The sequence below is a fragment of the Pseudoalteromonas sp. MMG010 genome (assembly GCF_018100905.1).
Taxonomy (GTDB): Bacteria; Pseudomonadota; Gammaproteobacteria; order Enterobacterales; family Alteromonadaceae; genus Pseudoalteromonas.
The window spans coordinates 57,672-115,342 of record NZ_JAGJEG010000006.1; the positions used below are offsets into that span (position 1 = coordinate 57,672).

At 38.9% G+C, this 57,671-nt stretch carries 48 protein-coding genes and 1 riboswitch (2 of these 49 cut by a window edge); of the genes, 20 read left to right on the forward strand and 28 right to left on the reverse strand.

Going from position 1 to position 57,671, the window contains the following annotated elements:
- A protein-coding gene (gene lysC / locus J8L70_RS08145) for a lysine-sensitive aspartokinase 3 (protein WP_211055048.1) crosses the window boundary here: on the reverse strand, positions 1 to 277 show its 5' end (the start). 1,103 nt of this gene lie to the left of the window's left edge; 277 of the gene's 1,380 nt are visible here — the first part of the coding sequence; the start codon lies at positions 275 to 277; the stop codon falls past the left edge of the window.
- A gap of 77 nt (positions 278 to 354) precedes the next feature.
- Positions 355 to 526: riboswitch (Lysine riboswitch) on the reverse strand.
- Between the two features lie 264 nt (positions 527 to 790).
- Between lysC and J8L70_RS08150 the strand changes: the two genes are divergently transcribed.
- The 4 genes from J8L70_RS08150 to J8L70_RS08165 all read left to right on the forward strand — a co-directional run bounded on the left by J8L70_RS08150 (position 791) and on the right by J8L70_RS08165 (position 6,059).
- A complete protein-coding gene (locus J8L70_RS08150) occupies positions 791 to 2,041 on the forward strand; it encodes a hypothetical protein (protein WP_211055049.1) in 1,251 nt (416 codons plus the stop codon).
- 17 nt (positions 2,042 to 2,058) lie between these two features.
- A complete protein-coding gene (locus tag J8L70_RS08155) occupies positions 2,059 to 2,604 on the forward strand; it encodes a hypothetical protein (RefSeq protein ID WP_211055050.1) in 546 nt (181 codons plus the stop codon).
- Complete coding sequence (locus tag J8L70_RS08160) at positions 2,604 to 5,378, forward strand: ATPase (protein ID WP_211055051.1); 2,775 nt, start codon at positions 2,604 to 2,606, stop codon at positions 5,376 to 5,378. The genes J8L70_RS08155 and J8L70_RS08160 overlap by 1 nt, the downstream gene beginning before the upstream one ends.
- Positions 5,379 to 5,507: 129 nt before the next feature.
- On the forward strand, positions 5,508 to 6,059 hold the full coding sequence (locus tag J8L70_RS08165) for a DUF4136 domain-containing protein (RefSeq protein ID WP_211055052.1): 552 nt from the start codon (positions 5,508 to 5,510) through the stop codon (positions 6,057 to 6,059).
- 205 nt (positions 6,060 to 6,264) lie between these two features.
- Here the strand turns inward: J8L70_RS08165 and J8L70_RS08170 are convergent, their stop codons facing one another.
- On the reverse strand, positions 6,265 to 6,777 hold the full coding sequence (locus J8L70_RS08170; protein WP_211055053.1) for a peptide-methionine (S)-S-oxide reductase: 513 nt from the start codon (positions 6,775 to 6,777) through the stop codon (positions 6,265 to 6,267).
- Positions 6,778 to 6,969: 192 nt separating this feature from the next.
- On the opposite strand from J8L70_RS08170, the gene J8L70_RS08175 reads away from it, so the two are divergent.
- Positions 6,970 to 8,826, forward strand: a complete 1,857-nt coding sequence (locus J8L70_RS08175) for a TonB-dependent receptor (RefSeq protein WP_211055054.1) — start codon at positions 6,970 to 6,972, stop codon at positions 8,824 to 8,826.
- A gap of 30 nt (positions 8,827 to 8,856) precedes the next feature.
- On the opposite strand, the gene J8L70_RS08180 is transcribed toward J8L70_RS08175, so the two are convergent.
- Positions 8,857 to 9,120, reverse strand: a complete 264-nt coding sequence (locus J8L70_RS08180) for a YkgJ family cysteine cluster protein (protein ID WP_211055055.1) — start codon at positions 9,118 to 9,120, stop codon at positions 8,857 to 8,859.
- Positions 9,121 to 9,261: 141 nt separating this feature from the next.
- On the opposite strand from J8L70_RS08180, the gene J8L70_RS08185 reads away from it, so the two are divergent.
- A complete protein-coding gene (locus tag J8L70_RS08185; RefSeq protein WP_211055056.1) occupies positions 9,262 to 10,443 on the forward strand; it encodes an efflux RND transporter periplasmic adaptor subunit in 1,182 nt (393 codons plus the stop codon).
- Positions 10,440 to 13,589: an efflux RND transporter permease subunit gene (locus J8L70_RS08190; RefSeq protein WP_211055057.1), complete on the forward strand. Its 3,150-nt coding sequence runs from the start codon at positions 10,440 to 10,442 to the stop codon at positions 13,587 to 13,589. Before J8L70_RS08185 ends, J8L70_RS08190 begins: the two co-directional genes overlap by 4 nt.
- A gap of 61 nt (positions 13,590 to 13,650) precedes the next feature.
- Here J8L70_RS08190 and J8L70_RS08195 read toward each other — a convergent pair whose 3' ends face one another.
- The gene (locus J8L70_RS08195; protein WP_211055058.1) at positions 13,651 to 14,136 is read right to left on the reverse strand and encodes a GNAT family N-acetyltransferase; all 486 of its coding nucleotides are present in this window, start codon (positions 14,134 to 14,136) and stop codon (positions 13,651 to 13,653) included.
- Positions 14,137 to 14,471: 335 nt separating this feature from the next.
- Here J8L70_RS08195 and J8L70_RS08200 point away from each other — a divergent pair, with 335 nt between their 5' ends.
- Positions 14,472 to 15,362 carry a dienelactone hydrolase family protein gene (locus tag J8L70_RS08200; protein WP_211055059.1) on the forward strand — a complete coding sequence of 297 codons (891 nt, stop codon included), beginning with the start codon at positions 14,472 to 14,474 and terminating at the stop codon, positions 15,360 to 15,362.
- A 22-nt stretch (positions 15,363 to 15,384) separates the two neighbouring features.
- Here J8L70_RS08200 and J8L70_RS08205 read toward each other — a convergent pair whose 3' ends face one another.
- The gene (locus tag J8L70_RS08205) at positions 15,385 to 16,323 is read right to left on the reverse strand and encodes a LysR family transcriptional regulator (protein WP_211055060.1); all 939 of its coding nucleotides are present in this window, start codon (positions 16,321 to 16,323) and stop codon (positions 15,385 to 15,387) included.
- A gap of 128 nt (positions 16,324 to 16,451) precedes the next feature.
- Here J8L70_RS08205 and J8L70_RS08210 point away from each other — a divergent pair, with 128 nt between their 5' ends.
- Together J8L70_RS08210 and J8L70_RS08215 are read left to right on the forward strand one after the other, a co-directional pair.
- Positions 16,452 to 17,108 (forward strand): nitroreductase family protein, encoded by a 657-nt coding sequence (locus tag J8L70_RS08210; protein WP_211055061.1) that lies wholly within the window; start codon positions 16,452 to 16,454, stop codon positions 17,106 to 17,108.
- 322 nt (positions 17,109 to 17,430) lie between these two features.
- The gene (locus J8L70_RS08215) at positions 17,431 to 18,072 is read left to right on the forward strand and encodes a hypothetical protein (protein ID WP_211055062.1); all 642 of its coding nucleotides are present in this window, start codon (positions 17,431 to 17,433) and stop codon (positions 18,070 to 18,072) included.
- A 259-nt stretch (positions 18,073 to 18,331) separates the two neighbouring features.
- Here J8L70_RS08215 and greA read toward each other — a convergent pair whose 3' ends face one another.
- The 4 genes from greA to dapB form a co-directional block, all read right to left on the reverse strand.
- Complete coding sequence (greA, locus tag J8L70_RS08220; RefSeq protein WP_211055063.1) at positions 18,332 to 18,808, reverse strand: transcription elongation factor GreA; 477 nt, start codon at positions 18,806 to 18,808, stop codon at positions 18,332 to 18,334.
- Between the two features lie 46 nt (positions 18,809 to 18,854).
- Positions 18,855 to 22,073, reverse strand: a complete 3,219-nt coding sequence (gene carB, locus J8L70_RS08225) for a carbamoyl-phosphate synthase large subunit (RefSeq protein ID WP_211055064.1) — start codon at positions 22,071 to 22,073, stop codon at positions 18,855 to 18,857.
- Positions 22,074 to 22,089: 16 nt separating this feature from the next.
- Positions 22,090 to 23,226 (reverse strand): glutamine-hydrolyzing carbamoyl-phosphate synthase small subunit, encoded by a 1,137-nt coding sequence (gene carA / locus J8L70_RS08230; RefSeq protein WP_211055065.1) that lies wholly within the window; start codon positions 23,224 to 23,226, stop codon positions 22,090 to 22,092.
- A gap of 363 nt (positions 23,227 to 23,589) precedes the next feature.
- Positions 23,590 to 24,387: a 4-hydroxy-tetrahydrodipicolinate reductase gene (dapB, locus tag J8L70_RS08235; RefSeq protein WP_211055066.1), complete on the reverse strand. Its 798-nt coding sequence runs from the start codon at positions 24,385 to 24,387 to the stop codon at positions 23,590 to 23,592.
- 383 nt (positions 24,388 to 24,770) lie between these two features.
- Between dapB and J8L70_RS08240 the strand changes: the two genes are divergently transcribed.
- Both J8L70_RS08240 and J8L70_RS08245 read left to right on the forward strand, forming a co-directional pair.
- Positions 24,771 to 26,084: a Na+/H+ antiporter NhaC family protein gene (locus J8L70_RS08240; RefSeq protein WP_211055176.1), complete on the forward strand. Its 1,314-nt coding sequence runs from the start codon at positions 24,771 to 24,773 to the stop codon at positions 26,082 to 26,084.
- A gap of 150 nt (positions 26,085 to 26,234) precedes the next feature.
- Entirely contained in the window at positions 26,235 to 27,251 is a 1,017-nt protein-coding gene (locus J8L70_RS08245; protein WP_211055067.1) for an alpha/beta hydrolase, read from the forward strand.
- A 76-nt stretch (positions 27,252 to 27,327) separates the two neighbouring features.
- On the opposite strand, the gene J8L70_RS08250 is transcribed toward J8L70_RS08245, so the two are convergent.
- Positions 27,328 to 28,125, reverse strand: coding sequence for a M48 family metallopeptidase (locus J8L70_RS08250; RefSeq protein WP_211055068.1), 798 nt, complete (start codon positions 28,123 to 28,125; stop codon positions 27,328 to 27,330).
- 266 nt (positions 28,126 to 28,391) lie between these two features.
- Between J8L70_RS08250 and J8L70_RS08255 the strand changes: the two genes are divergently transcribed.
- Positions 28,392 to 29,591 carry a Bcr/CflA family efflux MFS transporter gene (locus J8L70_RS08255; RefSeq protein ID WP_211055069.1) on the forward strand — a complete coding sequence of 400 codons (1,200 nt, stop codon included), beginning with the start codon at positions 28,392 to 28,394 and terminating at the stop codon, positions 29,589 to 29,591.
- A 26-nt stretch (positions 29,592 to 29,617) separates the two neighbouring features.
- Here J8L70_RS08255 and grpE read toward each other — a convergent pair whose 3' ends face one another.
- Together grpE and J8L70_RS08265 are read right to left on the reverse strand one after the other, a co-directional pair.
- Complete coding sequence (gene grpE, locus J8L70_RS08260; RefSeq protein WP_211055070.1) at positions 29,618 to 30,238, reverse strand: nucleotide exchange factor GrpE; 621 nt, start codon at positions 30,236 to 30,238, stop codon at positions 29,618 to 29,620.
- 58 nt (positions 30,239 to 30,296) lie between these two features.
- Positions 30,297 to 31,262, reverse strand: a complete 966-nt coding sequence (locus J8L70_RS08265; protein WP_211055071.1) for an HrcA family transcriptional regulator — start codon at positions 31,260 to 31,262, stop codon at positions 30,297 to 30,299.
- 173 nt (positions 31,263 to 31,435) lie between these two features.
- On the opposite strand from J8L70_RS08265, the gene nadK reads away from it, so the two are divergent.
- The 3 genes from nadK to recN all read left to right on the forward strand — a co-directional run bounded on the left by nadK (position 31,436) and on the right by recN (position 35,010).
- Positions 31,436 to 32,320, forward strand: coding sequence for an NAD(+) kinase (gene nadK / locus J8L70_RS08270; RefSeq protein ID WP_211055072.1), 885 nt, complete (start codon positions 31,436 to 31,438; stop codon positions 32,318 to 32,320).
- A gap of 126 nt (positions 32,321 to 32,446) precedes the next feature.
- Complete coding sequence (locus J8L70_RS08275) at positions 32,447 to 32,995, forward strand: hypothetical protein (protein ID WP_211055073.1); 549 nt, start codon at positions 32,447 to 32,449, stop codon at positions 32,993 to 32,995.
- A 341-nt stretch (positions 32,996 to 33,336) separates the two neighbouring features.
- The gene (gene recN, locus J8L70_RS08280) at positions 33,337 to 35,010 is read left to right on the forward strand and encodes a DNA repair protein RecN (protein ID WP_211055074.1); all 1,674 of its coding nucleotides are present in this window, start codon (positions 33,337 to 33,339) and stop codon (positions 35,008 to 35,010) included.
- A gap of 334 nt (positions 35,011 to 35,344) precedes the next feature.
- Here the strand turns inward: recN and J8L70_RS08285 are convergent, their stop codons facing one another.
- From J8L70_RS08285 to J8L70_RS08295, 3 genes are all read right to left on the reverse strand, one after another.
- The gene (locus tag J8L70_RS08285) at positions 35,345 to 36,760 is read right to left on the reverse strand and encodes an FAD-dependent oxidoreductase (RefSeq protein ID WP_211055075.1); all 1,416 of its coding nucleotides are present in this window, start codon (positions 36,758 to 36,760) and stop codon (positions 35,345 to 35,347) included.
- An 8-nt stretch (positions 36,761 to 36,768) separates the two neighbouring features.
- A complete protein-coding gene (gltB, locus tag J8L70_RS08290) occupies positions 36,769 to 41,226 on the reverse strand; it encodes a glutamate synthase large subunit (protein WP_211055076.1) in 4,458 nt (1,485 codons plus the stop codon).
- A 716-nt stretch (positions 41,227 to 41,942) separates the two neighbouring features.
- Positions 41,943 to 42,281, reverse strand: a complete 339-nt coding sequence (locus J8L70_RS08295) for a Grx4 family monothiol glutaredoxin (RefSeq protein WP_211055077.1) — start codon at positions 42,279 to 42,281, stop codon at positions 41,943 to 41,945.
- A 267-nt stretch (positions 42,282 to 42,548) separates the two neighbouring features.
- On the opposite strand from J8L70_RS08295, the gene J8L70_RS08300 reads away from it, so the two are divergent.
- Both J8L70_RS08300 and J8L70_RS08305 read left to right on the forward strand, forming a co-directional pair.
- The gene (locus J8L70_RS08300) at positions 42,549 to 43,130 is read left to right on the forward strand and encodes a Fe-Mn family superoxide dismutase (protein WP_211055078.1); all 582 of its coding nucleotides are present in this window, start codon (positions 42,549 to 42,551) and stop codon (positions 43,128 to 43,130) included.
- 283 nt (positions 43,131 to 43,413) lie between these two features.
- Entirely contained in the window at positions 43,414 to 44,295 is an 882-nt protein-coding gene (locus tag J8L70_RS08305) for a universal stress protein (RefSeq protein WP_211055079.1), read from the forward strand.
- A 14-nt stretch (positions 44,296 to 44,309) separates the two neighbouring features.
- On the opposite strand, the gene J8L70_RS08310 is transcribed toward J8L70_RS08305, so the two are convergent.
- Together J8L70_RS08310 and J8L70_RS08315 are read right to left on the reverse strand one after the other, a co-directional pair.
- On the reverse strand, positions 44,310 to 45,284 hold the full coding sequence (locus tag J8L70_RS08310) for a diguanylate cyclase (RefSeq protein WP_211055080.1): 975 nt from the start codon (positions 45,282 to 45,284) through the stop codon (positions 44,310 to 44,312).
- 4 nt (positions 45,285 to 45,288) lie between these two features.
- Positions 45,289 to 46,293 (reverse strand): response regulator, encoded by a 1,005-nt coding sequence (locus J8L70_RS08315; protein ID WP_211055081.1) that lies wholly within the window; start codon positions 46,291 to 46,293, stop codon positions 45,289 to 45,291.
- A 91-nt stretch (positions 46,294 to 46,384) separates the two neighbouring features.
- On the opposite strand from J8L70_RS08315, the gene tpx reads away from it, so the two are divergent.
- Positions 46,385 to 46,969: a thiol peroxidase gene (tpx, locus tag J8L70_RS08320; protein ID WP_211055082.1), complete on the forward strand. Its 585-nt coding sequence runs from the start codon at positions 46,385 to 46,387 to the stop codon at positions 46,967 to 46,969.
- 49 nt (positions 46,970 to 47,018) lie between these two features.
- Here tpx and adk read toward each other — a convergent pair whose 3' ends face one another.
- The 11 genes from adk to J8L70_RS08370 all read right to left on the reverse strand — a co-directional run bounded on the left by adk (position 47,019) and on the right by J8L70_RS08370 (position 56,997).
- On the reverse strand, positions 47,019 to 47,663 hold the full coding sequence (gene adk, locus J8L70_RS08325; protein WP_211055083.1) for an adenylate kinase: 645 nt from the start codon (positions 47,661 to 47,663) through the stop codon (positions 47,019 to 47,021).
- Positions 47,664 to 47,837: 174 nt separating this feature from the next.
- Positions 47,838 to 49,751, reverse strand: coding sequence for a molecular chaperone HtpG (gene htpG, locus J8L70_RS08330; protein WP_211055084.1), 1,914 nt, complete (start codon positions 49,749 to 49,751; stop codon positions 47,838 to 47,840).
- 97 nt (positions 49,752 to 49,848) lie between these two features.
- Positions 49,849 to 50,529 carry an RluA family pseudouridine synthase gene (locus J8L70_RS08335; protein ID WP_211055085.1) on the reverse strand — a complete coding sequence of 227 codons (681 nt, stop codon included), beginning with the start codon at positions 50,527 to 50,529 and terminating at the stop codon, positions 49,849 to 49,851.
- A gap of 126 nt (positions 50,530 to 50,655) precedes the next feature.
- The gene (gene recR / locus J8L70_RS08340) at positions 50,656 to 51,264 is read right to left on the reverse strand and encodes a recombination mediator RecR (RefSeq protein WP_211055086.1); all 609 of its coding nucleotides are present in this window, start codon (positions 51,262 to 51,264) and stop codon (positions 50,656 to 50,658) included.
- A 9-nt stretch (positions 51,265 to 51,273) separates the two neighbouring features.
- A complete protein-coding gene (locus J8L70_RS08345) occupies positions 51,274 to 51,600 on the reverse strand; it encodes a YbaB/EbfC family nucleoid-associated protein (protein WP_055015242.1) in 327 nt (108 codons plus the stop codon).
- 63 nt (positions 51,601 to 51,663) lie between these two features.
- Positions 51,664 to 53,991 carry a DNA polymerase III subunit gamma/tau gene (gene dnaX, locus J8L70_RS08350; RefSeq protein ID WP_211055087.1) on the reverse strand — a complete coding sequence of 776 codons (2,328 nt, stop codon included), beginning with the start codon at positions 53,989 to 53,991 and terminating at the stop codon, positions 51,664 to 51,666.
- 3 nt (positions 53,992 to 53,994) lie between these two features.
- A complete protein-coding gene (gene apt / locus J8L70_RS08355; RefSeq protein WP_211055088.1) occupies positions 53,995 to 54,540 on the reverse strand; it encodes an adenine phosphoribosyltransferase in 546 nt (181 codons plus the stop codon).
- A 132-nt stretch (positions 54,541 to 54,672) separates the two neighbouring features.
- Entirely contained in the window at positions 54,673 to 54,795 is a 123-nt protein-coding gene (locus J8L70_RS16115; RefSeq protein ID WP_282098171.1) for a hypothetical protein, read from the reverse strand.
- A gap of 74 nt (positions 54,796 to 54,869) precedes the next feature.
- Positions 54,870 to 55,622: a putative DNA-binding domain-containing protein gene (locus J8L70_RS08360; RefSeq protein ID WP_211055089.1), complete on the reverse strand. Its 753-nt coding sequence runs from the start codon at positions 55,620 to 55,622 to the stop codon at positions 54,870 to 54,872.
- Between the two features lie 19 nt (positions 55,623 to 55,641).
- Positions 55,642 to 56,469: a DUF692 domain-containing protein gene (locus tag J8L70_RS08365; protein WP_211055178.1), complete on the reverse strand. Its 828-nt coding sequence runs from the start codon at positions 56,467 to 56,469 to the stop codon at positions 55,642 to 55,644.
- Between the two features lie 96 nt (positions 56,470 to 56,565).
- Complete coding sequence (locus J8L70_RS08370; protein WP_211055090.1) at positions 56,566 to 56,997, reverse strand: hypothetical protein; 432 nt, start codon at positions 56,995 to 56,997, stop codon at positions 56,566 to 56,568.
- Between the two features lie 230 nt (positions 56,998 to 57,227).
- On the opposite strand from J8L70_RS08370, the gene J8L70_RS08375 reads away from it, so the two are divergent.
- A protein-coding gene (locus J8L70_RS08375) for a tRNA-dihydrouridine synthase (RefSeq protein ID WP_211055091.1) crosses the window boundary here: on the forward strand, positions 57,228 to 57,671 show its beginning. The gene runs 519 nt beyond the window's last position; 444 of the gene's 963 nt are visible here — the first part of the coding sequence; its start codon is at positions 57,228 to 57,230; the stop codon falls past the right edge of the window.

A 57,671-nucleotide genomic window follows, 5' to 3' on the forward strand; every position in this document is an offset into this window, starting at 1 on the left:
ACAATTCATCAACAATCGCTTGTTGAATGGCTAAAACACCTTGAATATGGTGTTCGCGCTGTGGCTCAGTAATATCACTTTGGCATAAGGCCACTAAATGATTTGTTACTCCAGCACTGGCACTTACAGCAACAACACGTACGTTTTTATCCGCGACAATGATTTCGCTACAACGACTCATTGCCTCAAAATTAGCCACACTGGTGCCGCCAAATTTTGCCACTATATAGTCAGATTTTTGTGCTAACGTACTGTTTGATGCTACTTCGGTAGTCATTTAGTCTCCTTCGTCGGTTAATTTAAACCGAAATAATTCAAGAAGAACTTGGCAAGGAATGCTTGATAAGAAAATTCACTGCCAGAAGCTCTCCACCTAATTGGTGACAGTTTTGAGGATTCAGCCCCATAAACCGAAAAACAAATGCGACGTACTTTTGCTTTTCTCGGCGAGTACTTCCCTCTTTAATGATCATAGGCCTTCGTCACCTAACATTAAATACCTAAGTATCGCACCTCTTCTGAATGTTGTATTAACCATCGGTTAATAAAACATAATCGCATAATAATGCGAATTGAAACTTAACGTTTAGCCGTCTAGCTGTCAAGGTGTTTAGCAAAATAAACCGTATGTTTAGTCAAACATAACGTTGGTTGTTTACTTTAACAGCGTTTAGTTACACACACCTGTACGAAGCAAAAAAAACTGTGTAAATTATCACAGTTAAACACTGACTTTTTATAAAGGCTCTCGTTAACTTTTATTAACCTTACTAGGATGTAGTAACGCCTTATGATCCCAGCAAAAAAGCTATTAAATACACTCACCGAACACTGGGGGGTATTAGCACTGTTGTTTAAGCAATTTAATATGGCTGATTTTAGCTTAAAAGAATTGCAAAATGCGATAAAACAAAAGCAGCCGACATGGAATAACGAACGTATTTATAAAGAAACAAATAGGCTATTAAATCAAGATATTATCATTCCACTGGCAAAATCATCGCAATTAGAAATTAACCGAGCCATTGCCGAATTTGCAAGCTTTTTACTGCAAGAAGAACATTTAGGTCTAGCCCAAGAAATTAGCGTTTTAGTTCAAGATTTAGCACGCTTAGGCGATAGATTAAATAACGCGGGAGAGATGCAAGATTACGACGATTTACGTCGCTTTAGTCGTATTATGGATGATCGGGTTCGTAAAATAATTAAGCTGTTTAAGCATAACGAAAATGCCATTTTAAATATTGTTGAGCAAGCTAAGTCAGATCACGCGATTCAATCACTACAAAAGCGCTATCAAAGTGTAATAGAAGCCTTTGATGAGTACATTGAACCCATGCTTGAAATGGTTGATATACGTGGTGACTTTCACCATTGCTTTATTACAATCGAAGCACAAATTAGTCAGCAAATAGCCGATATCGAGCAATCGGGTAAAGCCTATAATGACAAGCGTATGTTAGAGCAATTGCGTACTCGTATTTTAGAAATGCATTTAATGGGCCGCGAAAGCCTACGTAAAAGTGCCGATATGCTCATGCCACTGCGCGAAGAGCTACGCCGTAATAACCAAATTACCCGCCAGGCAGCAAAAGTGCTTGGTATGATCAGAAAAAATGGCGTTGATAGTATTTTATCGCCCGTACAGCCGCATTTTATCAGCGACGCTCAGCGTTATTCAATTGGTCAACAACGCCATATTGTTGCGTATATGGCAAGCTTAGTCGAATTTGAACACAGCGAATACAAACTGCCAGAGCAACAAGATGTGCCTGCGTATGTTAGCCCTAATATTCCCGATTACACCAATGTAAAAACGCGTTTTAAAGCACGTTTAGCTAAACAAGGTAAAAAACAACAACCTTTGCTGCAGTTTTTAGATGAAAGTTACCCTGATCTTGAAGCCGATGAAATGTTATTTTTATACCAAAAGCTTATTAGCGACAATGAATTACCAATGAGCCAAAGCGATAATAAAAGCCAAATAAAAATTGCTGATACCAGAGTCTCTTTATATCCGTTTAGCTCACAATCAAACTAATACTAAGTACACACCTTATGACACAAATAAACTTAAATGAGTTAGCTCAGCTTCAAGACATTAATAAAAAATTGGTGGCCGGATATCATATTTGCGAACAAGATATGACCTTATGGCAAGAGCTTGATCAACACCTTGATGCTTATTCAGCCTTATTCACTGCTTTAGGCCATCAGTTAAATAAAGACAGCCGCGGTTTTTATTATTTTAATAGCAACGAAAGCACACCTAACATGGGAAAAATTTCGCGCGCAATTGCGCTGACTATTTACATTTTAATTGAGCACTTTGCCAACACAGGTAAAGATCCTATGCGTGCTATCTTTGATGAAGTTAACGATTTAGAGCTTATGCAAACCATTGTGCAGCTTAATAAGCATTTATTTGACCAGCTCGAAATTTTTTCGGGTTCTGATTTACGCAAAGATGTGTATTTAAGAATGGTCCGTTTAGGTCTTGCCCGCGAAGTAGCCACTGGCTTTATGTTACAAGCCCCTATTTACCGATACATTGATGCACTAATGGAAGTGAACGAAGAAACCTACATGGCAGAGGACGCATAATGCAAAATTTATATGGTTTGAGCAAACTCGCTCTATTAAATACCGCAGGCTATGCAAAGTGTGTGATCCCACTTGATAAAAGCAGCTCTATTTGCGCTCCAAACAATACCGGTAAAAGCTCGGTAATTAATGCGTTACAATTTCCATTAATCAACGACTTACGCTTAACCGAATGGGACGGCCACGACTTAGATGAGACCCGAAAGTTTTATTTTTCATCTGACCAATCCTATATTTTACTTGAAGCCAACCTACCCCATGGCAACGTGGTTATTGGAGTTGCTGGTTTAGGTAAAATAGCCGGTTATGCTCATCAATATTTTTGTTACCAAGGGAGTTTAGACTTAGCGCAATACACCCAAGGTAACACCATTATAAAGTTCACTAAGCTATTTTCTCACCTTAAAGAGCAAGGCTTTAATCCTATAGAGCTTAAAGCACAAGAACTCAACGCGTTACTCACCGGGGGAGCAACCCCGTTTGATAACGATATTAACTTAAAAATGATCCCGCTTAATAACGTACAAGATTCGGCTATTTATAAAGAAATATTCCGCCGTATTCTTAATTTACATAAATTAGGTGCCAGCGATGTAAAGCGTTTTATGCTTCGTGTTTTTGAACGCCACATGTCAAACTCAAAGGTCGATTTTTATGAAGTCTGGCGTCGCTCATTTGATAAAGTAAACCGTGCTAAAAAAGAGTTACATGCGCTCGAATCAATGCAAGATCCAATCACCGCACTCGAATCTATGCTCGAGAACCAAACCGTATTAAAAGGAAAGTTAGCCGCTTATGCGCCTAAAATAGATAACGCGTTAGCCGAGTTTGACAGTTACCAAGAAGCTCAGCTGAGCGATTTAGCGTTGGCATTAGAAGATATAGAACAAGAAAAACACGAGTTTGAACAAAAGCAAAACTTATATGTACAGCAATCGCGTGATATAGAGCGCCGACAAACGCAAATCGAACAATGGTTTTTAGATTTTAACGCCCTAAAAAATGAATTTGAACTGGTTGATCACAACACCTTAAAAACAAACTTAACTCAGTTAAAACAAGAATACGAAGCCTTATCGCATTCAATCAGTAGTGCGCAGGGGCAAAGCTTACATACCCTTGATTACCGTATTAGCGAAACACAAAAGCAAATTAAAAGCTTAAAGCTACAACTGAAAAATTTAGAGTTTAATTTATTTACTCGTATGCGCGAAGATTTATCGCTTAAAGAAGTTGAAGAAATTTCGCGCTTATTTAATCCCGATTTAATGTCATTTTCAACCACCAGCAGTGGTGATATCACAATCGATGACGACGCAGCTTTTGGCGACTTTTTAGCCCTATTAAGCGACCACGTTAAAAGTGGGGTATTGAGCTTACCGGGTGCGAGTATTAAATTAAAAAAACTATCACCAGTACAAATGCAAAGTGGTGAAAATAAAGAACAACTTAATGCACAACTCAAAGCACTTGAGCACTCATTAAAAGAGTTTAAACAACAACGCGATGTGGCCGCTAATGTCGCTCAAAAACAACAAGAAAAAGACAGCCTTTACGATGAGCTGATGAGCTTAGAAAGTGCATTAAAACGCCAAGAGCAATACGCGATTATGTTGCAATCGGTAGATGCACAACACCTGCTTAACGAGCAGCTACTGGCCGAGCGAGATCAAGTTGATGAATACTTACAAGATATTCAAAAAAATAGCGGCTCTATTGCCGATAGACGCTCGTTAATTAAAGCTAAACAAGCTCAAATACACCGTCAAAGTGAACGGTTACGCCAAGTGAAGTCTGAGCGAATAGACCATACATTAGACTTGTACTCAGGTAAAGTTACCCCTTATATGATTGATATTACGATCGATTTTGACAACTTAAGTGATTTAATTCATCACTTTAATAAAGACTGTCAAGAATTGAGGAATTTCGATATTAATGTCCGTAATACATATTTACATATTTATAATGGCGGCATTACTAAATTTGATAACGAAAACGACGAGTTTACTAAATATCAAAAACTAATTAGTGCATTTCATAATATTGATAATGAACGTGATGCCGTAGAGCGCCAAGGACGTGTTGCGTTAACCGAAGTGGCCGCCACTATAAAAGGCCTACGTGAAGATTTAGATCGCTTACGCCGCGAAATGAATAGCTTTAATAAAGGTATTAGTCAGCATCGTATATCTAATTTACAAGCATTTAAAATTAATGTTATGCCACGAAAAATGCTGATAGACAGCATTGATACGATTATTAATACCTCGCACCAGTTTGAACAAGGCGATACGCTCGATTTACTCAGCCAAGAACCATATAGCGAAAGCGCGGTAAATGAAGCAAAAGATCACCTTATTAAACTTGCCAGCGAAAAAGCAGGACTGACCTTAAGTGATTTATTTGATATTCGTTTTGAGGTAGTAAACCGCGCTGGCGAAACAGAACATTTTGAAAAAATTGACTCAGCCGGTTCAAACGGCACCCGTATTACGATAAAACTATTGTGTGGAATGTTGTTTATTCGCTATTTATTAAGTTCACAAGAGCAAAACTTATATCGTATTCCTATTTATATCGATGAGGCCGCCGATATTGACCCACAAAACCAAAAAGCGATTATTGAAACCGCTTTAAGCTTTGGCTTTGTACCTATTTTTGCCTCGGTTAAACCACAAATTAGTTGTGACTACATTGTTCCTATTCGAGCAGTGAAACAAGGAAGTCAAAATTGGGTCGATGAAAAAGATTGGATAGAAGTTGAGCATTAAAATTAAAATATCAGGTCTTATTCACAAAGCCATTGATTAAATGAAACTCTGCCCTGTTTAGTAATTAACTGTACTGGGTTTAGTTAAATATGTTAGTTTAAATAAACTCTTTCTTTTGGAGCAAACATAATGAAAAATATACTAATTGTTGCCTTACTCATGCTATTAACTGCATGTTCACAAACTGCAGACTGGGATTACGATAAGTCGGTCAAGTTTAGCAACTACAAAACCTTCGCATGGATAGAAGATGCAAGCCTTACAAAAAGTTCGTCTAATTACCAAATAAATGAATTAATGGAAAAGCGTGTTCGTAACGCAATATACACGCAATTAACCGAGCAACACAATATGACGATGGTTGATGCAACTCAAGCCGATGTGCTTATTAATTACCATGCCTCAGTTGATAAAGAGCTTGATATAGATACGATTAATACCGGCTACCATGCCCGTTGGAATTATTGGGGTTTTGGTTATCAAAAAGAAACTTCTGCACGTGAATACGAAGTCGGCACGTTAGTGATAGATGTGGTTGATCGTGTTTCAAATCAACTGATTTGGCGTGGTGCTAAAGAAGGTCGCTTAAAGAAAAAACAAAAACCAGAGCAACGTGAAGCCTCGGTTAATAAAACTGTAGAAGCTATCTTAAGTAACTTCCCTCCAAAAGATGATCACTAAATAATAAGTGTATTTTAAAAGCTCACCGTGTGTGAGCTTTTTTGTTTAGTCTAAAAATAAATATCACAATAATGATGACATTAAATGTGTTGATATCAATTGCACCCTCATACTATTAAACCCTAATAACAAAAACAGCTTATTTTAACCCCATATCAAACGCATTATTATCATTGCTTAGCTGTATTTATGTCGTAAGTAGAGCTTAATCTTTTTTATATTTATGCAGCAATATAGTGGGGATATGACAGTAATCATCGGGGTAATGTGTTAAACGGTCTTGGTGTTCTAAATCACTTTTTACATAATTAGTTAAAGGTTTAATTTCAACCACGACACGCTCACTATCATCTCGGCGCTTTATATACTCCTTAGCCGCTAACAAATGTGATGATTGCTCGCTGTAAATACCCGTACGATACTTTAATCCCACATCATCGCCTTGCTTATTAATACTATATGGGTTAATAATTTCAAAAAAATAACCGAGTAATTGTGCAAGTTCAACATGTTCGGGGTTAAAGCATACTTTTACACATTCTGCATACCCATCATACTCACATTGTGTGGTTGTTTGGGTGCCGTTAGCCCGCCCCGCTTGTGTACTAATTACACCGGGTAAATGTTTCATATATTCTTGAACGCCCCATAAACACCCTCCCGCAAAATAAACTGTTTGGTGCGTTAATGCTGTGTCGATAGTTTGCTTTGTTTTCATATAACCCATTCTATGTGTTTATAATTATTAACTTTAAGGTAACGGCTATTTTTAACCTGCACCCCTTTTTAATTCATGTACAATATGCAAAAAAATTGCCTTAGCCCAGTTTAACACGACTAAAAAGCCTGCTTAAATACTCTTTAAGTAGTGGCATTTAAAATCATAACTCACATTCAATGGATCACTGACATGAATCGCGCCACACACTTTATATTACCTACTTTATTATGCAGTATATCGAGTATTGCATATAGCGCCGAGCAGCAAAGTAATACCGAAACCCCAATAGAAACAATGACAGTTCACGTGTCTCCAACAGCGAATACCCTACCTGTGGGTACTTTTGATTCGTTAGTATCTAATTTAGAATATGATCCACGTGTTGATTTACAATCACGTAATATGGCCGAAGCACAAGCTGATATTACTATTCGTGGTGGTATTTTTGAAAACACCGGGTTTATCATTGGTAGTGCTACACTCCTCGATCCACAAACAGGACACTACGTAAGCGAAATTCCTATCGCGCCTTCAATGTTAACCGCTCCAAAAATACTGACCGGTGCCGATAACGCCCTTGCGGGTATGAATAGCGCCGTCGGTTCGGTGGCCTTTAATTGGCGACCAATCACTGGCGGTGGCAGTGTTTCGTTGGGGGTTGGCAATAACGATTTTAATTTGCAAAGCATTAACGCCAGTACGGTGTTTAAACCCACTGAATACGATTATCGTTTAGGCGTTGAAGGCGAATACTCTCACTCTCAAAGCGACGGCTCTATTGATAATGGTGACCACGATTTTGAACGTATTGCTGGGCGAATTCAGCTTATTGATGAAAACTCACAAACAGATTTATTTTTTGGTTCACAAAATAAATTTTTTGGCTGGCCTAATTTGTATACCCCCTTTGGTGTTAACGAAACGGAAGATTTAGAAACGCGTTTGATTATGCTTAACTACAAGCAACACTATGCAAATGACAGTTTTTTTGAACTATCGGCTTATAACCGAAAACACGAAGATCACTATGTTTATTCAAGAGAAAACCCAGCTATTTTTGAGGCATTTCATCAAACTAAAGTCAACGCCATTGGCTTATCGGGACAACATAACGTTAACCCACAGTGGGCAATAAACTACTCAACACAGTTTCTTGCGGATTCAATTGAGTCAACGTCACTTGAAAACAACTTTACCTCTCGCGATTACTATAAAATCAGCGTGTTACCTCAATACAGCGTTGATTTAAATGCAGAACAACAGCTTGTATTGCGCTTAGGTGCCAGTTTTGATGATACTAACCGTGATGATTCACAGCTGTCACTAATTGGTGACATTAGTTTTACTAGCCAACATAAAGACGCAGGTGCACACCGTGTCTACCTTTCATATGCGCAAGCAAGTCAGGTCGCGGGTTATACTGCCATTGGTGGCAGTGAAACTGGCGGCTTGTTTAGAAGTAATCACAACTTACAACGCGAAACCTCACAAAACCTAGAGCTGGGTATTGAGCTGGAGCACGCAAGCTGGCAGTTAAATTCGGCATTATTTTATCGTAAAGACGATAATTTAACCGATTGGACCTATAACTTTGATTCAACCTCAGCGCGTTTTGCCAACCCGGTTGATATTAATACCACTGGTGTTGAGTTAGTTGCAGTTAAACACTTTGATAACGCAGAAGTTATTGCTAGCTACACCCATTTACATAAGGCAGAAGATTATGGCGCTGAGGATATTGATGCCAGCTTTTATGCTTTAAATTTCCCCACGCATCGACTCACACTCGGTGTAGTATGGCAACCGATTGGGTTGTTAGAATTTAAAATTGATAACGAATGGCGCTCACAGCAACATAATAATTTACGCAGCGGTGGTGATAATGCGCTTTTTACCCACATTAGTTTAAAAATAACTCCCCCTCAAATAAGCAATGTATTTATTACTCTTGCCGGAGATAATGTATGGGATGAGTCATTTCAAGAAATACCCGGGACACCCGGTCGAGGCGAGCAGTACACATTAAGTGCAACGTATAGCTGGTAGAATGTAACTTAAAGTACACAAGTATTGGCTTTAAGTTAACCGCTCGAGTTCTGTAATGAGTGCGAATGCTTGTTCATTCGTTGTGCCACAAACATCCATTGTGGCACTAAAATCACTGCATACTTTTGGTCGTGTAGCATCACCAAATAATTTACACAAATTATCCTCATTGAGTTGAATACAGCGTTCTCCAGCCTTTTTACCATTGGGCATTCCTGGAATAGGCGAACTAATACTGGGGGCAATACAACATGCGCCGCACCCTAACCTGCATGCCATTTTTTGTGGTTTCATAACACCCTCTTTTATCGAATATTTAACTCTAATTGTAACTCTGAAACAAAGTTGTGTAATGCTTTGTTACATCTTTACACCCTTTGTAAACACATTTCTGCGTAATATTGCGGTGTCACCAAATTTATGAAGGAATGCCTTGTGGCTACTAAAAAACAAATATTACTTCCTATTGCCGTATTACTAGGCGGTATTGGCTTAACGTTTGCTTTATCGCAAATGAAGCAACCGCCAAAAGAAAAACCAGCGCAAGATACTCGCCCGCTTGTAACAGCACAGCCGGTAAACATTGATGCCATTACGCTCGACGTTCAATCATACGGTATTGTAATGCCTAAACAACGTACCGAGCTTATTGCACAAGTAAGTGGGCAAGTTATTTCGGTTTCGCCTGACTTTGAAGAAGGTGAATTTGTAAAGCAAGGCGCTATTTTAGCACGAATTGATGCAAATGATTACGAAGCTGATTTAATCGAAGCTCAAGCGGGTTTAGCCCAAGCGAGTTCAGCACTTGAGATAGAACGCGCACAAGCCCATGTCGCTAAAGCAGAATGGGAACGTATAAAATCAGATTCAAATCATGCAAAAGCATCTGGGCTATATTTACGTAAGCCTCAATTAGCCGAAAAACTCGCGCGCTATCGCTCTGCGCAAGCCAGTGTAAAACGCGCTAATCGTAATTTAGAGCGTACTTATATAAAAGCTCCCTATGATGCCATTATTAACGAGCGTTCAATTAGTTTAGGATCGGTGGTTAATCCAGGTAGTAGCTTTGGCGCACTCAGTGCAACTTCGGTTGCGCAAGTACGTTTACCTGTAGCTGATAACGAACTGCAATATTTAGAACAAGGTGGCATCGGCGCAAATGTGACATTGAGCGCAAATTACGCAGGTAAACAAAGTACATGGAATGCTAAAATAATTCGCAGCGAAGGCGTCATCGATCAAAAAAGCCGCATGAGCTACCTGGTCGCCCAATTTCCTACACCGTATGAACAAATTACAAAGCCATTGCGTTTTGGTTCATATGTTAATGCGTCTATTCAAGGGCGAGCACTCGATAATGCCATTGTTGTTCCTCATCACTTAGTTAAAAATAATCAAATTACAGTACTCAATGACGATTTAACATTAAGCTTTAAAACGCTCAATATTGTACGCAAGCAAAATGGCTTAGTGATTGCCGACCACGGTTTAACCCTCGGTGATAAGTTAATTACCTCAGCGCTTGAATACCCTCAACAAGGGATGGTTGTAAAATTAGAAGGTACCGTCACTAAAAGCGATGCAACCCAATTAGCGCTTAAAGAGGATACGCCATGAGTATCTCAGAAAAAGGCTTAATTGCGTGGTTTGCACGTAACCCTGTTGCTGCAAACTTAATTATGATTTTTATACTTATTGGCGGGCTTTTAACGGCGCTGACAATTCGTAAGCAAGCATTTCCACAATTTGAAAGTAACTGGGTGAGTATTCAAGCCGTTTACCCAGGCGCAGCCCCGCAAGAAGTTGAAGAAGGCATAACCATAAAAGTAGAGGAAAACCTAGAAGGTACTGAGGGTATTAAACGTTTAATTACCTACTCTAACCGGGGTTATGCTCAGGCCTGGGTAGAAATAGAAGAAAAATACGATTTACAAGAAGCCCTAGACGAAATTAAAGCTCAGGTAGATTCAATTAATACCTTTCCAGCGGGTATGGAACGTCCGATCATTCAACGTGAAAAATATCAACAAGAAGTGCTTATTCTCGCACTGTATGGCGATTTGAGCTACTACCAGCTTAAAGAGCTCGGTAACGATTTAAAGGATGAACTACAAGCCTTACCTAATGTTAACTTAGTTGATTTTTACAGTGGCTTAGATTACGAAATAAGCATAGAAGTTAGCCCAGACAAATTACGTGAATATGGGCTTACATTTAGAGATATTTCAAATGCTGTGCAAAGCTTTTCTACCAATATGTCGGCAGGGCAAATTCGCTCTGACACCGGCTATATTTCAATGCGTGTAGAAAAACAGGCTTACCGTGGTGACGAATTTGCACACTTGCCACTGATCACCCTCGCAGATGGCGCACACATTACTTTAGGCGATGTTGCAACCATTAACGATGGTTTTGAAGAAGGCCTACTTTACTCAAAATATAATGGTCAAAATTCACTTTCGTTTGAAATTGGGGCTTCAAAAGATCAAGATATTACCGATATAGCAAAAATTATAAAACGCTTTATGGCAGAAAAAGAGTCGCAGTTACCTGCCGGAGTAAAATTATCACCCATTGTCGATTTTACTTATTACCTTGAAGGTCGACTCGATATGATGTTAGAAAACATGTTATGGGGCGGCATTTTAGTCATGATAGTTTTAGCGCTATTTTTACCATTACGTTTAGCATTTTGGGTCATGATGGGCTTACCAGTTTCATTTTTAGGTGCCTTTTTGTTTATGCCAGTCGGCTTTTTAGACATCACCATTAATATGGTGTCGTTGTTTGCCTTTATTATTGTGCTCGGTATTGTCGTAGACGATGCAATTGTTGTTGGTGAGTCTGCTAGTGCCGAAATAGAAAAGCACGGCCATAGTCTTGATAACGTTATTCGGGGTGTAAAGCGTGTTGCTATGCCTGCCACCTTTGGGGTGTTAACGACTATTGCTGCCTTTTTACCACAAGCGATGGCCTCAGGACCAAACGCCGCATTTTCTAAAGCCATTGGCGTGGTGATCATTTTATGCTTAATTTTTTCATTAATTGAATCAAAGCTTATATTGCCGGCGCATATCGCGGCTATGAACCCGCGTAAACCCAACCCTAAAAACCCATTACATAAGTTACGCAATGTGGTGGATAAGGGTTTAAAAAACGTTGTACAAAACTATTACACGCCATTTATAGGGCGCTGCATACATTATCGCTATACCGTAATTATTAGCTTTTTATGTATTTTAATAGTCAGTGCAGGTATGTTTGCTGGGGGCTTAGTCAAGTTTGTTCCTAACCCGAAAATACCGCATGATTTTCCACAAATCTCACTTGAAATGAACTTAGCCTCTTCTGAGCAAGCAACCCTTGAAACCGCACGTAAAATAGAAACCCTTTTACTTAAAGTAGATAAGCAGCTTGAAGAGCAATACGGCCAAAGCATGATCCGAGATTTATCGGTCAGCCTACGTGGACGTACCGAAGCAAACATAATGGCTATTTTAGTAGAGCCACACTTGCGCCCTATCGACACCTTTGAACTGAGTGCGCTTTGGCGCGAGCAAATGCCACCATTACCCGGTGTTAAAACACTCAATATTGAAGATAATATTTTTAGTGGTGGCCGTGACGATGGCGACGTGAGCTTTAGATTGCAAGGCAAAGATGCCGATGAGCTAAAAGCAGTGGCGGGGAAACTAAAAGCTAAGTTACAAACCATGGAAGGTGTAGGCGATGTAAACGACTCACTGCAAAGTGCCACCGACGAAGTACAACTTGATTTAAAACCATTGGCTTACAGCATGGGGCTGACCCTTGCCGATATTGCATCGCAAGTAAGCTTTAGTTATTACGGATTAGAAGCACAGCGTATTTTACGCGAAGGCGAAGAAATTAAAGTGATGATCCGCTATCCACACAGCGAACGTAACTCAATTAGTAACATTCAAAACGCACGGATTATTTCGCCAAGCGGTGCTGAAGTCCCGTTAAGCGAAGTTGCACAAATCAAACTGGTTGATGGCGTAAACCGTATTCGCCGCGAAAACTCAAACCGTACCGTTAATGTGTGGGCAGCGGTAAATACTGACCAAGTTGAGCCGTTTGCAATTGCACAAGAGATTCGCGATAACTATTTACCTTCTTTACTTAAAAGCTACCCTGGCGTAAAAAGCAATCTGGCTGGGCGTGTTCAAGAAGAGATGGACAGCGCCGATGAGCAATTACGCGACTTTGCTATATCGCTGATGATTATATTTGCCTTATTAGCAATACCGCTTCGCTCTTACTCACAGCCGCTTATTATTATGTCGGTTATTCCATTTGGTGTAGTCGGTGCCATGTTTGGTCACGTCATTTTAGGTATGACCATGAGCGGGCTTTCGATGTTTGGCATTATTGCAGTGGCAGGCATTGTAGTGAACGATTCACTGGTTATGGTTGATTTTGTAAATAAAGCGCGCGCAGAAGGCGTGTCGATTAATCAAGCAGTTATGCAAGCGGGTGCGAAACGTTTTAGAGCGATACTCCTGACCTCTATCACGACATTTATTGGCGTACTTCCTATTATTCTCGAAACCAGTTTACAAGCGAAGATTGTAATTCCAATGGCTGTGTCGCTGGCCTTTGGCGTACTGTTTGCTACGGTAATTACACTGATATTAATACCTTGTCAGTACGTTGCACTTGAAGATACCAAGCGCTTAATTCGAAAAATGCGAGGTAAACCAACATCAGATGACACAACAACGGTATTAACTAACCACTAAATCCCTTTAACCTAAAAGCTCGGCACATGCCGAGCTTTTTTAATCGTAAACACGAATGTCATTATGCTTTTTTTGCAAAATCAATCAGCGTTTGGCCCGACATCCGATAACCCACCCACTCATCTTGTGATTGTGCACCAATTGATTCATAAAACTCACGCGATGGTGTATTCCAATCGAGACAATTCCACTCAAAACGACCACAGCCTTTATCTAATGCAATATTAGCAAGTTGTTTTAATAACAATTTACCTGCCCCTTTGCCACGGTGTGCCTGTGATACGTATAAATCTTCTAAAAATAATCCCGGTTTTGCCAACCAAGTTGAATAGTTATAAAAATAGATGGCCATTCCAATGGGCTCGCCCTGCTCTTCACATATAAGTGCATTAACATGGCTATCATCAGAAAAAATACTGGTTTTTATAGTATCAATTGTAGCCAGTACTTCGTGTTCGGCTTTTTCATAAATAGCTAGTTCGGTTATAAAATGTAAAATCAGTTGGGCATCATCGCGCTGCGCTTTACGTATCGTTATCTGTGTCATATGTACTCCATCGAAATAGATTGACCCTATAACAGACTTCACTTTAGTATGATTAAAGTGAAATTTATCTGCTGTTTTTAAGGTCTAGTGAACTTTAAGAATGAATATTTGTTCACTTAGTGGTCATTTATTGTGCTGCAGTTTTTATATTTTTGTTGCGCTTTCGCCGATATATTAGGCAATATGCCATAACTTAGCTATGTGTATTATTTAAACCCAATAGAGCGAGCATGTTAAGCGTAAAAATAAACCGATTCTAATAAAAATTATATCAGCTTAAGTCGTTGATCAAACCAACAATAAACTAAAATAACACTTATCAATAAGGAATTACCATGACTAAACCACAATCAGAACACATCCCACAAGAAGCCTTTGATTGGTACGATGAATATGCCCATGGTTTGATGGATAGACGCACCTTTATGAAGAAATTAGGCGGGTTAGCCGCCATTGGTTTTTCTATGAGTGTACTCACCTCGGCGTTATTACCAAATTACGCAATGGCTGAGCAAGTCTCATTTAATGACAGCGATATAAAAGCGACCTATGAGGAGTTTGCTTCGCCAACCGGTCACGGTACGGGTAAAGGCTATTTAGTCACTCCCAAAAACCTCACAGGTAACGCTCCGGTGGTATTAGTGATCCATGAAAATCGAGGCTTAAACCCATACGTTAAAGATGTTGCAAGACGCTTGGCTAAAGCGGGCTTTGTGGCCTTTGCACCAGATGCACTATTTCCATTAGGGGGTTATCCTGGCAATGATGACGAAGGCCGAGCGATGCAGCGCACGATGGATAGAGAAAAAATTCAAAATGACTTTGTTGCTGCAGCTAACTTCTTAAAATCACACCCACTGAGTAATGGTAAGTTAGGTGCGGTAGGATTTTGTTTTGGTGGATACATTGTTAATTATTTAGCCGCGGTAGATAGCAACTTACTTAGTGCAGGTGTTCCATTTTATGGCACCCCAGCCAGTGAAAGTCTGCGTAAAAATATAAAAGCCCCACTGATGATTCAATTAGGTGAGCTTGATAAGCGTGTTAACGCTACATGGCCTGATTATGAAGAAAGCCTAAAAGCAAACAATGTTGAGTACACTATGCACATGTACAAAAACGCTAATCATGGTTTTCATAATGACTCAACCGGGCGTTATGATGAAAAAAATGCAGAGCTTGCTTGGCAACGTACCCTTGCATTTTTTAATGAAAAACTAAGCTAATTACTCCATCAGCGTATTAGCCTTAATAGGTTAATACGCTTTTATTTAGCACCCCTTTACGCACTAATTTATTTAATAAATGGTAGCTTCTGGCACGACATTCATCGCGAAGTAAACGTACAGCAGGGGTAATTGACTGCCGACTTGGACAAATTAACCATAATTCGCCTTCAATATGCTGATAATCTTTCATCACGCTTACAACATTATCGTTAAGTAAATCATCGGCAATATCGAGAGCTGATTTTATCGCAAGCCCTTTACCAGCCAAGCACCAACGTCGCACTAAATCGCCGTCGTTTGATGCACGCCGCCCCTGCATTTTTACTTTATAGTGCGTAACCGTGTCGGTAAATTCCCACGTGTTATTGATAATATCATTGAGCTGATAAAATAAACCTTCGTGAGACGTTAATTCATCTGGGTGTGTCGGTTCGCCGTGCTCTAAAAGGTACTGTTTAGTAGCACAAAGTAAGCGCGGAACGTTACAAATTTTAAAGCCATAGACATTAGCATCGTTCGGTGAGCCATAACGTAATGCTATATCAACAGAGTCACGATAAAAATCGATATTACTATCGCTTAAATGCGCTCTTAGCGTTAACTTTGGATGCTTATCAATTAAATCATCTATCCATGGACTCACAATATTACGTCCTAAATCAGATGATAACGCAATACGTAACTCTCCCTTTATTTCATCGTTTTCGCTTTTAATATTTTGCTTCGCATTTTCTAAAACAATTAACGCTTTTTCACATTGAGGAATATAGCGCTCCCCTGCCACCGATAACTTTAAATGGCGGGTAGTACGAATAAATAGCTCACAGCCTAAACTCGCTTCAACTCGTTTTATAGCAGCACTCGCTGTTGCTGTACGCATATCGAGTTTAGCGGCAGCTAGTTTAATACTGCGACATTGCGCTACTTTTAAAATAAGTGTTAAGTCTTCAACATTCATTTTATTATCTAATATTTTTTGATAATGATTCAATTATTATGCTGTTTTTCTAATTCAATACAAGCGATATAATTAACTCATCAACAGTAAATAACAACTTTACTCATTTTATCCATTTGGAGAATATAATGACTCACCCAATTATTAGTGATTTACAAACACGTTATACCGCAAAACGCTACAATCCAAGTAAACGCATTCCAGCTGAAGAGCTCGCCGTGATTTATGAAGCGATGCGCCTTTCGCCTTCATCAATTAACTCACAACCTTGGAAGTTTATTGTTATTGAATCGAATGTAGCTAAAGAGCGTATGCACACAACCTTCGCTAATAAGTTTCAATTTAATCAGCCACATATTAAAACAGCGTCGCACATCATTTTATTTGCACACAACCCTAAATATACCCGTGATGATTACGCACACGTCATAGATGCTGATATTAAAAATGGCCGTACCCAAGCTGAAAACCGTGACCAAGCATTTGGTGCTTATGCGTTTGTCGATTTAAATACCAATGAGAAAGGTAATAATGCAGCATGGACCCAAGCACAAACTTACATTGCATTGGGTAACACAATGCATACAGCTGCCCGCTTAGGCATTGATTCAACCCCAATGGAAGGTGTCGATGCTCAGCTTATTGGTGAAATATTTGCACAAGAGCTTGATGGTTACATTTGTAACGTCGCACTGGCGCTTGGCTATCATGATGAGGCTGAAGATTACAATGCAAAACTACCTAAGTCGCGTTTAGCAAAAGAGCACGTTATTCAGGTTTTATAAGCCTTCATTTATAAAGTACAGTTTACTGCGCATATTTAAATAAGCAGTTAACTGTACTCAAGTCCATATACGAACTTCTTTACCAAGCAATGCCCTGCCCAAACTAAACTCTGCGTTGACATTTTGTTTTATAGTAATTAAGTTATTAATAATACATAACAGCTAATAGTTTTATTCTAAAAATATGACCATTCAGGAAATTAAACCTCCCACGGAATTAGCAAATATCGCAACTGACTACATAATAAAAACGCGAGGGTATAGCGACCATCACACGCATGATTTATTTTTTAATATAATAGTGGGATGTTTTGAAGTAAGTGTGACTACCGATGAGGTTGTGAGAAATATTTGCACGCAATTAAGTTTAATGACGGGTCTTGATTATGCTCAGTTCGTTATAAAGCTTTTCCCCTCAAGTATAAGTGATGTTGAGTGCGTTATTGAAGCGTATAAAAGGCTTTCACACTCCCTCACTGAAAATGAAAAATACCTTGCGATAAAAGCGATAACAAACGTTTCTTTGCCATGTGAAACTTACACTGCTTTATGTCAATCTGAGCATGATTTGGATATACAAACAGCTCAACAAAAATGGGGCTTGCTCGCTGAGTACGCTGCTAGAGGGTGTTTATATAGTGCTAATGCATTAGGGAACCTTTTTTTCCCACTAGCAGATGGCGATCCAATTATTTGTTACAACCCGATTTTAGCAAATAAACTGCTTACCCACGTAATTAGAACACTTGAACTAAATCGTACTAATGATGACTTCATAAAATTCGAAACAATGTTCAACACCATCTTGTGTGAAAGCAAACTAAAAATAGCAATGCTAAATTTAGATAATGATACACGTGCACAAGAATCAAAAGCGTTGATACAATGGGTATGGAGGCATTCACCTCACTATTCTCGAACAAGAAAATATATAAAGCGTCACTTTAGCCACCTACTCGATTGAGTTTGTAAGGTGTGTTTTTGCTAGCTTTAGTATAATTAATTTACCGAGTCGGTAATAAACAGGTTAAAAACGGGTTACCGTGAATGCAAGCGTAGAATAAATTTATTTCCGCTCCTAATATGATTCAAAGTATATATTCTAGATACTGGGTAAAATTGACTTACTATTTATGCAGGTTTGTAAAAAACATCAACTTATTGTTAGATATAAAAAAAGCCGCAATTTAATAATAAATTGCGGCTTTTTAGTGAGTTAAATATTAAAGGTATTCAACGTCAATAATTTCGAACTCAACATCACCGTTAGGTGTTTTAATTGTTACAGCGTCATCAACTTCTTTACCAATTAAGCCACGTGCAATCGGCGAATTAACCGAAATACGTTGTTGCTTAATATCAGCCTCATCATCACCTACGATTTGGTATTTCACTTCTTCGTCGGTTTCAACGTTAACTATGCTCACGGTTGTACCAAAAATAACTTTACCGGTATTTGGCATTTTAGTGACATCGATGATTTGTACATTTGAAAGTTTCGCTTCAATTTCTTGAATACGTCCTTCACAAAAACCCTGTTGTTCACGCGCAGCATGATACTCAGCATTTTCTTTTAAGTCACCGTGCTCACGTGCAATCGCAATATCATTAACGATTTTTGGACGGGTTACTGTTTTTAATTCGTTAAGTTCTTGGCGCATTAATTCTGCACCACGAACTGTCATCGGAATTGATTGCATACTTATCTCACTTTACACCAAGGCCAATTAGGCCTTGGTTTATCCTTTAGTTCAATCGCTGGTGAAGTTCTTGAACTGAGCTCACTTTGCTACGGTCGTCTGCTTGGTTTGCAGTACAGTTAGCAAATGCCGCATTCAAGGTTGTCGTGTAGTTGGTTTTATTTTGCAATGCACCACGACGCAACACCTTCGAATCTTCGATCGCTTGGCGACCTTCGGTCGTATTTACGATATAGCTATACTCTTTATTCTTAATATTATCAAGAATATGCGGACGGCCTTCGTACACTTTATTAACTCGGCGTACTTCAATACCAGCCGCTTTTAAAGCCTCTGCCGTACCACCTGTTGCATCTAATTCAAACCCTAAATCAGTCATGGTTTTAGCTAGTTCAACAACACGTGATTTATCGCTGTTACGTACAGATAGTAACGCGCGACCACCGCGTGGTAAAGTATTGCTTGCACCTAATTGCGCTTTTGCGAATGCTTCGGCGAAAGTATCACCAACACCCATCACTTCACCCGTAGAACGCATTTCTGGTCCACGAATAGGATCGACGCCTTGGAACTTAGCAAACGGTAAAACAACTTCTTTAACACTGTAGTACGGTGGAATAACTTCTTTTGTAATACCTTGGCTTGCTAAAGATTGGCCTGCCATACAACGCGCAGCTACTTTTGCTAGGGCAACGCCGGTTGCTTTTGATACAAATGGAACCGTACGTGCTGCACGTGGGTTTACTTCGATTAGATACACTTTGTTTTCTTTAACAGCAAACTGTGTATTCATTAAGCCAACAACACCTAGCTCAAGCGCCATGTCAGTAACTTGCTTACGCATTACATCTTGTACTTCTTGCGATAAAGAATGCGCAGGTAATGAACACGCCGAGTCACCTGAGTGAACACCCGCTTGCTCAATGTGCTCCATGATACCGCCAATAATAACTTGCTCACCATCACAAATGGCGTCAACGTCCACTTCAATGGCGTTATCTAAGAAGTGATCAAGAAGGACCGGTGCTTCGTTTGAGGCTTGTACTGCTTCGGTCATGTAGCGACGTAAATCTTGCTCGTCGTATACAATTTCCATCGCACGGCCACCTAATACATAAGATGGACGTACTACGAGTGGGAAGCCTATTTCAACCGATTTAAGTAATGCTTCTTCAGTTGAGGTCACAGTGGCGTTTTCTGGCTGTAGTAAATCGAGGCGATCTACTAACTGTTGAAAACGTTCACGGTCCTCTGCGCGGTCAATCGCATCAGGTGAAGTACCAATCACTGGTACGCCATTCGCTTCTAACTCACGCGCTAGTTTCAGTGGTGTTTGCCCACCGTACTGCACGATTACACCTTTAGGTTTTTCAACACGTACAATTTCAAGTACGTCTTCAAGCGTAATGGGTTCAAAGTATAAGCGGTCAGAAGTATCGTAATCGGTTGATACTGTTTCTGGGTTACAGTTAACCATAATGGTCTCGTAACCATCTTCACGTAGTGCAAGCGCTGCGTGAACACAACAATAGTCAAATTCAATACCTTGGCCGATACGGTTAGGACCGCCACCAATGACCATTATTTTATCTTTATCAGATGGGTTTGCTTCACACTCTTCATCGTATGATGAGTACATGTATGCAGTATCTGAGCTAAATTCGGCCGCACAGGTATCAACACGTTTGTACACCGGTACAATGTTTAATAAATGACGTTTTTTACGAATTTCGGCTTCAGATACACCTGCAATTTCAGCAATACGCGGGTCAGCAAAACCTTTACGCTTAAGCTTGCGTAAAAAGTCAGCATTTAAGCCAGCCATGCCTACTTCACTAATTTTAGCTTCGTCTTTTAAGATGTCTTCAATTTGCACTAAGAACCAGCGATTAACTTTAGTTAGCTCATAAACATCATCAACGCTCATACCATGGCGCATTGCATCGGCAATGTACCAAATACGCTCAGCTCCTGGCTCGCGTAATTCGCGGATAATTTTTTCTTTCGCTTTAGGGTCATCAAGTGCCACAATTGGGTTTAACCCTGTTGCGCCTACTTCAAGCCCGCGTAATGCTTTGTGTAATGACTCTTGTTGGTTACGACCAATCGCCATTACTTCGCCAACCGATTTCATTTGCGTTGTTAAACGATCGTTAGCACCGGCAAATTTTTCAAAGTTAAAGCGAGGTATTTTAGTTACAACGTAATCGATTGAAGGCTCGAAAGACGCTGGTGTTTTACCACCTGTAATGTCATTTTGAAGCTCGTCAAGCGTGTAGCCTACGGCAAGTTTTGCGGCAATTTTAGCAATAGGGAAACCCGTTGCTTTAGAAGCCAGTGCCGATGAGCGTGATACACGTGGGTTCATCTCAATGATAACCATGCGGCCATCTTTTGGATTTATACCAAACTGTACGTTAGAACCACCGGTTTCAACACCAATTTCACGTAATACTGCCATAGAGGCGTTACGCATAATTTGGTATTCTTTATCGGTTAATGTTTGTGCTGGTGCCACGGTGATTGAGTCACCTGTGTGTACGCCCATTGGGTCAAAATTTTCAATGGTACACACAATGATGCAGTTGTCTTTTTTATCACGAACAACTTCAGTTTCGTACTCTTTCCAACCGATTAATGATTCATCTATCAGTAATTCGTTCGTTGGTGATAAGTCTAAACCGCGCTGACAAATTTCTTCAAACTCTTCCATGTTGTAAGCAACACCACCACCGGTGCCACCCATAGTGAAAGAAGGACGAATAATACATGGCAAGCCAATACGGGTCATTGTGTCTTTAGCTTCTTCCATTGAGTGCGCTATTTCTGCACGTGGACACTCAAGACCAATGTTTTTCATTGCAATGTCGAAACGTTCGCGGTTTTCTGCTTTGTCGATTGCATCAGCGGTTGCGCCGATAAGCTCAACGCCATGCTTTGCCAGTACACCGTGCTTGTCTAAATCAAGGGCACAGTTTAAAGCTGTTTGACCACCCATGGTAGGAAGTACAGCATCTGGCTTTTCTTTTTCAATAATTTTTTCGACCACTTCCCAATGAATCGGTTCGATGTACGTTGCATCGGCCATTTCAGGGTCGGTCATGATAGTTGCGGGGTTTGAGTTAACTAATATAACTCTATAGCCTTCTTCTCTAAGTGCTTTACACGCTTGAGCACCAGAGTAATCGAATTCACAAGCTTGACCAATAACAATTGGGCCTGCGCCTAAGATAAGAATGCTTTTTATGTCGGTACGTTTTGGCATTATTACTCCAGTAAAATTAGTGGTTACGCGCTTGCATCAAATCGATGAAGTGATCAAATAATGGGGCTGCATCGTGTGGACCTGGGCTTGCTTCTGGATGACCCTGAAAGCTAAACGCTGGCTTATCGGTACGGTGAATACCTTGTAATGTGCCGTCAAATAACGATTTATGCGTTGCACGAAGGTTACTTGGTAATGATGCTTCATCAGCAGCAAAACCATGGTTTTGTGCGGTGATCATTACTACGTCGCGGTCTAAATCTTTTACTGGGTGGTTACCACCATGGTGGCCAAATTTCATTTTTGCTGTTTTAGCACCCGAGGCAAGCGCTAATAACTGATGACCTAAACAAATACCAAAAATGGGTGTGTCGGTTTCTAAAAACGTTTTAATTGCATCAATAGCGTAAGTACATGGCTCAGGATCGCCAGGGCCATTAGATAAGAAAATACCGTCGGGGTTTAAAGCAAGTACATCAGCAGCGGAGGTTTGTGCTGGTACAACAGTCAGTTTACAACCACGATCAACAAGCATACGTAAAATATTACGCTTAACACCGAAGTCGTAGGCAACAACATGAAACTTTTCATCAGCAGCGTCAAGGGTTTTAAATCCTTCGCCTAATGTCCAGCTTGATTCGCGCCACTCAAAATTTTCCTTGGTTGAGACAACTTTTGCTAAATCCATACCTTTTAAGCCTGGAAAGGCTTGCGCGGCTTGTAACGCTTTATCTTCGTCGAGCTCGTCACCGGCAATAATACAGCCGTTTTGTGCGCCTTTATCGCGCAAAATACGTGTTAGCTTTCTGGTGTCGATATCCGCAATAGCTAAAATATTACGTTCTTTTAAATAATCATCTAACGATTGTTCGTTACGAAAATTACTTGCTAGCAGTGGCAAATCACGGATCACTAGGCCTTTTGCCCATATTTGATTCGCTTCTTCGTCTTCGCTATTGGTACCCGTATTACCGATATGTGGGTACGTCAAAGTTACGATTTGTTCCGCGTATGATGGATCAGTCAAAATTTCTTGATAACCAGTCATAGACGTATTGAATACTACCTCACCGACTGACATGCCGTCAGCGCCGATTGCAGTACCGCGAAACACTGTGCCGTCTTCTAGGACTAACAGAGCGGATTTAGTCAAGTTAAACCTCCTAACAGTAAAAAACGGGAGTAAGCAAATTGCTTAACACCCCGCCAATACCCAGAGGGATCGTCAAAACCAGATTTTTGTGAGCTTAAATTGTTTTACGCAGTTTTAAATGATGCCGATATAAAACGCTAAACCTTCAATCATTTTTTCTTGCCTAAAACTCTTTTCATTCCCACACAACCCCTGGTTTTACTAGCCACTTGGGTATAATTGGAAACACGCATTTAGTAATTTTTGGCAAATTGGCTGCATTCTACATGAAGTTAGTGATTAGGTCTAACCTTATTTAGTAAATAGCGATAAATAAGTGGTTATCGCTAAAATTAGACCCAAACAGGTAAAAATCCAACTAAACTACTTTAAATCTAACACATCTTGCATATCATAAAGTCCTGACTGTTTATTTTGTAACCACTGTGCAGCCCTTACTGCTCCTAGTGCGAATGTCATTCTTGAACTTGCTTTATGAGTTAATTCGAGTCTTTCGCCCATCGCTGCGAAATAGGCCGTATGTTCACCTACAATGTCGCCGCCCCTTAACACTGAATAGCCGATTTCATTTTGCGATTTTGCATGCTCTACTTGAGTGCGGTCATACACAGCAACGTCATCGTGATCCCAGCCTTTTGCATCAGCAATTGCTTCACCAATAGCTAAAGCGGTGCCCGATGGTGCATCTATTTTGTGACGGTGATGAGCTTCAAAAATTTCGATATCGAGATCATCCCCTAATTTAGTGGCCGCGGTTTGAACTAAATTAAGTAACAAGTTAACGCCGACACTGTAATTGCGTGCAAAAACAATCGGGATATGCTGCGCTGCGTTTTTAAGTAACTGCATATCAGCTTCATTTAGTCCCGTTGTGCCAATCACCATCGGCACTTTATTATTAACGGCGGTTTGTAAATGAACTTTCATGCCCTCTGGCAAAGTAAAATCGATATAGGCATCGAGTTTTGCTGCATCAGATTGTTTACTAAAATTGATGCTGCCATCGGCTGCGCTGTTTAAATTACTGACGCTAATATCAACTAACTCTGAGCTATCGCGTACATAAGCACCCGCTAGTTTAGTTTGTTCTTTTAATGTGATGGCTTCTATTAATGCGAGTCCCATTCTGCCATTAGCACCAAAAACACCTGTTTTAATCATTTTTTTGCCTTTTTGCTGTTTAACAAAGTAACCCCTAGGTTAGCTTTTTAATACTTTTACTGTGATCACTGACGACTGTATTAATCCTGACTTAGTGCGTAACAACCACCACGATTATTTTTACTTAAGTATACCTTTGTTGAAAACTTAATCATAAACTCAAGCTAGCCCCTAGATATTATCGAAAAGTCGTGCAATAGTCAGGTAAGCCTAATTATAATAACAATACCAGTTTACTTTAGCCATCTATACATTTAAACTTCTCTTTAGCGTCGATTTGGTCTTTGGCTTGCGGACGCAGTGCCTACATTAATGCAGCGCACTAAATACAGCTAAAAGAAGTGTTTTGGCTGTGGTTATTTTAACTGGTTACGAGGACTATGATGCAGCCATCATTTAATAAAAATAAAGCAATACTATCACTGACTCCCCTACTAACATTTGTCGCCTTATTTTTAGGCTCTGGATTATATTTACAATCTCAAGGTGTTGATTATGCGTTTTATCAACTCCCTGCCCCGGTTGCTATTTTACCTGCCATTATGTTGGCGTTTATCATCAATAAAGGGACTGTTAACCAATGCGTTGAAACCTTTATAAAAGGTGCTGGGCACAATAATATTATAACCATGTGTTTAATTTACCTGTTAGCTGGTGCATTTTCTGCTGTTGCAAGTGCAACCGGAGGCGTTGATGCGGTTGTTAATGCCGGTTTATCGTTAATTCCACCAGCGCTATTACTACCCGGCTTATTTTTAATTGCTGCGGTTGTATCGACTGCAATGGGGACTTCAATGGGCACCATTGGTGCTATAGGTCCAATTGCCTATGCGGTATCGATTAAAACAGGGATTGACCCTGCATTGATGGCCGGTACGATTGTCTCGGGGGCCATGTTTGGTGATAACTTATCTATTATTTCGGATACAACGATTGCCGCAACCCGTACACAAGGTTGTGAAATGAAAGATAAGTTTAAAGAAAACTTTAAAATAGCAGTCCCAGCAGCCATTTTAACAATTGCTTTATTACTGTACTTAACACCAGCTCCCCAAGCTGTAGAGACGAAAGACTACGATTTATTATTAGTACTGCCATATGCCTTTATTTTAATACTTGCTGTTGCCGGTATGAACGTATTTGTGGTGTTATTTAGTGGTATTATTTTTGCCGCTTTAATGGGCTTTACTGGCAGCTACGAAGGCGGTAGTTTTGTTAAAGATGTATATCAAGGCTTTACTGATATGCAAGAGATTTTCTTACTGTCTATGTTTATTGGCGGGTTATCTGAATTTATTCGTATTAACGGTGGGCTAGACTTCTTAGCACAAAAAATTCAGGGAATTACAAAAATCATTGCAAAATGGCATCGTAAAGTAGCAGATCAAATAGGTATTGCAGCATTAGTGCTAACCAGTAATGTATGTATTGCTAATAATACGGTATCAATTATTGTCGCAGGACCCGTTGCTAAAAAACTCGCTGACGATGGTGACATTAGTGGTAAACGCTCTGCCAGTTTGCTCGATATTTTTGCGTGTGTAACACAAGGGTCTTTACCCTATGGCGCACAAGCGCTATTACTTGGCGCTACCTTTAAAATTAGCCCGTGGGAAGTATCTACATCATCATACTACTGCTTTATTTTAGCTTTTACTGCAATTGCAGTTATTTGTTTACGCCGTAATAAAGTTTAACCGCAACAAGCTAGGCTGCTCGTGTGAGCGCCTTAGCTGCCCCCTTTAATATTTAAAACATTAATTGCATAAAAATAATGCCTTCGTTATTGTTTTACTTCTTTATCTGCTAATTACATTTTATAGCTAAAATAAATTTGGGGAGTAAACATGAATTCATATAAGGCCATATGTCTATCGGCTTTAATAACACTGAGCCAAGGGGTGGCGGCTCACACTCAAGCAGACTCTACCACATTGTCGTATGATGCACTTTTAACACATTACGAATACGATTTTAAAGTTAATTACTTTAGCTTTAACTCACAAAAGCAATCGCTAAAAATGGCGTATATTTATCTAAAGCCAACGAAAGCCGATATGCCTGTTGTCACTTTAATGCATGGTAAAAACTTTAATGCCGATTACTGGACTCATACCGCGCAATATTTACAAACACAGGGATATGGTGTGCTAATCCCTGATCAAATTGGTTTTGGCAAGTCTTCTAAGCCCACTAATTATCAATATTCGTTTGCAGCTTTAGCGGCGCACACTCATGCATTGATGAGCTCGCTTAATATCAACCAATCTATTGTACTGGGCCATTCAATGGGAGGGATGCTCGCAAGCCGATTTGCGTTAATGTATCCGAGCACAACACGTAAACTAATTTTACTTAACCCTATTGGGCTTGAAAACTACTTACAATATGTTGATTACAAAGACACTAACTTTTTTTATAAAAATGAGTTGGCAAAAACGCCAGAAGGCGTAAAACGTTATCAGCAAAAAAATTACTATGATGGAGATTGGAACGCAACGTACTCAGCCCTAACCGATTTTATTACTGGGCAAATTCAAGGACCTGATAAGGAACACATAGCCTGGGTTAATGCTAAAACATATGACATGATATTTACCCAGCCGGTGATAACTGAATTCAATAATTTAACCATGCCAGTTAAATTAATTATTGGGACCCGAGATAGAACAGGCCCAGGTCGAAACTGGAAGAAAGCAGGTGTAAGCTATGAATTAGGCCGATACGATAAGCTAGGAAAACACGCGGCTGCGCAAATTAAAAACGCACAATTATTTGAGCTAGATAATTTAGGGCATTTGCCGCACATCGAAGATTTTTCTCGTTTTAAAACTGTTTTTAACCAAGCATTAAGCCAAAATTAAAAGTCATATTAACCAAAAAAAAGCCTTGTTTAGCGTGTAAACAAGGCTTTTTTATTAATCAGTTGTAAGGGGCGCTTTATAATGTACACTGTGGATTTTTTCCATTTGCGCGTGCTGTACTTTGCTCTTGTATCGCTTTACTCATTTGCGACTCTAAACTGCTTATTCGATTACTTGGCGCTGGGTGAGTAGATAAAAACTCAGGTGTTGAACCACTTCCCGCAGCACTCATATTTTGCCACAATGTAACAGATTCTTGTGGATTAAAGCCGGCTTCGGCCATTAAGTCTAAACCAATAGTATCGGCTTCAGATTCATGTGAGCGGCTAAAAGGTAAAATAACGCCATATTGCGCCCCTAACCCTAAGCCTTGCATAATTTCGTTGCGGTACTGCACATCTCCCATTTCCAAAGCGACGCTACCTAATTGCAGGCCAGTACTAATTAATGAGCTTTGTGATACCCGTTCATTTGAGTGCTCTGCAATGACATGCCCTACTTCGTGACCTAATACCGTTGCTAACTGATCTTGATTAGTCGCTATTTTTAATAATCCGGTATGTACGCCAATGTAACCGCCTGGCAAGGCAAATGCATTTGCAGAGTCATCTTCGAAAACCACCACTTCCCATTGTTGATTTGCATATTCATCAGGCAGTACGGCAATCACTTTATCCGCAATACAATTAACATAGGCATTAGTTTTCACATTCGTATTAATAGGCTGTGATTCTTTCATTTGAGCAAAGCTAGCTGTGCCCATTTCACTCATTTGGCTATCGGAGTACAACGCGATTTGTGTACGCCCTGTAGGTGATGTTTTACACCCTACTAAAACGGCCGTGGCTAACACAGCTAGCACTAATTTTTTCATAATAACCTCTTTTATTACGGCTTTAACTAATTTAAAAGATAAGCCCAATTAATTGCTGTAAAGTAGATTGATATACAACTAGCAGTTAAATCAACTGCCAGCTATCTCTTTATTCGAATAGCTCTATCATATCAAACCCCTGTAAATTTAACATTAACAGGTGCCTGTTGGTGAGTATCTAGCAAATAACTTAGCAAGCAAACTAAGTTTATCCTTGTATTGCATCCTGTTATAATACGCCTTTATTTAATTGTTTGAGTTTGCAAATGAGCGCCTCTGCATTGTCATTTAATACCCGTATTTTATTACCGTTACTTGCAAGTATTGTAGCAATTACCCCTTTGGCGATTGATATGTACTTACCTGCCATGCTTGTAATTGCACAAAATATGCAAACCACTATGCCTAACGTGCAAATTTCGTTAAGTATTTATCTTGCGGGTTACTCATTAGGAATGCTTTTTTTTGGTCCACTCGCTGATCAACTCGGCAGAAGAAAACTAGCAAAAATAGGCTTAACCGGCTTTGGTTTAAGTTCGCTAGCACTGGCTTTTAGCCATGACATTCATACCTTTTGGGCATTGAGGGTAGTACAAGCCCTCACTGGGGCTGCTGCAAGTGTTGTTGTGCCAGGGATCATTCGCTATATTTACCAAGAAAATACGGCTAAAGGTATGTCATATGTATCAATGATTATGATGATAGCCCCATTATTAGCCCCCACTATTGGCTCACTCATTTTAAGTGTTTCTTTGTGGCAAACTATATTTATTACCCTTAGCGCCTATAGTTTTACTATTTTACTTTTAGTAAACAAATACTTAATTGATATTCCTATATTTAAAAGCCAACATTCAGGTTTGAGTTTATTCTTTAATAGTTATAAAACTGTATTAAGTAATACCAGTGCACGCGCCGATATTCTCAGTAGTATGTTTGTCTCTTTTGGCTTTTTTTGTTTTTTAACCTCTGTGCCTTTTGTTTACCTTGATTTATATGGGATCTCAGAGCAATTATTTGGCTTTTTATTTGGTTTTAATGTGTTTGCACTGATGTGCGGAAACTTATTAAATACACGCTTAGTTCCCCGTGTTGGTTCGCGCAAAATGTTATATTACGGTTTAACTATTGGCTTTATCGCTGGCTCAGTGTTATTTACATTTAGTATTTTAAAAATGCCTCTTTACTTTATTGTCGCAGCTATCGCACCTTTAATGATGAGCTTGGGTATATCTGCTAGTAACGCTGATGCGCTTATTTTAATGAAATTTGATAAAAACACAGGCACAGCTAGTGCAGTCATCGGCACTTTACGCTTTGGAAGTGGTGCATTGGTGGGGCCTATATTAGCCCTAATTCATGCAAAAACTGCGGTTCCATTTTCAAGTTTGATGTTTAGTGCGGTATTACTTACGATCACCGCGCAAGTCATTCACTTTATTAAAAACAAAAAAAATGCCTCTTAATGAGGCATTTTACAATTATTTAAGACTTAAGCATCGGCTGATTTAGAAACCATCACCATTGCAGGGCGTAATAAACGACCATTTAAAGTATAACCTTTTTGCATCACTGCAAGCACCGTATTAGGGGCTACATCATTACTTGGTTGAATCGACATTGCTTGATGAAAATCTGGATTAAATTGCTCACCTTGTGGATTAACAATTTCAACACCAAACTTTGCAACCGCATCGTTAAAGCTTTTAACGGTCATATCAATCCCTTCAAGCAACGGTTTTAATGTTTCATTTTCTTTATCAGAGAACTCAATGGCTCGCTCCAAGTTATCAATCACTGGAAGCAGTTCGTTTGCAAATTTCTCAAGTGCAAATTTATGCGCTTTTTCTACATCTTGCGCAGCACGACGACGAATGTTATCTACATCTGCCGCAGCACGAACAACACTGTCTTTTTGGCCACTAATGGTTTGCTTAGCCGCTTCAAGCTCTGCATATAGCATTGCAATTTCAGCTTCAGGGCTTTGCTCTGTTTCTTGCTCAGCTTCGTGTTGCTGCGCAGCTTCTACTGCTGCCTCAACCTCGGCTTCCATTTGCGATACTTCTTCGTTTAGTTCTACTTCTTGCTCTGGTTTTTGTGTCTGCTCAGACATACAGTACTTACTCCAATTCTTTACAACTGCGGTAATTATGGGGATTGAATAAAAAGATTCAAGAGTTAGTTGTCTCTATTAATTTAAATTCTTGGATTATTTTTTCTATTTGCGCCGATTTAGGGCAAATAATACAAAATCGACTTTGATATTCTTGATTTTGAAAATAAGGAACGCTAATGACTAATAGCTCAGTGCAATCAGTAAACGGTAAATTATCAGTATTTAATACCGAAATACCATTTTTAAATGCTAACTTATCTTCAACAAAATTTAAAAATGACACCCCTATATTTAAGCTCTGCTCGCAATCGATTTGACGGTATAAATAGTTTTCACCCACCACAATACTGTTATCGGAGCCAAGTTTTTGGCTTAATTGACGCGTCCATTGATTTAACGAATCATGACAATTGCTTGGCGCAGTATTCGCCATGGCTTGCATGCGATACAACCCTTCCATCAACGTTTGCTGACTAAAAACAGTATTAAGCCAAGTTGCAAATTGATAGCGCACGGTATCTGATGAATCAAGTGGTTTATCAATGCAAATATTATGGCTTTGCCCTGCTCTGTCAATTAACAGTACCAACCAACTTTGGCCGTCAAAATCGAGTACTTCTACTCTAAAAACCTGCTGAGAGCTGGCTTGCGGTAACCCTACGCAACAACACACTTGGTAACGCTGACTTAACCCATGCGCAAGTTCGACTAACTGGACTTGTTCTGGCTGCCAATAATTAGCCATGTCAGATAAAGGAAAGAACTCATCAAACCAATAATTAAAGCCTTCATTAGTTGGGACTCTACCAGCGGATGTATGGGGAGAAAATAACAACCCTACTTTTTCAAGCCGCGACATTGCATTTCTGACTGTTGCAGAGCACACCGCCATGCCTTTTTGTTTTGCGATTCGACTAGACGCTACGGGTAAGCCATCGCCATTACAATAAAGGCTCATAACTGCTGAAAAAATTTGTTGGTCTCTAGGATTTAGTTTCATGGTATCTACATCTGATTTCATACCAAATATATCGGGGCAATGAAAATAAAATCAAGACTGAATAAGAGTAAAACATGCAGTTTTTTGCAATTTATTTACAACTAATGTAAATCATTGCGATATTGATAATCTATAATTTCAAACACGATAAATTTAAGTTACTCTCACTATATTATAACTTTAAGTATATTTTTATGGATTCACCATTTAACACAATTGGTCTTATTGGTAAGGCTAATCACAGTGGAGCTGCCACTACATTACAGCGTTTATACAGCTTTTTATTAGCTTTGGGCTTTGATGTGTTAGTCGAAAAACGCACTGGTTGTCAATTAAGTGGCCTACCTAAAGAGCATTTAGTTAATTTAGTCGAATTAGGTGAGCAAGCTGATTTAGCTATCGTTGTCGGTGGTGATGGAAACATGCTTGGCGCAGCAAGAGTATTAGCACGTTTTGATGTCGCGGTGATTGGGGTAAATAGAGGCAACTTAGGCTTTTTAACCGACCTCAGCCCTGAGGGCTTTGAAGCTAGCCTTGAACAGGTTCTAAGTGGTGAATTTATTGCCGAAAATCGATTTTTACTTGAAGTAGAAGTGTATAGGCATAACGAGCTTAAAAGTGCTAACTCTGCGGTTAACGAAGCGGTACTTCACGCCGATAAAGTTGCTCATATGATCGAGTTTGAAGCTTATATAAATAATGACTTTGTATTTTCACAGCGCTCTGATGGACTCATTGTATCAACTCCAACAGGCTCAACAGCGTATTCGCTCTCAGGAGGTGGACCCATTTTAACACCAGAGTTAAATGCAATGTCATTAGTCCCTATGTTTCCTCACACGTTATCGAGTCGCCCTCTAGTTGTAGATGCAGATAACGAAGTCAGGCTCAAGCTTAGTTTAGAGAATACCGATAGTTTACAAGTTAGCTGCGATAGTCATGTGGTGCTTGCGTTATTACCTGGTGATGAAGTTGTTATAAAAAAAGCCGATAAAAAGCTCAAGTTAATCCATCCTAAAAACTACTCTTACTACGACGTTTTACGTAAAAAACTAAATTGGGGCAGTCGTTTGTATTAAAAGTGTTGCTTTTGTACCTAAAACTTTATAAGTTCACAATTAAAAAATAACCCTGTTATTGCAACCATTATTACAAATGTTAATAGCAGGTAAATAAATAAAGCTTTTTAATTAGGGTACTTAGCAATGGGCTATATTGTTTTCTTTTCTTTACTACTTTTAATTACTTTACTTAGAAGCTATTTAGCAATAGAAAAAAACCGCAGAATTGCTGATAAAATAAAAAAACAGCAATACAATGAACGTATTGACCAAGTTAAAAGTCGTTTAAAAAGAAAACTCATTATTTTACAAAGTAATATTTCTATCAAGGCAAACCACCTTGCTAGTTTTAATTCAATCGTGGGGAATTTTTATGTTGTACAACCTCATACAGACGAAAAGCTAGAGCAGCTTGAAGACATTGTTGAGTTATTAATATCGACCTTAAACCACTCTATCCGCGTTTTAGAACATACCGAAAACAAACAGATACTTTGTGATAAAGTGGAGCAGTTTGTTGAGCAACTTCCTAATCAAGGGCGTTTATTTAACCATTGTTTTTACACAACAGTATTACCAACTTTAATTAAAAGCTTAGAAATTAGCACGGCACCACTTGAACCTATTTACGAGCCAGAGATGACAGCAAACCGACAAGAAACGCAACAAGAAGCCCCGTTAGAGCCTGCATAAATTTAATGAATTTATAATAATATTAAATGGTAAAAACGATCCGCTATCTGTTATAAATAATGTTTATTTACCCCGGTTTTTTAACCAGAATCCACAACAAAAAATGCCTGCGATAAGTACCAACTTAAAATAGCATTTTTAATTTTATCTCGTTATCCCCTGCTCCATTTTTTACATTTAGCATTTGAGTAATCAACATGTTTTAAAGCCCTATACTGAACAACAGTCCTTTTAGTTAAAATGTCGAAATATGAAAAGATTCGAAATATAGTTAAAATTTATTTGCAAAAAAACCAAACACTGTATAAATTAACAGTTATATAACTGGATGGATAAACAGTATGTTAATTGGTTTAGAAATAAAAAACTTTGCAATTGTAAATTCACTCAGCACTGAGTGGCATAGCGGTATGACCGCAATAACAGGTGAAACCGGCGCTGGTAAATCTATTGCAATCGATGCACTATCACTGTGCTTAGGTGAACGCGCAGATGCCTCTGCAGTGCGTCCTGGTGCAAACCAAGCAGAAGTATGTGCTCGGTTTGATTTATCATCCCTTGCATTAGCACAAGCGTTTTTAAGTAAACATTTATTAAACACCGAAGACAATGAATGTTTATTACGCCGTGTAGTATGTAGCAATGGCCGTAGTAAAAGCTATATTAATGGGAGCGCTGTAACCGCCGCACAATTAAAAGAACTAAGCCAACATTTGGTGTCTATCCATGGCCAGCATGCCCATCAACACTTATTAAAATCCGAGCACCAACTCCAATTACTTGATGCCTACGCAGGACACAATAAGTTAGTTGAGAATGTAAAAGATAGCTATAAGCACTTAGCTAAATTAAAAAAAGAATATACGACCGTTGAGCAACAACAACAGCAACAAGCCGCGCAAAAACAATTATTAGAATATCAAGTTGCTGAATTAGATGAGTTTGCGATACAAAATGGTGAATTTGAAAAAATAGAAGCTGAGCATTATAAGTTAAGCAATAGCCAAAGCATCTTACAATCTTGTCAAAATGAGCTACAAACCTTATTTGAACATGAGCACCAAAGCACCTGCTCTATGTTACAACACAGTGCACAGCAATTTTCGCAGTTGAGTCAATTTGATGAACGACTTGCGAATGTGGCCACTATGCTTGATCAGGCGGCTGTAGAGGTAGAAGAAGCAAGCCGTGAGATTCGTAGTTTTATTGAGCATGCCGATTTAGACCCATCGCGCCTTAACGACGTTGAAACAAGGTTAACGGGCATTATGGATTTAGCACGTAAGCACCATATTAAACCCAACGAATTAGCGCAGTTTCATCAAGGAATTAAAAACGAGCTACTAGCAATTAGCAATAACAATGAGCGGCTAACTCAATTAGAGCACGATATATCGACAGCACAAGAAACTTATAAGGTAAGCGCCCAAAAACTTAGCATTAGTAGAAAAAAATACGCGGCTAAATTAAATAAATTAATTAGCCAAAGCATGGCTAACTTATCAATGGAAAATGGCTGCTTTGAAATAGCGTTATCAACAGAGCATACCAACACAGCAAATAGTTTAGGAATTGATAGTGTTGCCTTTTTGGTTTCGACTAATCCGGGCCAACCAATGCAGGCATTGCACAAAGTTGCTTCTGGCGGAGAATTATCTCGTATTAGCTTAGCTATTCAAGTTATTATTGCTCAAAAGGTAACAACTCCCACGCTGATATTTGATGAAGTCGATGTGGGTATTTCTGGCCCTACTGCCGCCTCTGTGGGTAAACTTTTAAGGCAACTTGGGGTGTCTACACAAGTAATTTGTGTTACTCATTTACCGCAAGTGGCGAGCAGTGCGCATCAACAATTTTTTGTTACGAAAGAAGTAAACCAAGATCAAACTTTCACGCAAATGCGAGCACTTAACCAAGATGGCCGTGTAAACGAAATTGCTAGACTGTTGGCCGGTGATAATATAACTCAATTAGCGAAAGCAAATGCACAAGAGCTTATTATGTCGCATGCATAAATTTAAGTAATACATAGGGTATGTAAACACTGAGTTTTTAATGCCTAGTACAATAAACCTGCTTATAAGCAGGTTTTTTACTTTATTAAAGTAACAAATAAAGTATCGCCGTTTGTTTAAACGTTGTAATTGTTAGAGGTTAGCAAAACTACTCCACAGCGATTATTAATACACTCTACACATTATTAGAGGCTTTGTGATTAACCTGCGATGTTTATGTACCGATAATTTTAATACGGGAAAAGACACTTTAATAAAAAAGAAACAATAAATTTAGCAAACAAAAAAGGCAAACGTATACGTTTGCCTTTTTGAAGTATTAACTGACTTAAAGTTACACCTCTAAGTAGTCCATAATACCTTCAGCGGCGTTTCGTCCTTCAAATATAGCAGTCACTACTAAATCTGAGCCACGAACAATATCACCACCAGCAAAGATTTTAGGGTTAGTTGTTTGGTGTGTAAATTCACCTTGCTCTGGGGCATTAATACCGCCCCAGTGGTTAATTTCAACATCGTATTTCTCTAACCAATCCATTTTATGCGGTTTAAAGCCAAATGCCATTAACACTTGGTCGGCTTCGATGACATGCTCTGAACCTTCTACGATTTCAGCACGACTTCGGCCATTTTCATCCGGTTCACCCATTTGGGTTTTTACCATTTTAACACCCGCTACATGTCCGTCGTCGTCAAGTACAATACCAGTAGGTTGAACATTAAATGTAAATTGAACACCTTCTTCTTTTGCATTTTTAACTTCGCGCTTAGAGCCCGGCATATTTTCTTTATCACGACGATACGCACACGTTACTTTTTGTGCGCCCTGACGAATAGAGGTACGTACACAGTCCATCGCAGTATCGCCACCACCAAGTACGACGACCTTTTGATTCGCCATATCGATGTATTCTTGCTTTGATTCATCATAACCCATAACACGGTTAGTGTTACCAATTAAGAATGGCAATGCATCGTGAACACCCGGCGCATCTTCATTTTCAAGACCAGCACGCATACTTTGATAAGTACCCACACCTAAGAAAACGGCATCATAATCTGCTAAAATTTGATCAAGCGTAATATCCACACCCACTTCAACATTAAGTTTAAACTCAACGCCCATTTCGGTGAATATTTCACGACGCTTTTGCATCACTGTTTTTTCTAGCTTAAAAGAAGGAATACCAAAAGTAAGCAGGCCACCAATTTCTGGGTGACGGTCAAATACAACGGGTTTAACGCCGTTGCGAACCAAGATATCAGCACAGCCTAATCCAGCCGGTCCTGCACCTATAATAGCTACTTTTTTATCCGTCCATGTTACATAAGACATATCGGGCTTCCAGCCCATTTTGAATGCTTCATCAGTAATATACTTTTCAATATTACCAATAGTAACGGCACCAAATTCTTCATCAAGTGTACATGAGCCTTCACATAAACGGTCTTGTGGACAAACACGCCCACACACCTCTGGTAAACTATTAGTACGATGAGATAGCTCTGCGGCTTCAATAATACGACCACTGCGAATTAGTTTTAACCATTGTGGAATATAGTTATGTACTGGACATTTCCACTCACAATACGGGTTACCACAATCAAGGCAACGATCAGCCTGTGAATTCACTTGATTCTCAGAAAAGGGTTCGTAAATTTCAACGAAAGACTTTTTACGTGAAGATATTGGTTTTTTACGTGGATCTACACGTTGCACGTCTATAAATTGATATACATTATCGCTCATATTACCCCCTATTGCGCCTGAACACGAAGTTCAGCACTACTACGAGCGCGATGCCCTAGTAAACTTTTAACATCACTTGATTTTGGTTTAACTAACTTAAACATCGGAATATAAAGTTCAAAATTAGCTAAAATGGTTTCAGCCCGACAAGAACCCGTTAGTTCTAAGTGCTCTGAAATCAATCCTCTTAAATGCTCTTGATGTGCATCTAATTCTTCTAGAGTGACTATTTCTACCAGTTCAGAATTTATGCGTTTTTCAAAATCATTTCTTTCATCTAAAATATACGCAAACCCACCGGTCATACCTGCACCAAAGTTAACACCTACGTTACCAAGTACACATACCACACCACCGGTCATATATTCACAGCCATTATCACCTACACCTTCGATAACAGCTTGAACCCCTGAGTTACGAACAGCAAAACGCTCTCCCGCACACCCAGCTGCATATAATTTACCGCCAGTTGCACCATATAAACATGTGTTACCAGCAATCGTCGCTTTATGTGATTCAAATGATGAGCCTAACGGTGGACGAATAACCAAACGTCCGCCCGCCATGCCTTTACCTACATAATCGTTAGCATCACCAACAAGGGTCATTTCAAGGCCACCAGCATTCCATACACCAAACGACTGACCAGCCGAACCGTGTAGTTCAATAGATACAGGATCTGCTGCCATACCTTGGTTACCATGTTTTGAAGCAATATAGCCCGAAAGCATAGCCCCTACAGAGCGGTCAGTATTGCAAATGCGACTGACTAAAGAGGTACCTGATGAACTATCTATCGCAGCTTGTGCTTTTTCAAGTAGTTCTTCATTTAGCTTACCTAAATAGTGTGAGCTATTTGGTACACTGCAATATAATGTTTCACCCGTCGGATTATTAGGCTGAGCAATTACAGACGATAAGTCTATTTTCTTTTGCTTTGCTGTTTTACCTTCAATCGCTTCTAATAAATCTAAACGACCAATTAAATCGGTTAATTTTGTTACGCCTAAGCTCGCCATAATTTCACGTGCTTCTTGAGCGATAAATTTAAAGTAATTCATCGCCATTTCAGGCAAGCCATGGTAGTGATTTTGACGTAATGTTTCATCTTGAGTTGCTACACCGGTAGCACAGTTATTTAAGTGACAAATACGCAAATATTTACAACCCAATGCAACCATAGGACCTGTACCAAAGCCAAAGCTTTCTGCCCCTAAAATCGCTGCTTTTATAATATCTAAACCTGTTTTTAAACCACCATCTGTTTGTAGGCGAATACGATGACGCAAACCATTTTCAACAAGTGCTTGTTGAGTTTCAGCAAGGCCTAACTCCCAAGGACTACCCGCATACTTTACTGATGTAAGTGGGCTTGCACCTGTGCCGCCGTCATACCCCGAAATAGTAATTAAATCGGCATACGCTTTAGCAACACCTGTTGCAATCGTCCCCACACCTGGCTCTGAAACCAGTTTTACAGAAATCATTGCTTTAGGGTTTACTTGCTTTAAGTCAAAGATAAGCTGGGCTAAATCTTCAATCGAGTAAATATCATGATGTGGTGGAGGTGAAATAAGTGTCACCCCTGGCACCGAATAACGCAATTTAGCAATATACGGCGTTACTTTTTCACCCGGTAGTTGACCACCTTCACCCGGTTTAGCACCTTGCGCTACTTTAATTTGTATTACATCGGCATTACGAAGGTAATGCGGTGTAACACCAAAGCGCCCAGAAGCGACTTGTTTAATTCGTGAGTTTTTCTCATTTCCATAGCGTAGTTTATCTTCACCACCCTCACCTGAATTTGAACAGCCACCTAAACGGTTCATCGCAATAGCAAGCGCTTCGTGCGCCTCTGGCGATAATGCACCAATACTCATTGCTGCAGAATCAAAGCGCTTGTAAAGCTCAGTAGCAGGTTCCACTTCATCAATACTGACTGTCTCGCTTGGTAACTTAAGCGCTAACATATCTCGCAGTGTTGAGATAGGACGGGTGTTTACCAAGTTTGCATAGGCACTATAGTCTTTATAATCACCAGAGCGTACCGCTGTTTGTAACGTTTGAATCACATCGGGGTTGTAAGCGTGATATTCACCACCGTGAACATATTTTAATAAACCACCATGGCTTAATAATTTACGTTTACTGAGAGCCAATTTATGTAGCTTTTGTTGATCATCATCAAAGTCACTAAAACAAGCGCCTTTAATACGACTCGCTACACCTTTAAAACACATCTCAACAATCGGATCTGATAAACCAACCGCTTCAAACAACATAGAACAACGATAAGAAGCAACAGTACTAATGCCCATTTTAGACATTATTTTATACAGACCTTTATTGATTGCTTGTCGATAAGCTAACGTTACTTCACAGTAATTTTTATCAATAACTTTATCATCGCTCATTGCCACTAATGATTCATACGCTAGGTATGGGTATATAGCCGTCGCACCAAAGCCAAGCAGTACCGCAAACTGATGTGCATCACGCACACTGCCGGTTTCGATGATAATGTTTGATTCACAACGTAAATTGTTATCTACCAAGCGTTTTTGAATCGCCCCCACAGCCATGGCTGCTGGAATAGGCAGCTTTTCGTCAGTGAAGTGTCTATCTGTGAGAATCAACATCACATTACCTTGAGCCGCTTTTTCTTGCGCCTCATCACAAATACGAGAAACAGCCTCTTCTAAGCCTTCGTCTTGTGTATAGGTCATATCAATTTTAGAGTAACTGTAATGCGCCTGATCAGCTCTTAATAACTGTTGCATGTCTGCATACATTAAAATTGGCGTATCAAACTGTAATCGTTTAGCGTGGCCTGTTGTTTCGTTAAATACATTTTGCTCGCTACCAATACAGGTCGCTAACGACATTACATGGTTTTCTCGTAATGGATCGATAGGCGGGTTAGTTACTTGTGCGAATTTTTGACGGAAATAGTCAAATAACGAACGGTTTCCCTCAGATAACACAGCAAAAGGGGTATCATCGCCCATTGAGCCGGTGGCTTCTTGCCCGTTTTCACCCATCACTCGAATAACACTATCTAGCTCTTCATTAGTGTAACCAAACATTTTTTGGTATTTAACCAATGTTTCATCATCAAAAGAGCGATTTCCCGCATCTTGAGCTGTTAATTCTTCAAACGGTGTTAAACGTTGTACATTTTCTTCCATCCACGCCTTATATGGGTGACGTGATTTTAAATCTTGATCTATTTCATCTGAGTGCCAAATTTTACCCAGCTTAGTATCAATAACTAATAACTCACCAGGACCCACTCGGCCTTTTTCTACTACTTCATCGGCCGTGTAATCCCAAATACCCACTTCAGAAGCTAAGGTAATAAAGCCATCTTGAGTAATAACATAACGCGCCGGACGTAGACCATTTCGGTCTAAGTTACAGGCAGCAAAACGTCCATCAGACATCACAATACCAGCCGGGCCATCCCATGGTTCCATGTGCATAGAGTTAAAATCGTAAAAGGCACGTAAATCATCATCCATAGCACGGTTCTTTTGCCATGCTGGCGGCACTAACATACGCATAGCACGGAAAATATCCATACCACCGGCTAAAAACAACTCAAGCATATTGTCTAAACTTGATGAATCAGAACCGGTTTCATTAACAAATGGAGCCGCTGACTGTAAATCGGGAATTAACGGTGATGAGAATTTATACGAACGCGCTCTTGCCCACTGACGATTTCCCTCAATGGTATTAATTTCACCATTGTGAGCTAAATAACGAAATGGTTGCGCTAATGGCCAACGTGGTTGAGTATTTGTAGAGAAACGTTGGTGAAAAACACAAATAGAGCTCGTCATGCGAATATCTGCCAAATCTAAATAAAAATTAGGCAAATCCGCAGGCATCATAAGGCCTTTGTAAATGGTTACTAGCCCTGAAAGGCTAGCAATATAAAATTCTGAATCTTCTTCGAGTCGTTTTTCAGCACGGCGTCGTGCAACATATAATCGACGTTCTAAATCTTTTGAGCGCCAACCTTCAGGTGCGCTAACAAAAATTTGCTCAAAGCCAGGTAATTGCTTCTTAGCAATCGGCCCAAGCATTGAAGGGTTTGTTGGCACTTCACGCCAACCTAGTATGTTAAGCGTTTCTTTTTCTAATTCTTCACTTAAAACCTTTTTAGCAGCATTTGCTAAAACAGGGTCTGAATTTAAAAAAACCATACCTACAGCGTAGTTTTTACCTAAGTGCCAATTTTTTTCACTCGCAATAGCGCGGAAAAAGCTATCAGGCTTTTGTAATAATAAACCACAACCATCACCAGTTTTACCATCAGCAGCAATACCACCACGGTGTTGCATGCGATCTAAGCCTGTGATCGCTGTACGAATTAAGCGATGACTTGCTTGACCATTAACCTGGGCTATTAAGCCAAAGCCACAATTATCTTTTTCTAAATTTGAGTCGTATAACATAGACCCCTCCCCTTGCTGCACTATTAGCGTTAATGAACTGCTCGACGATTTGCTAACAGACGGTCAAAATTATCCTCTATCTATTATAGAGTCAATAGATGTTTGAATATATATTCACACCCTTGAATATTTTTCACTTGTGTAAAAGTTCATATTTTGTGTCATTTTTTTAACATTTACCCCATATTTTACATTTATTAAATATGACACAGGTGTCATATTTAATAAGTTGTAAAAACAACACAAGCAAAAAGCCTAGTTAACGTAAACGTTAATTGAATTATTTAGTGAATAATTATTCAGCTGTATGATTTATATTCTTGCTACAGTACCGTAATAAAGCCTTACTGTTTGCTTAATAAACCTTAATAAATGCGGGCAATTAGAATAGTAACTCTTTATCTCGCATTAAACTAATTTTTGACTACGAGCTAATTCATGCATAAATATAAACGGTAAGGTTATTTTTTGCATAGATTACGCATGTATTTATTTTAACTTACTCTCCCGCGCAAGCAATACAGCTGGACAAAAGTGTATAGATAATAAGCGAGAGCGATTACATGTAAAAAGGTTTATAAACGTAGAATGGTTACTATGATTATTGAGAAGTATGAGTTGGGCGTGTAATAAAAGTACATAAAAAAGGCCTGGCGTTTTATACCAAGCCTTTCATTAAAACCGTCAACCTATTAAAGGTTAAAGAAACAAGACGATTATTCTGCGTCTGCTTCTTTATATTTAGCAGCTGTTTCGGTGATTAATGGCTGTAGTTCGCCACGCTGAAACATTTCGATGATAATATCACAACCACCGATTAACTCACCTTCAATCCATAATTGTGGAAACGTAGGCCAGTTAGCGTATGCAGGAAGTTCAGCTCGAATATCAGGATTAAGTAAAATATCAACATAAGCAAATGGTTCACCGCATGACATAAGCGCTTGAGATGCTTGTGAAGAAAAACCACAATTTGGTAACTTAGGTGAGCCTTTCATATAAAGAATAATTGGATTTTCAGAAATCTGCTGTTTAATTTTATCAATGGTTTCCATCTACAACCTCAAAGTAACGATATCTTTTATAAGTCTGTGCCTTGAAAAAACTTCAATGTGGCCACAACTCTATATTTAAGTGGGCAAAGTACGCCGCAATAAAATAGTCTTTCGCAAAGGCATTGCTGTTTGCTAAAACTTGAGTAAAATACTCAACAATTATAGTAACACTATAATCCCATTTGGTATAGGTAAGCGATTAACCGTTATATCATTACTTATACCTTTATATGGACTTTTAACCAAAATAAGATTGGAGCTAAAAAAATGGCATTTGAACTACCGTCACTACCATATGCAATTGATGCACTTGAGCCACATATTTCAAAAGAAACGCTTGAGTTTCACCATGGCAAGCACCACAACACTTACGTAGTTAAACTTAACGGTTTAATCCCAGGTACTGAGTTTGAAAATAAATCTCTAGAAGAGATCGTATGTTCATCTGAAGGTGGCGTATTTAATAATGCAGCTCAGATTTGGAACCATACTTTTTACTGGAACAGCCTTTCTCCAAATGGCGGCGGTGAACCAACTGGCGCTATTGCTGATGCAATCAATGCAAAATGGGGTTCATTCGAAGATTTTAAAGCAGCATTAAACGATAAAGCAGTGAACAACTTTGGTTCTAGCTGGACGTGGTTAGTAAAATTAGCAGACGGTACACTAGATATCGTTAATACATCTAATGCAGCAACGCCACTTACAGATGAGGGCGTAACGCCAATCTTAACTGTAGATTTATGGGAACATGCATACTACATCGATTACCGTAACGTGCGTCCAGATTACTTAAAAGGTTTCTGGTCACTTGTTAACTGGGAATTTGCAAACGCAAACTTCGCATAATCAAGTAACTTTAGTGAACTAATTTTAAAGACGCTACGGCGTCTTTTTTATTGCCTTGTGTATTACATTCATTTCTATAACCCACTCTCATACTGAATATTCTTTTATCTTATATTATGTAAAAAACTCTGTAACTTCATTGCTATAAAGCATTAAAGCGTTTTACACTGAATTGTCCTTTAAGTAAAAATAGACTAGATTATTACAGCAGATAAGTATTTATTATTGTGTTACCTCAGTCTTTATTGATGTAATACTCAGTTACCAACAACGAGTGAGTAAAATGAATAATAAAAAATTACTGGTTATCATCGACTCGGTAGAATTCGCTAAAACAGCCTTGTTACACGCCAAAACAAAAGCAATAAAAGAAAATAAATCCATCGATATTGCAGCCTTTGACTATGAAGAAACAGGTAATATTTTATTCAGCCTAGAGCCACAGCAGCAATTAAAAATACAGCAAAGCAAGCTCAGTGAATTACAAGTGAGCTTAATGCCGTTAATTGATGAAGTGCTTGGAGAGTGTGAGTATGATTTTCAAACTCTTTGGCATGAAAACCCTGTTGAATGGCTAAACGAACAAGTAAACGTTCAAAGCTACGAGGTTGTAATAAAAACCCGACACATTGATGAGCACCAACAATTTAATGACCTAGATTGGCAGTTAATTCGTTTTAGTCCTATTCCTTTATACTTGGCCGCCGACAATAAATGGCGAAATACCAGCAATGTCCTTGCTGCACTCGATTTAGGTAGTAAAGACGACGCTAAATGCGCACTAAACGAAGTAATAATAGAGCAAGCAAAACGCTACGCTGCTAGCGAAAAGTGCAAGCTTCACACATGTTACACTGTACATGTGTCACCTTTATTACGTGATTTAGGCATAGTGTTTTCTGATGAGCAAGTCGTTAATGCCTTTGACAAACTGCCAGAAAAACAAAAAGATTTAATACTCTCACATAACATAAAAGAACAGCTAGAGATTAAAGCAGGGATTGCAGAGCAAGTAATACCTAGCTTAGCGGCTAAATACGATGCAAACCTGGTAATTATAGGCGCAGTGAAACGCTCAAGTATCAAAAGTAAGTTAATTGGTAATACCGCAGAAAAGGTAATGCGTCTACTCAAAACAGATTTACTGATATTACCGCCGGTATAAATAAAAAATGACGCCTAAGCGTCATTTTTTATTAACTCATTATAATCAGTTACTTTATTTCGCCCATTATTTTTTGAATAATACAACGCTTTGTCAGCCGCTTCTATCCAGCGCTCGTGATCAGAAAAGTTTCTACAAACACAGGCAAACCCAATACTGATTGTTAAATTAACTTCAATCCCTTTGTAGTTAATCGGCGTTTGTGCAACCAGTGCTCTTAAACGTTCAGCAAATATCGCGGCACCGACGCTATCGGTATCAAGTAATGTAATAACAAACTCTTCGCCGCCATATCGTCCTGCAGTATCGGTTTCACGAAGCGTTGTTTTTAATAACTGAGATAGTTGACGCAGTGCCTCATCACCACAACCATGACCATATTCATCGTTTATTTTTTTAAAATAATCGATATCAAAAATAATTAAACTGCTATGGCCTGAATTTCGCCTGATACGTAAAAACTCTTGTCGTAATTCGGCTTCCCAGTGCCCTCGCGTTGATAGCTGAGTTAAGCTATCTGTTTGACTCATTGTCTCTAGTTGATGATTTAATTCTTTTAATTCTTTTTTATTAACTGCAACGTCGGTGACGTCGTAAATAATAATGCAAATATGCTCAACTTCTCCACGCATATTAGTTAACGGAATAAAGGTTGCATTTTGATACATAAAATCCGCTTTACCCGTGATCGGCCGATAATTCTTAAACCTAAAAATATAGGCTTGTTGTTCCCATATTGTAAATGTACGATTTTTTAGCACAAATACCGGATCGGCTTTACTTTTAAACCACTTTTCGTCAATGCTCGGAAATAAATTAAAAATATTTTTTTCTTTTACCGCGCTCGGTAATAACCCAGAATGGTTTTCCATAAAGCCATTCCAAACACAAACCTGATAATTTTTATCAAGTACAACTAAACCTACGTCTACGGTATTAAACATATCCATAAGCCAGTGTATTTCATTCATTTGTAGATCATCTGACATGCTTTTAGTCTTCTAGTAAGTAAGCCACTTTGTATTTCAGTGTTTTTAATGAATCTTCGGTAAATAACAGCATTAAATCACAATGTATATCATGGTTTTCAATACCATAGCTAATTTCGATTGCTAAAGTACGTTGCCAACGAGGTTTATTTGTTTTAACTAACTCACTGACATCTCTATGCTGTCCAAGCACAATAGGATGCCCTTGACTAAAGGTCATATCTAACTGTTTTGAGAGGCCAGTTAACATAGCACCAATTAAAATATTACTGATATCCATTAAAAGCTCAAGTTCAACTTTATCGTTAATTTCGCCTTCATACTTCATTAACGATGCTATTTCTTTAAAACTTGAGTCATTAAGTAGCAATAAAGCTTCGCCAGAGACACCGCCCCCAATAAAGCCTTGGCATACACCAGATGTTGACGCATTATTTTCTATTGATTGCAGCGCCATATCTAATTCATTAATTTCTAATATATTAACATTAGGAATGGGCAATTCTACAAATACATCTAATAATCTTGCCAGTAAATCGCCTGCTTGGCCCATCGCAACATTTGTTATTTCTTGATATATATCACGAACATCCGCATCAACTTGCTCTCCAAAAGAGTGGGCTAGTCGTTCTCTTTTAGTATCGTCTTTAATGCCATGCTGCTCAATAATTTGCGACAGTTTGTCGCTAGAGCATGGCTTTTGAATAAAATCAATGGCTCCTAACTCAGTCACTCTTTCATGAGCATTGGGTTGGATGTCACCCGAAACCACCACAGTTATTACTTTTAGCCCGTGTTGTCTTATAGCGGTCAACACTTCGTAGCCATCCATTTGCGGCATATTTAAATCAAGAAATAAGATTTCAGGTTGATACGATTTTATTTTTTTTAAACAATCAACACCATCACATGCAAACTCAATTGTGATATCCCAATCTTTAGGTAATGATCGCGCAAGCTGTTTTCTTGCCAACTTTGAATCATCACAAATTAAAACGGAAACCGCCATATTTTCTCTCTAATTTTTATTGATATATTGGTAACTGCTAAGCAGTATAATACACTGTACCCTATTACGTTAATTTAAAAGGGAATAAACTATGCTCAGAATATTTATTTTGGGTCTCAACGTATTATGCTCATCTTTATTTGCCTATGAACCCACCATTAACTCCCTTGATGCTGGTAGTGTATCCGTACAAAACAAACCAGTAACCTTATTAGGCCAAGGAGTAAAAGTGGGCACTCAAGCACCTAACTTTAAACTCGTCGATCGTTTATTTTCACCCATCACACTGAGTCATTATAAAGGGCGTGCTTTATTACTCAGCACAGTACCTAGTTTAGACACTGGGGTGTGTAAATTACAAACAAAAAGTTTTAATAATACCGTAGCCGAAAAATTTCCAAACATTACAATTTTGAGTATAAGTACAGACTTACCATTTGCTCAGAGGCATTTTTGTGACACGCAGAGTCTAGAGAATGTAACGATACTCTCTGATTCTGTTTGGCGAGACGTTGGCGATAAATTTGGTTTGATCATACAAGGAATGGGACTTTTAACCCGCGCTGTATTTATTTTAGATAAAGAACATAAAATTATTTATAAACAAATCGTTGATGATTTATCTCATGAACCAGACTACCCAAAGATATTTAATGTATTAGAAAACTTACAGTAAATAAAAAAACCGCTTAAAAGCGGTTTTTATTTGCTGTTTTAGCTGTAAATTAGCCTAAAAGCTCACCTAGTTGTGCACTTACAGTCTCTACCGCTTGAGTGCCATCTAAACGATGGTACTGCGTGTTACCTGCAGCGGCCTCTGCTTGATAGTAATCAACTAAAGGCATCGTTTGTTCATGGTAAATACCTAGACGTTTACGAACTGTTTCTTCTGTATCATCAGCACGAATAATTAACTCTTCGCCTGTTTCATTGTCTTTACCTTCTTCTTTAGGCGGATTATAAACAATGTGATAAACACGACCAGAGCCAGGGTGCACGCGACGTCCGCCCATACGCTCAACAATAACCTCATCAGCTACATCAAACTCGATGACGTGATCAACAACAACCCCGTTTTCTTTCATTGCGTCTGCTTGAGGGATCGTACGTGGGAAGCCATCAAGTAAAAAGCCATTTTCACAATCAGCTTTAGCAATACGCTCTTTAACTAATCCAATAATAATATCATCAGAAATTAACTGACCTGCATCCATCACTTTTTTAGCTTCAAGACCTAGTGGTGTGCCTTCTTTAATTGCTGCGCGAAGCATATCGCCAGTAGAGATTTGTGGAATACCGTATTTGTCCATTAAAAACTGAGCCTGAGTACCTTTACCTGCACCTGGCGCGCCTAAAAGAATGATGCGCATATTATTGTCCCCTAGTATGAGAGTTTATTTTTAAAAGTGAATTCTTCCACATGCGCTGCAGATACTCAAGTAACTTATACTAATTGTCTAGTCTATAAGCCATAAAAAAAGGAAGCAATCGCTTCCTTTTTAATCAACGTGAATGTCACATTGCTTATTTAGTTACTATTAAGCTTATTTGCTTAAATCAAGCATTAGGGTATTTAAGCGAGTAACAAAACCAGTTGGGTCTTTAAGTGTTCCACGCTCTGCTAATAAAGCTTGATCAAGTAATACATGTGACCACTGAGCAAATTTATCTTCATCTTGCTCATCGTTTAAATGTTTAACTAATTGATGCTCTGGATTAAGTTCAAATACAGGCTTTGCTTCTGGTGCCGCTTGGCCTACCGACTCCATTAACTTTTGCATTTGTGAGCTCATGTCATTTTCATCACTCACAACACATGCCGGTGAATCAGTTAAACGATGAGTAAATCGCACTTCTTTTACTTCATCACCTAACGCTGTTTTTATACGTTCGACTAAGCCTGCAACTTCTTTTTCAGACTCTTCTTGCGCTTTTTTAGTCTCTTCGTCATCTAAATCACCTAAGTCTAAATCGCCTCGAGTGATCGATTGTAATGGTTTTTCAGCAAACTCAGTAAAGTGGCTCATCATCCACTCATCAACACGGTCACTCAGTAATAAAACCTCGATCCCTTTTTTGCGGAAAATCTCAAGGTGTGGTGAATTTTTAGCCGCAGTAAACGTATCTGCTACCACATAGTAAATTTTGTCTTGGCCTTCGTTCATACGCTCAACGTACTGCTCAAGCGATACATCTTGAGTTTCTGAATCTGTATGCGTAGAAGAGAAACGAAGAAGTTTTGCGATAGTGTCTTTGTTTGCACTATCTTCTGCCGGGCCTTCTTTGATCACTTGACCAAATTCATTCCAAAATGTTTGGTAATCTTCAGCTTTGTTTTTAGCCATGCGCTCAAGCATTTTTAGAATACGCGAAGTACAGCCTTTACGGATAGCTTGCGTTACCTTGTTATCTTGTAATATTTCACGCGATACATTAAGTGGTAAGTCGTTTGAGTCTAAAAGACCTTTTACAAATCGCAGGTAGCTTGGCATAAATTGCTCTGCGTCATCCATAATGAAAACACGTTGAACATAAAGCTTTAAGCCACTTTGACGTTCACGGTTCCATAAATCAAAAGGTGCTTTTTTAGGGATGTATAATAAGCTGGTGTACTCTGTTTTACCTTCAACTTTGTTATGTGCCCAACTTAATGGCTCTTCCCAGTCATGGCTAACGTGCTTGTAAAACTCTTTGTATTCATCAGCTTCAATTTCTGATTTATCGCGAGTCCATAAAGCTGTTGCACGGTTAATACTTTCCCAGGCACCCGGAACTGCAGGGGTTTTTTCGCCGTCTTCACCTTCTGATTCAGGTACCTCAGGGGTATACATTTCTACCGGTGTTGAGATGTGATCTGAATATTTAGTAACGATACTGCGAATTTTATATTCATCCGCAAACTCTTGCTCATCTTCACGAAGATGTAAAATAATATCAGTACCACGGCCTTCTTTTTCAATTTCTTGTAGCGTGTATTCACCCTCACCTTGTGATTGCCACTCAACGGCGGTTGTTTCACCCGCTTTGCGAGTGCGCACAGTAACTAAATCAGCAACAATAAACGCAGAATAAAAACCAACACCAAATTGACCAATTAATTGTGAGTCTTTACTTTGATCGCCAGTTAAGTTTTTGAAAAATTCAGCGGTACCTGATTTAGCGATAGTCCCTAATGAGCTGATAACTTCATCGCGAGTCATACCAATACCATTATCAGAAATAGTAATTGTATTTGCTTCTTTATCGGCACTAATACGTACACGTAAATCGGCATCACCTTGATACAACTCACCATCTGACAATGCTAAAAAACGTAATTTGTCCGCTGCATCTGATGCATTTGAAACTAACTCACGTAAAAATATTTCTTTATTTGAATAAAGAGAGTGAATCATTAAGTTTAATAATTGTTTTACTTCTGTTTGAAAGCCTAATGTTTCTTTTTGTGCTGCAGTCATTATGTATCTCCAATTTGCAAAGTGTCTGCGTTATGCACTTAATATGGGGTGAGCTGTTAGAACTTCAAGGGGAAAAAATAAAAAAACCGTATTAGAATTAAAAGTTACTCTCACAGTGTATTGTCATTGGCAGGTTTGTTGTTGGGTGTTTAAAACCTAAATAACTCGCATGCAGCTGTAAGCGCTCAGCTAATGCTTCACTGTGCTCATTTTTATATAAATCACACCCAAGTATTGGATGGTTTATAAACAGACTATGCACTCTCAATTGATGGGTGCGCCCTGTCGTCGGTGAAAACTCAACTTTGGTGCGTGTTGGGCTATTATACCGCTCTAGTACTTTATAATCTGTAGCAGCTGGTTTGCCTGTTAGCTCGCAAATTTTAACCCGTGGAAAAATATCCTTACCTTTTGCGATTGCCGCACAAATTTGCCCACTCTCCTTGCTTAGCTCCCCATCTAACATCGCAATATAACGCTTTTTAATCGTGCGTTGCTGAAATTGCTGATTTAGATGTTTGCTCGCCGCATCATTTAAGCTCACAATCATTATCCCGGAGGTACCAAAGTCGAGGCGATGAACAAGTTTTGCATTTACAAATGCAGGGGTTCTATCGGCTTGCCCATTAACTAAACGGTAATGGACCGAATCCCAATTGAGCGGGTTTTTACCCGATAAACTAAGTAAACCACTGGGTTTATTAATCAGTAAAATATCATCATCCTGATATAGAATATCAAAAACCTGACGACATTTAGGGGCAATAAAATGATCCATTTAGCTCTTTTTTAAATAATGTAAATTTAGCTTTATATGGCAAAGCAAATTTACATTTGCGCCATAAAATAATAAAGCCTGTGAAGTACAATACTAAACAGGCTTTTAATCACTCTTTCAAATAACTTAATCTTGGTTTACAGATCGGCGGCCACTAAAGGCATGCATTAAGGTTGTGCCATCAACTAAATCTAGCTCTCCCCCCACCGGAATACCATGTGCAATACGCGAAGCGTTTACCTGATATTTATGACACAACTGAGCAATATAGTGCGCGGTTGTTTCACCTTCTACCGTGGGATTGGTCGCTAAAATAACTTCGTTGATATTCCCTTGGCTAAGTTTTTTCTCAAAGATATCGAGTCCGATTTCTGTGGGTCCAATACCATCAATGGGCGATAAATGCCCCATCAATACAAAATACAATCCTTGATATTGACCTGTTTGTTCAATGGCCAGTACATCTGTAGGCGATTCAACAACACACAATATTCCGCTGTCTTGGCGTTTTACACTTAAACAAATGTCACACTGTGGCTGCTCTGTAAAAGTGCGGCAAGTCTGACAATGGCCAATAGCAGTCATTGCTTTATTTAAAGCATTACCCAGTGCTGCGCCACCTTTGCGGTCGCGTTCAAGTAAATGAAAAGCAATGCGCTGAGCCGATTTAGGTCCAATCCCGGGCTGACAGCGTAATGCTTCTATTAATTGATTTAAACTATCTGAAAGTTGCATTTAAACAGCTTAAAACGGCATTTTCATACCTGGTGGTAATTGCATACCGCCAGTTACTTTACTCATACGTTCTTGTGTTTCATCTGCTACACGGCGAACGGCATCGTTACATGCTGCAGCAAGTAAATCTTCAATCATATCTTTATCGTCTTCCATTAAGCTATCATCTAGCTCAACACGGCGAACGTTGTGATTGCCAAGCATAGTTACTTTTACTAAACCAGCGCCGGCTTCACCTACAACTTCCATTGTTGCAATTTCGTCTTGGGCTTTTTGCATGCGCTCTTGCATTTGCTGCGCTTGCTTCATCATGTTACCCATTCCACCTTTAAACATAATTGACTCTCTTTTATTTTTTAATACATTAATTAGGGATTAAATATGGTCGATTGTAATAAATTACAATGCCTGAATACTATTTTCATCAATTTCAGCATTAAATATTTGCTGAAATTGAATCACATTATTATCTGCAGCAATCGCCTCAACAGCTTGTTGATGGCGTTGTGCATCTATTTTTTGTTGAATTAAAAACGGTGAATCGATGACACCTTTAGCAAACTCGATATTTAACTCAACATTAAAATCATAAATACTTGATAACGCGTGATTTAATTTTTGTCTCAGTACCGCAGTATCTAAATGCTTTTGCGATTCATCAACTTGAATATGTAAATTATTATCTTGCTTGGTAAAAATTGAATGTAAGGCGAATTGACGTATACGCCCACCTAATCCCATGCGTTTTATTAAATAAGCCCACTCATTTTGTTGATGAGCAAAGCGAATTTCACTGATAGGACTATGAAAATCATCAGGGATAGGGATCGAAACATCGTCACTTTCAATCTCAGCTTTTTTTTGCGGGTTTATTTGTTGTAATAATTCTGGTGCTAGATTTTCAGTAATCGTTTGATGCTTATTTTTAAAATCTATTTTTCTTGCAGGCTTTTTGGTTACATTAGCCTGAGCCCCAAATTCTTGGGGATTAGGCTTTTTTTCGTTAGTTTGCTCCTCATTGAGTCTCTCTTTATCTGTATTTTGAGATTGAGACTGAAGCGTTCTAACGGCTTTTTGTTCTGAATTTAAGGGGGCGCTTGACTGGCCCAAATACCCAGTACCCGATATATTTCGATCTTGTAGTATTCGCGCAATGGCACTTTGAGCATTCGCGTCTTGATCTGTAACACTGATATTTTTAGCAGTTTCTGCGCTTGCCTCTGATGGATTAAATCCCTGTTCTTGGGCACTGTTCATAACATCATCAAATTGTGCTGCAATATCCTGCTCTAAGCGTTCATGAAGATTTTCATCGCTTTGATGAGATGGATTCTGATTTATACTTTCCTCTGCACGAGGTGAGTTATCAATGACATTAGGCTGCGTATTGTTTTCTTCATTATTTGCAGGTGTTGTTAATACAGTATTTTCTGACACACTTAGTTTTGCTGCATCATTATCCACGCGCTGCTGAATATCATTCGCTGTCGTATCTACTGTATTATCAACAATAGGCATTGATGAATCATCAGGTTGTATATTTTGTTTATTTTTATTAATTATTTCACGCAGTGTATTAGTGCGCTCTGATGGAAGAGTTTGATGCGTTGTTGTTTCGTTTGATGGACGCTGATGATGTTGCGACATGGGCTCAAAAGCCAACAACCTAAGTAATATCATCTCAAAACCTAACTTAGGTTCTGGTGCCCATTGTAAGTCTTTCTTACCATTTAATAAAAGTTGGTAATATACTTGAATTTGCTGTGGTTCAACTTGCTGCGCTATCGCTTGCACATATTGTGCATTTATTTCATCTAATGCTGCAGCTTCTGGAACTAATTGTGTAAGTTGAATTAAGTGAGTTAAAGCAATTAAATCATCAAGTAATGTGTAATATTGAGGGTTTTTACTGGCAACCTGATTAATTTCAGTCATCAAGGCATTAGCATCTTGTGCTAATACTGCAGCAAACAAACTCTGGCTATAATGAGTATCCATTAAACCAAGCATGCTTTGTACCGCCTGATTATTAATATCGCCACCGGTTTGTGCAATTGCTTGATCTGTTAAACTTAATGCATCGCGCATACTGCCATCGGCGGCTTTAGCTATTTTATTTAGCGATTCATCGTCATAATTTAGTTGCTCTTGCTTTAGTACATGTTGCAATTGCGTTTTAATTTCTAACTGCGATAACGCATTTAAGTTAAACTGTAAACATCTTGATAAGATCGTCACAGGTAATTTTTGCGGATCTGTCGTCGCAAGTAAAAATTTTACATGCTCTGGTGGCTCTTCAAGTGTTTTTAATAATGCATTAAAGCTATGCTTAGAAAGCATATGTACTTCATCGATAAGGTACACTTTATAACGCCCACGGGTGGGTGCATATTGGACGTTATCAAGTATTTCGCGGGTATCTTCAACTTTAGTGCGAGAGGCGGCATCGATTTCAAGTAAATCAATATAACGACCTGCTTCAATATCGCGACAACTACTACATTGACCACACGGGTTTGCAGATATGCCTTCATCACAGTTTAAGCTTTTGGCAAAAATACGCGCGATGGTGGTTTTACCCACCCCGCGGGTTCCAGTGAATAAATAAGCGTGATGCAATCTATTTTGTGTTAATGCATTTACTAATGCCTGTTTAACATGAGACTGCCCAACCAATTGATGGAAGGTTTGTGGACGCCATTTTCTCGCTAGAACCTGATAACTCATCGATTACTCGCCTTCAAATTCAACCAATTTAAGGATATTAATACCCATTTTTGCAATACGCTGCTCACCGCCAAGCTCTGGTAATGACACAACAAAGGCTGCATCAGTCGCTTCACCACCAAGTTTAGCCACTAATTTCGCTGTTGCTTCTATTGTGCCACCGGTCGCTAATAAGTCATCGACTAAAAGTACTTTATCACCGGGTTCAATAGCATCAACATGAAGTTCTAAAGTATCTTCACCATACTCTAGCAAATAATCTTGACGAATCACTTCACGAGGTAATTTACCTGGCTTACGTACTGGGATAAATGGAATACCTAAGGCATAAGACAACGGTGCGCCAAAAATAAAGCCTCGAGATTCAGTCCCAATAATTTTAGTAAACCCTTGATCTTTATATGCGTTGATAAAGGCATCTATTGTTGCTTTAAACGCTTCAGGGTTAGCCATAAGTGTGGTTACATCGCGAAACATAATGCCCGCTTTAGGGTAATCAGCAATTGTTGCAATGCTGTTTTTAATAATTGCTGGTGTTTGTTGAGTCATAATTTTAACTGCTCAATTGAGTTTATTTCAAAGCAGGTGATTATAACCTTATCTAGGGGGGGATTGCGAGTTTGATATGGAGGAGTAATTAAATTAAGGCTGAAGTATACAACAGCCTTAATTTAAAAGCGGTTAAGTTAAGCTAGTGATCCAGCCTAAAATAGCATTTAAACAGCCAATACCAGCAAAAATTGCTAAAAAAGCAAGGAAGTAAACCGCATTAAACGGATCTTTAAAGTCTTTATCATCTGACATTGAGAATAACCTTATATTAAGCACAACAAATTTAGGGTGCCATAATAGACGATGTAAAAAAATCAATAAAGCGTTTAATTTTGATTTTTTGTGACTATTATCCCTCGCTCACACATCGCTGATAAAGTGCTTAATGCGCCCTGTTCTATTTGTTCTAAGCTAAATTGAGGTGCTTGTTTTAATACTAAATTACACACTTCATCAAACAAGACACCTGCTTGGTTATCGATTATTGATAGTAAAAGCGCTGTCATTGCATTAGTCGCTAAAAACTGTACATCATCATTTTCATCACGGTAAACAACAAAGTAATGCGGTGTTGGTGAGGCTTCTTGTGGACAAAAATCAACACTAATTGTTTGCACTGGAAATTGATAGCTTAGATTACGTGCAATTGAGGATAAAAATAATGGAGTTGATGTTAATTCATTACTCGAAAGTGACATTTCTTTTATATCTGATTTTGCAATAGCAACATCGAGTTCAATCCATTCATAATGCGCTAGTTCTAACATAAAAGCGGGATCATAACTTTGGGTTTGGTAATTGCTAGACAGGTAATTTATAAACTCCCCTGCAATGTCTAAAAAATAGGGGGAACTGCAGTCATGCTCACTAAAAAACATTCTTATTAGAGCCAGCCATTGTTGTTCAGTATAAAGCGTTTTAAGGACAGGAAACCCTGATGATATAAACCCATTAATATTATTAAAAAATAGATCACGATAAACAGCCATTCGCCTATCTTGAATATCATCAGGTTTTTTATTTAACTCAGGTTGGCGGATATGCGCCATAAATTCGTTTTGTACATCGATAAAGTTCACTGTAAGCCCCTGAGAATATTTATGCTAAATTTTGAGCGAGATCAGATGATTGATATTTAAGTTGTAACTGTTTTATTCTTTCCAGCTCCTGGGTAAGAACATGAATACTTGGAATATTAAAGTCTCGCTCTAATAGTGTAGGGAAAACACCATGAACACGATAAGCTGTATCTAGTAACTGCCAAACAGGCTCAATCACATCTGCGCCATGAGTATCTATAATTAAATCGTCAGCCTCATTATAGTGCCCTGCAATGTGGCCATAAGCGATACGCTTAGTCGGTAAAGCCGTTAAAAACTCATTGGCATCATAACCATGGTTTATTGAGTTTACATAAATATTGTTTACATCTAACAGTAATTTGCAATCAGCTTGTTCAAGTATACGAGTCGTAAATTCAATTTCACTTAACTGCTGACCTGGTGCGCCATAATAAGATACATTTTCAATGGCAATCTGACACTCAAGAATGTCTTGTACTTGTTTAATTCGCCCAACAACATGTTCAACTGCATCGTCGGTGAACGGAATTGGCATTAAATCATACATATGACCTTTACCAGAGCAATAACTTAAATGTTCGCTAAATAATTTAATATTATGTTCTGTAAAGAATGCTTTTAATGATTTTACAAATGCAATATCTAACGGCTCTGCAGAGCCAATGGATAAAGATAAACCATGACAAATAAAATTATTAGCATCGGTTAACGTTTTAAATTGTTTGGCATAACGACCACCTAAATTTAACCAGTTTTCAGGCGCGACTTCCATAAACTCAATGTGTGTTGGTACATCGACAATTAGCTCATCGAGCATTTCTCTTCTGAGGCCTAAACCGACCATACCAAATTGATCATCATTTGTTTGCATTTTTAACCCTTAAGAGAAAAAAGGGCCTTTCGGCCCTTAAACTACATTGAAATATACTAATTCAGTACTCTAGTGGCTACCACACTTACCTTCACCACATTTGCCTTCAGCTTTAGACTTTTCGCCTTTTTTAGCATCGCCGCCACATTTTCCTTCACCGCATTTGCCTTCAGCTTTAGATTTCTCGCCTTCTTTTGCATCGCCGCCACATTTGCCTTCACCGCACTTGCCTTCAGCTTTAGACTTTTCGCCTTTCTTAGCATCGCCGCCACATTTGCCTTCACCACACTTGCCTTCAGCTTTAGATTTTTCGCCTTTTTTTGCATCGCCGCCACATTTACCTTCGCCACACTTACCTTCAGCAGCATCAAGTTGATAACCTGTTACCATCTCTTGAAAAGCAAAAGGATTAGCTTGTACATCAGCAGACGCAAAGCTAGCAGAACCAACAACAACAGCACCTAAAGTTAACGCAATTGAATTTTTCTTTACTGTATTCATAATATAGACTCTCTTAAACAGGTTATGTAAATAGTTCATTATATAAATGTTATGTTATTTACATAATGTGCTTATATTAAAGTAGACCTGATCAATAAATAAAACTTTCAAAAAAAGAAATATTTTTTATTTTTTTATAATTTAATAGTCAATAGATTAGAAATTTAGCAATTTATAAATCCTAAAAATAAGGTAAACTATGCCCCTTTTTTATAAAAACAGCTGTTCATATGAAACTTATCTTAGCCCCAATGGAAGGTGTTGTTGATTTTAAAATGCGCCAATTACTAACATATATTGGTGGATATGATTTATGTGTGACCGAGTTTGTAAGGGTTGTTGAAACATGTTTACCCGATAAAGTATTTTATCGATTTTGTCCTGAATTATTAAACCAGGGCTACACCCTTTCAGGTACACCCGTTCGAGTACAGTTATTAGGTCAGGTAGCTGAAGCCTTAGCTGAAAATGCTATAAAAGCGATAAAATTAGGCTCTCATGGTATCGACCTTAATTTTGGTTGTCCTGCTAAAACGGTTAATCGTAGTCGCGGTGGTGCCGTTTTACTAAAAGATCCCGAACACATGTACAACGTAATAAAAGCGGTAAGAGATGCCGTAGACGATGAGCACACCGTAAGTGCTAAAATTCGTTTAGGCTTTGATGATGACAGC

Excerpts from the sequence above, each read along its gene's own strand:
- J8L70_RS08150 (WP_211055049.1), top strand. The coding sequence starts at position 791 with ATGATCCCAGCAAAAAAGCTATTAAATACACTCACCGAACACTGGGGG.
- J8L70_RS08155 (WP_211055050.1), top strand. The coding sequence starts at position 2,059 with ATGACACAAATAAACTTAAATGAGTTAGCTCAGCTTCAAGACATTAAT.
- J8L70_RS08160 (WP_211055051.1), top strand. The coding sequence starts at position 2,604 with ATGCAAAATTTATATGGTTTGAGCAAACTCGCTCTATTAAATACCGCA.
- J8L70_RS08165 (WP_211055052.1), top strand. The coding sequence starts at position 5,508 with ATGAAAAATATACTAATTGTTGCCTTACTCATGCTATTAACTGCATGT.
- J8L70_RS08170 (WP_211055053.1), bottom strand. The coding sequence starts at position 6,777 with ATGAAAACAAAGCAAACTATCGACACAGCATTAACGCACCAAACAGTT.
- J8L70_RS08175 (WP_211055054.1), top strand. The coding sequence starts at position 6,970 with ATGAATCGCGCCACACACTTTATATTACCTACTTTATTATGCAGTATA.
- J8L70_RS08180 (WP_211055055.1), bottom strand. The coding sequence starts at position 9,120 with ATGAAACCACAAAAAATGGCATGCAGGTTAGGGTGCGGCGCATGTTGT.
- J8L70_RS08190 (WP_211055057.1), top strand. The coding sequence starts at position 10,440 with ATGAGTATCTCAGAAAAAGGCTTAATTGCGTGGTTTGCACGTAACCCT.
- J8L70_RS08195 (WP_211055058.1), bottom strand. The coding sequence starts at position 14,136 with ATGACACAGATAACGATACGTAAAGCGCAGCGCGATGATGCCCAACTG.
- J8L70_RS08200 (WP_211055059.1), top strand. The coding sequence starts at position 14,472 with ATGACTAAACCACAATCAGAACACATCCCACAAGAAGCCTTTGATTGG.
- J8L70_RS08205 (WP_211055060.1), bottom strand. The coding sequence starts at position 16,323 with ATGAATGTTGAAGACTTAACACTTATTTTAAAAGTAGCGCAATGTCGC.
- J8L70_RS08210 (WP_211055061.1), top strand. The coding sequence starts at position 16,452 with ATGACTCACCCAATTATTAGTGATTTACAAACACGTTATACCGCAAAA.
- greA (WP_211055063.1), bottom strand. The coding sequence starts at position 18,808 with ATGCAATCAATTCCGATGACAGTTCGTGGTGCAGAATTAATGCGCCAA.
- carB (WP_211055064.1), bottom strand. The coding sequence starts at position 22,073 with ATGCCAAAACGTACCGACATAAAAAGCATTCTTATCTTAGGCGCAGGC.
- dapB (WP_211055066.1), bottom strand. The coding sequence starts at position 24,387 with ATGATTAAAACAGGTGTTTTTGGTGCTAATGGCAGAATGGGACTCGCA.
- J8L70_RS08240 (WP_211055176.1), top strand. The coding sequence starts at position 24,771 with ATGCAGCCATCATTTAATAAAAATAAAGCAATACTATCACTGACTCCC.
- J8L70_RS08245 (WP_211055067.1), top strand. The coding sequence starts at position 26,235 with ATGAATTCATATAAGGCCATATGTCTATCGGCTTTAATAACACTGAGC.
- J8L70_RS08250 (WP_211055068.1), bottom strand. The coding sequence starts at position 28,125 with ATGAAAAAATTAGTGCTAGCTGTGTTAGCCACGGCCGTTTTAGTAGGG.
- J8L70_RS08255 (WP_211055069.1), top strand. The coding sequence starts at position 28,392 with ATGAGCGCCTCTGCATTGTCATTTAATACCCGTATTTTATTACCGTTA.
- grpE (WP_211055070.1), bottom strand. The coding sequence starts at position 30,238 with ATGTCTGAGCAGACACAAAAACCAGAGCAAGAAGTAGAACTAAACGAA.
- J8L70_RS08265 (WP_211055071.1), bottom strand. The coding sequence starts at position 31,262 with ATGAAATCAGATGTAGATACCATGAAACTAAATCCTAGAGACCAACAA.
- nadK (WP_211055072.1), top strand. The coding sequence starts at position 31,436 with ATGGATTCACCATTTAACACAATTGGTCTTATTGGTAAGGCTAATCAC.
- J8L70_RS08275 (WP_211055073.1), top strand. The coding sequence starts at position 32,447 with ATGGGCTATATTGTTTTCTTTTCTTTACTACTTTTAATTACTTTACTT.
- recN (WP_211055074.1), top strand. The coding sequence starts at position 33,337 with ATGTTAATTGGTTTAGAAATAAAAAACTTTGCAATTGTAAATTCACTC.
- J8L70_RS08285 (WP_211055075.1), bottom strand. The coding sequence starts at position 36,760 with ATGAGCGATAATGTATATCAATTTATAGACGTGCAACGTGTAGATCCA.
- gltB (WP_211055076.1), bottom strand. The coding sequence starts at position 41,226 with ATGTTATACGACTCAAATTTAGAAAAAGATAATTGTGGCTTTGGCTTA.
- J8L70_RS08295 (WP_211055077.1), bottom strand. The coding sequence starts at position 42,281 with ATGGAAACCATTGATAAAATTAAACAGCAGATTTCTGAAAATCCAATT.
- J8L70_RS08300 (WP_211055078.1), top strand. The coding sequence starts at position 42,549 with ATGGCATTTGAACTACCGTCACTACCATATGCAATTGATGCACTTGAG.
- J8L70_RS08305 (WP_211055079.1), top strand. The coding sequence starts at position 43,414 with ATGAATAATAAAAAATTACTGGTTATCATCGACTCGGTAGAATTCGCT.
- J8L70_RS08310 (WP_211055080.1), bottom strand. The coding sequence starts at position 45,284 with ATGTCAGATGATCTACAAATGAATGAAATACACTGGCTTATGGATATG.
- J8L70_RS08315 (WP_211055081.1), bottom strand. The coding sequence starts at position 46,293 with ATGGCGGTTTCCGTTTTAATTTGTGATGATTCAAAGTTGGCAAGAAAA.
- tpx (WP_211055082.1), top strand. The coding sequence starts at position 46,385 with ATGCTCAGAATATTTATTTTGGGTCTCAACGTATTATGCTCATCTTTA.
- adk (WP_211055083.1), bottom strand. The coding sequence starts at position 47,663 with ATGCGCATCATTCTTTTAGGCGCGCCAGGTGCAGGTAAAGGTACTCAG.
- htpG (WP_211055084.1), bottom strand. The coding sequence starts at position 49,751 with ATGACTGCAGCACAAAAAGAAACATTAGGCTTTCAAACAGAAGTAAAA.
- J8L70_RS08335 (WP_211055085.1), bottom strand. The coding sequence starts at position 50,529 with ATGGATCATTTTATTGCCCCTAAATGTCGTCAGGTTTTTGATATTCTA.
- recR (WP_211055086.1), bottom strand. The coding sequence starts at position 51,264 with ATGCAACTTTCAGATAGTTTAAATCAATTAATAGAAGCATTACGCTGT.
- J8L70_RS08345 (WP_055015242.1), bottom strand. The coding sequence starts at position 51,600 with ATGTTTAAAGGTGGAATGGGTAACATGATGAAGCAAGCGCAGCAAATG.
- dnaX (WP_211055087.1), bottom strand. The coding sequence starts at position 53,991 with ATGAGTTATCAGGTTCTAGCGAGAAAATGGCGTCCACAAACCTTCCAT.
- apt (WP_211055088.1), bottom strand. The coding sequence starts at position 54,540 with ATGACTCAACAAACACCAGCAATTATTAAAAACAGCATTGCAACAATT.
- J8L70_RS16115 (WP_282098171.1), bottom strand. The coding sequence starts at position 54,795 with ATGTCAGATGATAAAGACTTTAAAGATCCGTTTAATGCGGTTTACTTC.
- J8L70_RS08365 (WP_211055178.1), bottom strand. The coding sequence starts at position 56,469 with ATGGTCGGTTTAGGCCTCAGAAGAGAAATGCTCGATGAGCTAATTGTC.
- J8L70_RS08370 (WP_211055090.1), bottom strand. The coding sequence starts at position 56,997 with ATGAATACAGTAAAGAAAAATTCAATTGCGTTAACTTTAGGTGCTGTT.